At 70.3% G+C, this 56,508-nt stretch carries 53 protein-coding genes (2 of these 53 only partly in view); 25 read left to right on the top strand and 28 right to left on the bottom strand.

Features of this window, described 5'->3' with window-relative positions; translation table 11 throughout:
* The 3 genes from AB0I28_RS28665 to AB0I28_RS28655 all read right to left on the bottom strand — a co-directional run.
* Positions 1-3,165, bottom strand: the 5' portion of a protein-coding gene (locus tag AB0I28_RS28665; protein WP_357498455.1) for a DNA repair ATPase. The gene continues 1,785 nt to the left of window position 1, outside the view; only the first 3,165 of its 4,950 coding nucleotides appear in the window; the start codon lies at positions 3,163-3,165; its stop codon lies beyond the left edge, outside the window.
* Between the two features lie 356 nt (positions 3,166-3,521).
* Entirely contained in the window at positions 3,522-5,597 is a 2,076-nt protein-coding gene (locus AB0I28_RS28660) for a flotillin family protein (RefSeq protein ID WP_357498453.1), read from the bottom strand.
* Between the two features lie 77 nt (positions 5,598-5,674).
* Positions 5,675-6,304: a hypothetical protein gene (locus AB0I28_RS28655; protein ID WP_357498451.1), complete on the bottom strand. Its 630-nt coding sequence runs from the start codon at positions 6,302-6,304 to the stop codon at positions 5,675-5,677.
* 293 nt (positions 6,305-6,597) lie between these two features.
* Here AB0I28_RS28655 and AB0I28_RS28650 point away from each other — a divergent pair, with 293 nt between their 5' ends.
* Together AB0I28_RS28650 and AB0I28_RS28645 are read left to right on the top strand one after the other, a co-directional pair.
* Positions 6,598-7,407, top strand: coding sequence for an inositol monophosphatase family protein (locus AB0I28_RS28650; protein ID WP_357498449.1), 810 nt, complete (start codon positions 6,598-6,600; stop codon positions 7,405-7,407).
* Between the two features lie 197 nt (positions 7,408-7,604).
* On the top strand, positions 7,605-9,836 hold the full coding sequence (locus tag AB0I28_RS28645; protein ID WP_357498447.1) for a choice-of-anchor Q domain-containing protein: 2,232 nt from the start codon (positions 7,605-7,607) through the stop codon (positions 9,834-9,836).
* 141 nt (positions 9,837-9,977) lie between these two features.
* Here the strand turns inward: AB0I28_RS28645 and AB0I28_RS28640 are convergent, their stop codons facing one another.
* A complete protein-coding gene (locus AB0I28_RS28640; RefSeq protein ID WP_357498445.1) occupies positions 9,978-10,460 on the bottom strand; it encodes a MarR family transcriptional regulator in 483 nt (160 codons plus the stop codon).
* A gap of 58 nt (positions 10,461-10,518) precedes the next feature.
* On the opposite strand from AB0I28_RS28640, the gene AB0I28_RS28635 reads away from it, so the two are divergent.
* From AB0I28_RS28635 to AB0I28_RS28625, 3 genes are all read left to right on the top strand, one after another.
* The gene (locus AB0I28_RS28635) at positions 10,519-11,355 is read left to right on the top strand and encodes an NAD(P)H-binding protein (RefSeq protein ID WP_357498443.1); all 837 of its coding nucleotides are present in this window, start codon (positions 10,519-10,521) and stop codon (positions 11,353-11,355) included.
* Between the two features lie 178 nt (positions 11,356-11,533).
* Positions 11,534-12,619: a sn-glycerol-3-phosphate ABC transporter ATP-binding protein UgpC gene (gene ugpC, locus AB0I28_RS28630; protein ID WP_357498441.1), complete on the top strand. Its 1,086-nt coding sequence runs from the start codon at positions 11,534-11,536 to the stop codon at positions 12,617-12,619.
* 409 nt (positions 12,620-13,028) lie between these two features.
* A complete protein-coding gene (locus AB0I28_RS28625) occupies positions 13,029-13,256 on the top strand; it encodes a hypothetical protein (protein ID WP_357498439.1) in 228 nt (75 codons plus the stop codon).
* Positions 13,257-13,346: 90 nt separating this feature from the next.
* Here the strand turns inward: AB0I28_RS28625 and AB0I28_RS28620 are convergent, their stop codons facing one another.
* On the bottom strand, positions 13,347-13,793 hold the full coding sequence (locus tag AB0I28_RS28620; protein WP_357498437.1) for a MarR family winged helix-turn-helix transcriptional regulator: 447 nt from the start codon (positions 13,791-13,793) through the stop codon (positions 13,347-13,349).
* A gap of 89 nt (positions 13,794-13,882) precedes the next feature.
* Here AB0I28_RS28620 and AB0I28_RS28615 point away from each other — a divergent pair, with 89 nt between their 5' ends.
* From AB0I28_RS28615 to mqnP, 3 genes are all read left to right on the top strand, one after another.
* Entirely contained in the window at positions 13,883-14,488 is a 606-nt protein-coding gene (locus AB0I28_RS28615; protein ID WP_357498435.1) for a hypothetical protein, read from the top strand.
* Between the two features lie 91 nt (positions 14,489-14,579).
* Positions 14,580-16,037 carry a menaquinone biosynthesis decarboxylase gene (locus AB0I28_RS28610; protein ID WP_357498433.1) on the top strand — a complete coding sequence of 486 codons (1,458 nt, stop codon included), beginning with the start codon at positions 14,580-14,582 and terminating at the stop codon, positions 16,035-16,037.
* Entirely contained in the window at positions 16,034-16,936 is a 903-nt protein-coding gene (gene mqnP, locus AB0I28_RS28605; protein ID WP_357498431.1) for a menaquinone biosynthesis prenyltransferase MqnP, read from the top strand. The genes AB0I28_RS28610 and mqnP overlap by 4 nt, the downstream gene beginning before the upstream one ends.
* Positions 16,937-16,945: 9 nt before the next feature.
* On the opposite strand, the gene AB0I28_RS28600 is transcribed toward mqnP, so the two are convergent.
* The 4 genes from AB0I28_RS28600 to AB0I28_RS28585 form a co-directional block, all read right to left on the bottom strand.
* Entirely contained in the window at positions 16,946-17,350 is a 405-nt protein-coding gene (locus tag AB0I28_RS28600; protein ID WP_357498430.1) for a hypothetical protein, read from the bottom strand.
* 97 nt (positions 17,351-17,447) lie between these two features.
* On the bottom strand, positions 17,448-19,367 hold the full coding sequence (locus AB0I28_RS28595) for an Hsp70 family protein (RefSeq protein WP_357498428.1): 1,920 nt from the start codon (positions 19,365-19,367) through the stop codon (positions 17,448-17,450).
* 48 nt (positions 19,368-19,415) lie between these two features.
* Positions 19,416-20,072: a response regulator transcription factor gene (locus tag AB0I28_RS28590; RefSeq protein ID WP_357498427.1), complete on the bottom strand. Its 657-nt coding sequence runs from the start codon at positions 20,070-20,072 to the stop codon at positions 19,416-19,418.
* Entirely contained in the window at positions 20,069-21,316 is a 1,248-nt protein-coding gene (locus AB0I28_RS28585; protein ID WP_357498425.1) for a histidine kinase, read from the bottom strand. The genes AB0I28_RS28590 and AB0I28_RS28585 overlap by 4 nt, the downstream gene beginning before the upstream one ends.
* 217 nt (positions 21,317-21,533) lie before the next feature.
* Between AB0I28_RS28585 and AB0I28_RS28580 the strand changes: the two genes are divergently transcribed.
* Entirely contained in the window at positions 21,534-22,409 is an 876-nt protein-coding gene (locus tag AB0I28_RS28580) for a CPBP family intramembrane glutamic endopeptidase (protein WP_357498423.1), read from the top strand.
* Here AB0I28_RS28580 and AB0I28_RS28575 read toward each other — a convergent pair.
* Complete coding sequence (locus tag AB0I28_RS28575; protein ID WP_357498421.1) at positions 22,348-23,583, bottom strand: MFS transporter; 1,236 nt, start codon at positions 23,581-23,583, stop codon at positions 22,348-22,350. The two genes, AB0I28_RS28580 and AB0I28_RS28575, sit on opposite strands and share 62 nt — an antisense overlap.
* Before the next feature lie 147 nt (positions 23,584-23,730).
* Between AB0I28_RS28575 and AB0I28_RS28570 the strand changes: the two genes are divergently transcribed.
* The gene (locus AB0I28_RS28570; protein WP_357498419.1) at positions 23,731-24,075 is read left to right on the top strand and encodes a PadR family transcriptional regulator; all 345 of its coding nucleotides are present in this window, start codon (positions 23,731-23,733) and stop codon (positions 24,073-24,075) included.
* A complete protein-coding gene (locus AB0I28_RS28565; protein ID WP_357498418.1) occupies positions 24,076-24,732 on the top strand; it encodes a hypothetical protein in 657 nt (218 codons plus the stop codon).
* A 56-nt stretch (positions 24,733-24,788) separates the two neighbouring features.
* Here the strand turns inward: AB0I28_RS28565 and ccsB are convergent, their stop codons facing one another.
* The 6 genes from ccsB to hemL form a co-directional block, all read right to left on the bottom strand.
* Positions 24,789-25,811: a c-type cytochrome biogenesis protein CcsB gene (gene ccsB, locus AB0I28_RS28560; RefSeq protein ID WP_357498416.1), complete on the bottom strand. Its 1,023-nt coding sequence runs from the start codon at positions 25,809-25,811 to the stop codon at positions 24,789-24,791.
* A complete protein-coding gene (locus tag AB0I28_RS28555) occupies positions 25,811-27,385 on the bottom strand; it encodes a cytochrome c biogenesis protein ResB (protein WP_357498415.1) in 1,575 nt (524 codons plus the stop codon). The genes ccsB and AB0I28_RS28555 overlap by 1 nt, the downstream gene beginning before the upstream one ends.
* A complete protein-coding gene (locus tag AB0I28_RS28550; protein ID WP_357498785.1) occupies positions 27,382-28,113 on the bottom strand; it encodes a cytochrome c biogenesis protein CcdA in 732 nt (243 codons plus the stop codon). The genes AB0I28_RS28555 and AB0I28_RS28550 overlap by 4 nt, the downstream gene beginning before the upstream one ends.
* 118 nt (positions 28,114-28,231) lie before the next feature.
* The gene (locus tag AB0I28_RS28545; protein WP_357498413.1) at positions 28,232-28,831 is read right to left on the bottom strand and encodes a TlpA disulfide reductase family protein; all 600 of its coding nucleotides are present in this window, start codon (positions 28,829-28,831) and stop codon (positions 28,232-28,234) included.
* 1 nt (position 28,832) lies between these two features.
* Entirely contained in the window at positions 28,833-29,468 is a 636-nt protein-coding gene (locus AB0I28_RS28540; protein WP_357498784.1) for a histidine phosphatase family protein, read from the bottom strand.
* A gap of 32 nt (positions 29,469-29,500) precedes the next feature.
* Positions 29,501-30,799 (bottom strand): glutamate-1-semialdehyde 2,1-aminomutase, encoded by a 1,299-nt coding sequence (gene hemL, locus AB0I28_RS28535; protein WP_357498412.1) that lies wholly within the window; start codon positions 30,797-30,799, stop codon positions 29,501-29,503.
* Between the two features lie 100 nt (positions 30,800-30,899).
* Between hemL and AB0I28_RS28530 the strand changes: the two genes are divergently transcribed.
* On the top strand, positions 30,900-31,943 hold the full coding sequence (locus AB0I28_RS28530) for an acyltransferase (RefSeq protein ID WP_357498410.1): 1,044 nt from the start codon (positions 30,900-30,902) through the stop codon (positions 31,941-31,943).
* Positions 31,944-32,071: 128 nt separating this feature from the next.
* Entirely contained in the window at positions 32,072-33,208 is a 1,137-nt protein-coding gene (locus AB0I28_RS28525; protein ID WP_357498408.1) for a Fic family protein, read from the top strand.
* Positions 33,209-33,242: 34 nt separating this feature from the next.
* Here the strand turns inward: AB0I28_RS28525 and AB0I28_RS28520 are convergent, their stop codons facing one another.
* On the bottom strand, positions 33,243-33,665 hold the full coding sequence (locus tag AB0I28_RS28520; RefSeq protein WP_357498782.1) for an alpha/beta hydrolase-fold protein: 423 nt from the start codon (positions 33,663-33,665) through the stop codon (positions 33,243-33,245).
* Positions 33,666-33,800: 135 nt separating this feature from the next.
* Positions 33,801-35,495, bottom strand: coding sequence for a family 10 glycosylhydrolase (locus tag AB0I28_RS28515; protein ID WP_357498406.1), 1,695 nt, complete (start codon positions 35,493-35,495; stop codon positions 33,801-33,803).
* A gap of 123 nt (positions 35,496-35,618) precedes the next feature.
* Between AB0I28_RS28515 and AB0I28_RS28510 the strand changes: the two genes are divergently transcribed.
* The 3 genes from AB0I28_RS28510 to AB0I28_RS28500 are packed head-to-tail and all read left to right on the top strand — an operon-like array spanning position 35,619 to position 37,929.
* A complete protein-coding gene (locus AB0I28_RS28510) occupies positions 35,619-36,569 on the top strand; it encodes a DUF6528 family protein (protein ID WP_357498405.1) in 951 nt (316 codons plus the stop codon).
* A gap of 23 nt (positions 36,570-36,592) precedes the next feature.
* Positions 36,593-37,534, top strand: a complete 942-nt coding sequence (locus AB0I28_RS28505; RefSeq protein ID WP_357498403.1) for a DUF6528 family protein — start codon at positions 36,593-36,595, stop codon at positions 37,532-37,534.
* 47 nt (positions 37,535-37,581) lie between these two features.
* Entirely contained in the window at positions 37,582-37,929 is a 348-nt protein-coding gene (locus AB0I28_RS28500; protein WP_357498401.1) for a nucleotide pyrophosphohydrolase, read from the top strand.
* Between the two features lie 24 nt (positions 37,930-37,953).
* On the opposite strand, the gene AB0I28_RS28495 is transcribed toward AB0I28_RS28500, so the two are convergent.
* The 4 genes from AB0I28_RS28495 to AB0I28_RS28480 form a co-directional block, all read right to left on the bottom strand.
* Positions 37,954-38,487 carry a hypothetical protein gene (locus AB0I28_RS28495; RefSeq protein ID WP_357498399.1) on the bottom strand — a complete coding sequence of 178 codons (534 nt, stop codon included), beginning with the start codon at positions 38,485-38,487 and terminating at the stop codon, positions 37,954-37,956.
* Positions 38,488-38,535: 48 nt separating this feature from the next.
* Positions 38,536-39,072 (bottom strand): hypothetical protein, encoded by a 537-nt coding sequence (locus AB0I28_RS28490; RefSeq protein WP_357498398.1) that lies wholly within the window; start codon positions 39,070-39,072, stop codon positions 38,536-38,538.
* Positions 39,072-40,718 (bottom strand): hypothetical protein, encoded by a 1,647-nt coding sequence (locus tag AB0I28_RS28485; protein WP_357498396.1) that lies wholly within the window; start codon positions 40,716-40,718, stop codon positions 39,072-39,074. Before AB0I28_RS28485 ends, AB0I28_RS28490 begins: the two co-directional genes overlap by 1 nt.
* Before the next feature lie 72 nt (positions 40,719-40,790).
* Positions 40,791-42,596, bottom strand: a complete 1,806-nt coding sequence (locus tag AB0I28_RS28480; protein ID WP_357498395.1) for an adenylate/guanylate cyclase domain-containing protein — start codon at positions 42,594-42,596, stop codon at positions 40,791-40,793.
* Between the two features lie 404 nt (positions 42,597-43,000).
* Here AB0I28_RS28480 and AB0I28_RS28475 point away from each other — a divergent pair, with 404 nt between their 5' ends.
* Positions 43,001-43,966 (top strand): lytic murein transglycosylase, encoded by a 966-nt coding sequence (locus AB0I28_RS28475; RefSeq protein ID WP_357498393.1) that lies wholly within the window; start codon positions 43,001-43,003, stop codon positions 43,964-43,966.
* 58 nt (positions 43,967-44,024) lie between these two features.
* On the opposite strand, the gene AB0I28_RS28470 is transcribed toward AB0I28_RS28475, so the two are convergent.
* A complete protein-coding gene (locus tag AB0I28_RS28470; RefSeq protein WP_357498391.1) occupies positions 44,025-44,279 on the bottom strand; it encodes a DUF3073 domain-containing protein in 255 nt (84 codons plus the stop codon).
* A 315-nt stretch (positions 44,280-44,594) separates the two neighbouring features.
* Here AB0I28_RS28470 and AB0I28_RS28465 point away from each other — a divergent pair, with 315 nt between their 5' ends.
* The 3 genes from AB0I28_RS28465 (at position 44,595) to AB0I28_RS28455 (ending at position 46,869) form a co-directional block, all read left to right on the top strand.
* On the top strand, positions 44,595-44,945 hold the full coding sequence (locus AB0I28_RS28465; RefSeq protein WP_357498389.1) for a helix-turn-helix domain-containing protein: 351 nt from the start codon (positions 44,595-44,597) through the stop codon (positions 44,943-44,945).
* Positions 44,942-45,508 (top strand): AAA family ATPase, encoded by a 567-nt coding sequence (locus tag AB0I28_RS28460; protein ID WP_357498388.1) that lies wholly within the window; start codon positions 44,942-44,944, stop codon positions 45,506-45,508. The genes AB0I28_RS28465 and AB0I28_RS28460 overlap by 4 nt, the downstream gene beginning before the upstream one ends.
* A gap of 440 nt (positions 45,509-45,948) precedes the next feature.
* Positions 45,949-46,869 (top strand): hypothetical protein, encoded by a 921-nt coding sequence (locus AB0I28_RS28455; RefSeq protein ID WP_357498386.1) that lies wholly within the window; start codon positions 45,949-45,951, stop codon positions 46,867-46,869.
* Here AB0I28_RS28455 and AB0I28_RS28450 read toward each other — a convergent pair.
* The gene (locus AB0I28_RS28450) at positions 46,857-47,933 is read right to left on the bottom strand and encodes a Glu/Leu/Phe/Val dehydrogenase dimerization domain-containing protein (RefSeq protein ID WP_357498385.1); all 1,077 of its coding nucleotides are present in this window, start codon (positions 47,931-47,933) and stop codon (positions 46,857-46,859) included. The two genes, AB0I28_RS28455 and AB0I28_RS28450, sit on opposite strands and share 13 nt — an antisense overlap.
* A 356-nt stretch (positions 47,934-48,289) precedes the next feature.
* Here AB0I28_RS28450 and AB0I28_RS28445 point away from each other — a divergent pair, with 356 nt between their 5' ends.
* The 3 genes from AB0I28_RS28445 (at position 48,290) to AB0I28_RS28435 (ending at position 50,854) form a co-directional block, all read left to right on the top strand.
* Positions 48,290-48,502, top strand: coding sequence for a BldC family transcriptional regulator (locus AB0I28_RS28445; RefSeq protein WP_184792365.1), 213 nt, complete (start codon positions 48,290-48,292; stop codon positions 48,500-48,502).
* A gap of 226 nt (positions 48,503-48,728) precedes the next feature.
* The gene (locus AB0I28_RS28440; RefSeq protein ID WP_357498383.1) at positions 48,729-49,316 is read left to right on the top strand and encodes a hypothetical protein; all 588 of its coding nucleotides are present in this window, start codon (positions 48,729-48,731) and stop codon (positions 49,314-49,316) included.
* A complete protein-coding gene (locus AB0I28_RS28435) occupies positions 49,313-50,854 on the top strand; it encodes a PrsW family glutamic-type intramembrane protease (protein WP_357498381.1) in 1,542 nt (513 codons plus the stop codon). Before AB0I28_RS28440 ends, AB0I28_RS28435 begins: the two co-directional genes overlap by 4 nt.
* A 12-nt stretch (positions 50,855-50,866) precedes the next feature.
* On the opposite strand, the gene AB0I28_RS28430 is transcribed toward AB0I28_RS28435, so the two are convergent.
* Complete coding sequence (locus AB0I28_RS28430; protein WP_357498379.1) at positions 50,867-51,724, bottom strand: hypothetical protein; 858 nt, start codon at positions 51,722-51,724, stop codon at positions 50,867-50,869.
* Between the two features lie 224 nt (positions 51,725-51,948).
* On the opposite strand from AB0I28_RS28430, the gene AB0I28_RS28425 reads away from it, so the two are divergent.
* On the top strand, positions 51,949-52,332 hold the full coding sequence (locus tag AB0I28_RS28425) for a VOC family protein (protein ID WP_357498377.1): 384 nt from the start codon (positions 51,949-51,951) through the stop codon (positions 52,330-52,332).
* 1 nt (position 52,333) lies between these two features.
* Here the strand turns inward: AB0I28_RS28425 and AB0I28_RS28420 are convergent, their stop codons facing one another.
* Positions 52,334-53,356: a LacI family DNA-binding transcriptional regulator gene (locus AB0I28_RS28420; RefSeq protein ID WP_357498375.1), complete on the bottom strand. Its 1,023-nt coding sequence runs from the start codon at positions 53,354-53,356 to the stop codon at positions 52,334-52,336.
* A gap of 241 nt (positions 53,357-53,597) precedes the next feature.
* On the opposite strand from AB0I28_RS28420, the gene AB0I28_RS28415 reads away from it, so the two are divergent.
* Positions 53,598-54,167: a hypothetical protein gene (locus AB0I28_RS28415; protein WP_357498373.1), complete on the top strand. Its 570-nt coding sequence runs from the start codon at positions 53,598-53,600 to the stop codon at positions 54,165-54,167.
* 191 nt (positions 54,168-54,358) lie between these two features.
* Here AB0I28_RS28415 and AB0I28_RS28410 read toward each other — a convergent pair whose 3' ends face one another.
* Entirely contained in the window at positions 54,359-55,792 is a 1,434-nt protein-coding gene (locus tag AB0I28_RS28410) for a GH1 family beta-glucosidase (protein WP_357498371.1), read from the bottom strand.
* Positions 55,789-56,508: the 3' portion of a carbohydrate ABC transporter permease gene (locus tag AB0I28_RS28405; RefSeq protein ID WP_357498780.1), read on the bottom strand. It continues 90 nt past the right edge of the window; only the last 720 of its 810 coding nucleotides appear in the window; its start codon lies beyond the right edge, outside the window; its stop codon occupies positions 55,789-55,791. Before AB0I28_RS28405 ends, AB0I28_RS28410 begins: the two co-directional genes overlap by 4 nt.

Genomic DNA, 56,508 nt, shown 5'->3' with positions numbered 1-56,508 from the left:
CTCGGCGAGCAGGTCGGCCATCGCCGCCGGGAGCCCGAAGACTTCGCGAACCCTCGCCAGGGAGCCGATCCGGGTCAGCAGCGCCGAACGGTCGGCCTCGGCGGGGCCGTAAGCCCAGTAGAGCTGCGCGGCGGCGCGCGCGTCGGGCGGATAGCGCAGCAGCCCGGCGGCCTCGTAGAGGCGCAGCACCACGCGCAGGATCGCGGTGGCGTCGTGGTCGTGCACACCGCGCTCGTAGCCCTCGTCGTAGCGGGACTCGGCGGCCGCGCGGACCGTCTCGGGCAGCCCGTCGCCGACGGCCGCCTCGTGCAGCGCCAGGAGGGTCCCGGCGTTCAGCGCGTCGGCGAGGATCGACGATGCCAGGTACTCGGCCCGGTAGACCTCCGCGGTCTCCGACACCAGCAGCTGGTCCCAGTACGCCCGCGTCTCGGCGAAGGCCGGATCCGTGACGACACTGCGGTAGTCGGTGCCCGTCAGCGAGAAGGCGAGCTCGCCGTCCTGGGGCACCAGGGTCAAGTCGAGGGGCTGGGTGTTGACCGGCAGGCGGTGCTGCCCGAAGCGGATCGTCTCGCCGCCGCCGTCGTAGAGGTCCTGGCGGTCGCGCAGCGAACGCCCGGCCTCCTGGCGGGCGGCCTTGATGCGCCCGACCAGTTCCTCGGCGCGGACCTGGTCGCCCAGGGCGCGCAGGTCCTCGGCGACCGAGCGGAGCTTGGCGACCATCGGGTCGGTGGCGAAGTAGGTGTTGACCGCGTCCAGCGAGTCCAGTGTGGACACACGCCGGTTGACGCTGTCGAGGATGCGCGCGGCGGAGTCGGCGAGGCGCTCGGCCCGGCGGGCCCGCTCGTCGAGCAGCGTCTGCTTGCGCGAGGAGAAGGCCTCGTAGACGTCGGTGCGCTTGGCGCCCAGCTCGCCGAGGAAGTCGTCGAACTCGCCGAAGCGCGACTCCAGGTTCTCCAGCTGGAGCATGAGTCGGCCGAGCTGTTCGTCGCAGGCCTCGGGCGTGCCGGCGGCGGCCAGGGCCCCGGTGACGGCCTGTCCGAGCAGGGCGAACTCGGCGGCGAACTCGGCGCGACCCTCGGCGGAGAGGAGTTCGCGGCGGCGGGCGTCGAGGGTCGCGCGGGCGCGGTTGACGCCGGCCAGCACCTCCCCGATCCGTTCCAGGATGCCGGTTCGCACGGTGGCGTCGGCGATGTCGAGTGTGGACACGACCTCGGTGAGGACTTCGAGGCCGGCGGTCTGCTCGGCGAGGCGCTCGGTGAGCGGCTTGGCCTGCGCGACCGAGCCGATGGCCTCGGCCTCGGCGGTGAGCCGGTCGATCGACTCGTGGTATCCGGTGAAGGCGTCGGCGCCCTTGAGGAAGTCGACGGCCCGCCCGGCGGCCGAGGTCAGCTCGCCGGCGACGGCGTCGTCGAGTGTGGACAGCCGTCCGAGGTCGACGTACCGCATGTCCCGCAAGGTGATCAGGTGTCCTTGCGCGCCGCGCAGTTCGGCGAGCTGGGAGACCCAGGCGCCGGCGGTCTTGGGCGCCTCGCCGCTGGAGCGGCGGATCATCGCCGCCGTCTCGCCCGCGGCCTTCTCGACGGCCTCGGCCGACTGGGCGGTGAGTTCGCGGACCGTCTCGTACTCGTCGAGGACCTGCTCGGCGGTGGCGCGCACTCCTTCGAGGGGTTCGCGCAGGCCGCCGAGGGCCTCGTCGCCGAGCCAGTGGTAGCTGTCGGTGGCCCGGACACAGGCGGCGATCAGGGCCTCGTAGACCTCGATCGAGGGCGCCATCTCGCCGACCATCCGCGCGACCGACAGGCAGTCGGAGACCCCGCGCACCAGTTCGGCGTTGCCGATCCGTTCCAGCGGACCGGTTCCGATGGGCTGCGCGGCGGCGTAGGTGTCGGAGACGAAGGGCGTCTGCCACACCTGCATCGGGTGGACCCGCGAGGGTTCCTCGTTGTTGGCGCGGAAGGCGACCATCGTGCCGTCGTCGAACAGCGAGTACCCGTGGCAGGTCAGCGGGCTGGCGACCTCCTTGCGGATCACGTTGTAGGGCAGCAGGAGCGTGCGGCCCTCGGCGCGCTCGTGGAAGACGTAGAGGACGTCCTCGCCGTTGGGCGAGCGCAGGACGCGCTCGAACTCCAGGTCGGCGGCGTCGGTGTCGAAGGTCTTGGCGACGCCGGTGGCGAGGTAGTAGCCGCCGGGGAAGATGATCCCCTGGTCCTCGGGGAGGGTGCGGCAGGACTGGCCGATGCCGTCGAGGCGGTGCACGGTCTTGGTGCGGGTGTTGAAGACCAGGTAGCGCACGGCCGGTTCGTTGTAGGGCCGGATGCGCAGGAGGATGAGGGCGCCGATGCGGGCGTAGGCGACCTCGGCGTCGGCGAGGCTCTGGAGCGGCTCGACGACCGGTTCGGTGTAGATGCCCTCGCCGGACTCGGTGTTGTTCTCGACCTTGATGGTGAGGTCGCCGTTGACGGTCTCGACGAAGACCTCGCCGCCGATCGAGATGTGCGGGAAGCGGCCCAGGACGTGGTCGTCGCGGGTCGTCTCGGTCCACTCGAAGTCGTGCGAGGCGGGGAAGACGTGGTCGCGGTCGCCGCGGTTGTCCAGATAGGACACCGAGCCGTCGGCGGCGACGGTCCAGCGCAGCACGCGCAGGTCGGCGAGCTTCTCACCGATCTGGAAGACCGCGAGCAGGCGGCCCTCGACGCGGCGCAGCATGGTCAGGTGCGTCTGCCGGTAGTAGCGGTACATCTCGGCGAAGTCGCGCTGGAACTGCGGGTCGGCGATCAGGCCGGGCAGTTCGGTCCCCTCGGCGGGCGCGAAGGTGAACGCGTCGCCGTCGCGTTCGAAGCGGTGCAGCGAGAAGACGTCGTCGACGGTCGTCTCGGGGCGCAGGCCGATGAAGACGTTGTAGCCGAACAGCATCCGGCCGCCGACCTGGACGATGTCGCGGGGCACGCAGTTGTTCTGCGTGCGGATGCGCTCGGTGCCGAGGAGGCTGAGCTCGGTGCCGCCGAAGACGTCGAGGCGCTGGGCGTTGAGCTCCTCGGCGCGGCGGGCGAGGTTGGCGGCCTGCTCGGCGAGGCGGGCGCGGAGGACTTCGTAGGTGCCGGCGTCGAGGCGGTCGGCCGTGGACTCGGCGTCGGTCGTCTCGGCGGGGGTCTTCGGGTCGGTCATCGAGGGCTCCTCGCTCGGGCGGGCAGGTTGTCCACAACCGGGGGGTTGTCCACAGGGAAAGGCTTTCGGGTTCGCCACCCGGGCGTGGCGGCGGTCTACCGTCGAACGTAGGGAGGAGGCCGGGAGGCCCCGCGGTATCGATCCGAGCGTGGCGGGGCGGCTCGTGGCGTGCGGGTTATCCACAACCGGCGGCCTGTCCACAGGGAGAGCCGCTCACGTTCGCCACCCACGCCTGGCGGTCCTCTACCGTCAGAAGTGGGAGGCGGCATGGGCGGCCCCTCGCGTCGAGACGAGGTGGCAACCCACCCCGCCCCGGCGGGTGAGGCGGCCGGACCCGAGAGCCCGGCCGCCGTCGGCTACTGCCTCGACGCAGCCAGCGCCGCGACGGGCGCGTCGGCGAGACCCATCTGCCGCGCGACGCCCAGCAGCTCGGTGAGCTTGTCGGTGTGCGGGCCGCCGCTGCTGATCAGCTTCGCCAGCAGCGCCGAGATGGTCAGGTTCTTGATGTCCTCGCTCGACACCGAGCCGAGGATCCGGGTGATGTCCTCGGTGAAGTCGGAGCTGCCGTCCAGCCACGGCTGCGCCAGCGTCGACACGACGTCCGACTGCCGCACGAACCCGTCGACGGCCTTGCCCATCCCGATCGCGCCGGTGACCCGCTCGAAGAACGCACCGTCACCGCCGACGATGTTGATGTCGGCCTTCTCCAGCCCCGCGGCCAGGACCTTGGCCTGCGCCTCGGCGACGTCGCGGTTGACGTTGATGCCGGCCAGCCGCACGTCCTTCTCGGCCTCCAGCCGCAGCCGGAACTCCTCGTGCCCGCGCGAGGCCTCGTCGAGGGCGGCCATCGCCGCGGCCTTCTCGGTGAGGCCCTCGGCCTCTCCGCGCAGCTTCTCGCGCAGCGCGGACGCCTCGGCGCGGCCACGCGCCTCGACCGCCGACGCCTCGGCGGCACCGGTCTGCGCCAGCACCTCGGCGGCGGCCTTGCCCTTCGCGGCCTCGGCGGCGGCTTCGGCCAGGCCGGCCTTCTCGATGACGTCGGCCTCCTGCTCGCGGACCTGGACCTCGGCGAGACCGGCGGCGGCCGCCTCGGCCTGCGTGCCCTCGGCGAGGCGGATCTTCGCCCGCGCCTCCAGCTCGGCGGCCTGCTGCCGCGACTCGGCCAGGATCAGGTTCTCCCGCGCCTTGTGCTTCGAGGCCGCCTCGGCCGCCTCGGCGGCCTTGATGTCCTTGACCAGGCCCTCCTGCGCCTCGGCCTCGGCGTGGATGATCAGCGCCTGCCGGTTGCGCTCGGCCTCCTCGACGACCCGGAGGCGCTTGATGTTCTCCTCCTGCTCGGCGACGGTCTTCTCCACGGCGATGCGCTCGCGGACGACCTCGGCGATGAGCCGCTTCTCGCCCTCGACCTCTTTGTCCTTCGAGATCGTGGACAGCTCGATCTCGCGCTCGCGGGCCACGACCTCCAGCATCCGGTCCTTCTCGATGCGCTCGGTCTCGATGGCGATCACGCGCTCGCGGTTCTTCTCGGCGACGGCGATCTCGCGCGCCTGGTTCTCCCGCTGGATGCCCAGGGCCTCGTCGGTGCGGATGTCGGCGGTGCGCGACTTCAGCCGCTCCTCGGCGGCGACCTTCTCGATCTCGGCCTGCTCGCGGGAGCGCATCGTCTCGATCTCGCGCTGCTGCTTGATCTCGGCCTCGGACTGGCGCCGCTCGAGTTCCAGGATGGCCTCGCGCGCGTCGACGTCCTGGCGCTTGATCTCCTTCTCCTCGTTGCGGCGGTAGTCGTTGGTGCGCACGGCCTCGATCGCGGTCAGCTCGGTGATCTTGCGGATGCCCTGCGCGTCGAGGATGTTGGCCGGGTCGAGCTGCGTGAGCGGGGTCTGCTCCAGGTAGTCGATGGCGGCGTCTTCGAGGCTGTAACCGTTGAGGTCGGTGCCGATGACGCGGATGATCTGGTCGCGGAACTCGTCGCGCTTGGTGTACAGGTCGACGAAGTCGAGCTGCTTGCCGACGGTCTTGAGCGCCTCGGAGAACTTCGCGTTGAACAGCTCCTGGAGGGTGTGCTCGTCGCTGGCACGGGCCGTGCCGATGGCCTGGGCGACCTTGACGACGTCCTCGCTGGTCTTGTTGACCCGCACGAAGAAGGAGATGCGGATGTCGGCGCGGATGTTGTCCTGGCAGATCAGGCCCTCGTTGCCGGTGCGCTTGATCTCGATCGTCTTCACCGAGATGTCCATCAGCTCGGCCTTGTGCAGGACCGGGAGCACGACGGCGCCGGTGAAGGTCACGTCCACCTTCCGCACCTTCGAGATGATCAGCGCCTTGCCCTGTTCGACCTTCTTGAACAGGCGGGTGATCATGAAGATCAGCACGATGAGGACGAGGAGCACGACGGCGATGACGACGCCGAGTCCGGTGGAGATCGCATCCATCTAAAGAGAACCTCAGCAGACCCCTCGGTCGAGGGCTCGGGGGCGAGAACGGGCGAGAAGTAAAAGGAGATGTGGTTCTAGGGCGGCGGTGCGACGAGGAAGACCTCGCCGATCGCGTCGTAGTCGAAGATCAGGGCCGTGCGCCCGGACCGGAAATCCTCCGGATCGTGCGCTATTTCCACGGGGACGCGAACCTGCACGATCGCCGTCGAACCGTCGTCGGCGGTCACCTCGGCCTGGCCGAAGTCGTGCGTCACGCTGCCGGTGCGGATCACGCAGACCCGGCCGACGAAATCGGCGCGCGAGGCGGGCACCTCGGGCGCGAATACCCGCCGCAGCGGGGAGATCAGTGCCCGGGTGGCGGCCCAGGCGAGCACCACGGCGACCAGCAGGACACCGAGGGCGAGCAGTGCGTACACGAGACCGGGCAGGCCGAGACCGTCCAAGAGCACCGTCCCGGCGAGGCTGAGGAACCAGGAGAACGTGATCAGCAGCGACAGCACGACCGTCGCGGGCACGTGACCGAGCCCGAAGACCGAGAGGAAGCCGCCGCCCGACTCGCCGATCTCGGCACCGCCGTCGGTGTCGAGGATGTCGGGATCGGCGCCGCCGAAGAGGGTCAGGACCCAAAAACCGATGACGACGATCAGCGCGAAGGTGAAGAGCACGGCCGGAAAAGCCAGACTCGCATGGACGAACTCACTCATTCGCGCTTTCTCGCTCTCCCCGTTCATGTGTAATCGCAAGATACTGCGTCGAGTCAAGCCAAGGTCAACGCGGAATAGCCTGTGATCGCTGGATTTTGCGGCGATTGGGGGTCATCCGTACGGTCAGAACGGGTGCTCGGAGCGGTTTCTGTGAGGGGGATCTCTCCGACGGGAACGTTTACGGTTCTTCTCCTTCGAGACCGCCAAAGCGACGGGAATGGTCGCCGAACCGAGGCATTGACGACCGATGCCTTGTGGGAGAGGCGATCGGGACAAGCCCTAGGCTCACGCCCATGAGCGACGCAGCGGCGAACCCCGAACCCACCGACCTCCAGGTCGCGATGACCGCCGTGAGCGCGGGGGCCGACGTCGTCCGCGCCCTGTACGGCCGAAGCCTGGGCCGCGTCGACAAGGGCGCCGGCGACTTCGCCACGGAGGCCGACATCGCCGCCGAGGAGGCGATCCTCGCCGTCCTGTCCGCCTCGCGGCCGCAGGACTCCGTCCTGGGCGAGGAGAGCGGGCGGCGCGGAGCGGCCGACTCGACGCGGCGGTGGCTCGTCGATCCCCTGTGCGGGACGTTGAACTACGCCGTCGGCAACATGCTCGCCGCCGTGAACGTGGCCCTGGCCGGAGGCGCGGCGGCCGTTGCCGACCCGTTCAGCGGCGAGGTCTTCGGCACCGACGGGGTCACGGCGATCGTCCGCCGCGACGGGGTCGACGCGCCGCTGTCGCCGACCTCGGCGACGACCCTGGTGGACCTCAACCTCGACCCGCCGTTTCCCAGCGCACCCGGCCTGCGGGCGGTCGACCTGCTCGCGCACCCCGGCTTCGTCGCGGAGTTCCGCCCGCGCGTGGTCTCGACGACGCTCGCGCTGGCCTGGGTTGCGGCCGGCAAGCGCGCCGCCTACGTCACCGACGGCGGCGACCTGACCGGCAGCGTCCACTTCGCCGCCGGCATCGCGCTGTGCCGGGCGGCCGGCTGCGTCGTCACCGGCATCGACGGCGCCCCGCTCGGGGAGGGCGGCCGCGGGGTCCTCGCGGCCGCCGACGCCGCGACCCACGCGCGGCTGATCGAGCTGATCGCGGACCGGGGCCCGCGCTAGGCCGGCATCCCGGTCGGCGCTGATACCGCCGCGAACGCCGCCCGCGTGAGCCGAACACAAAGGACGGCGGCAACCCGCACGGGTGTCACGGCGCGCCCGCGCGGTGCACGGAAAGCTCGCACACCATAGCCACGATATGAGCGAAAAATCCTATTCGCACCGCTATGGTGGGCTTGCATTTCGTTGAGGGAGTACTCGTGCGCATATTCCGACCTGCCCTGACAACGGTCCCCGCCGTCTCCGCGACCCTCGTGCTCGCGACCGTCGTCCTCGGCCCGGCCACTCCGGCGTTCTCCGCACCGCCCGACCCGAGGGAAGCGGCGTGCACGGTGAGCAACACCGCCGACGACGGCGCCGGGAGCCTGCGCGAACTACTGGCCGACGCCGCGTGCGACTCGATCGGTTTCGCCGCCGCCCTCAACGGCCAGACCATCGCCATCGAGAGCACGCTGGTCGTCGACCGGACCGTGTCCGTCACCGGGCCCGGGCCGGACCTCCTGACCGTCAGCGGCGGTGGCACTTCCCGCGTCTTCGACGTTCGGGCGGCGGGCACGATGGACCTGTCCGGGCTGACCCTCACCGGCGGAGCCGCCACCGGAGCGGGCGGCGGGATCTTGAACGCCGGCACGGTCCGCCTTTCCGACGGCGTCATCGACGGCAACACCGCCACGTCCGTCGGCGGCGGCATCCAGAACACCGGCACCTTGACGGTCACCGACAGCACCGTCTCGGGCAACTCAGCGGGGACCAGCGGCGGGGGCATCAACAACCACGGTGGCGCGACGGCCACGCTGACCGACAGCACCGTCAGCGAGAACACCGCCAACATCGGCGGAGGCGGCCTGGTCAACGACAACCCCGACGGCATCATGACGATCGCCGAAAGCACGATCACCGGCAACACGGCGCGCCTCGGGGGCGGAATCGTCAACGACGGCAACAGCGCCGGCGTCGCCACCCTGACGATGACCGCCGTCAAGGTTCACGACAACGCCGCGAGTGCCGGGGGCGGCGCCCCCGCCGGTGTGTCCGGGGGCGGCCTCTACAACCTCGGCGTCGCCGAGGTGCGCGACGCCGAAGTCGTGCGCAACCACTCCGACAGCACCGGGGGCGGCCTCGCCAACTTCGCCGAGCTGACCCTGAGCGAGCTTGAGATCAGCCGGAACACCGCGACCGTCGGCGGCGGCATCCGCAACGGCGGCGCGCTGGAGACGTCCGACTCCACCCTCCGTGACAACGACGCCGATGGCGACGGCGGTGGCGTCCACAACACCGGGACCGCGTCCTTCATTCGCAGCACGGTGGACGGGAACACCGCCGAGTCCGGCGGCGGCATCGCCGACGCCGGAGGCACCACCACCGTCACCATGACCACGGTGTCGCACAATGAGGCGCGCGCCTCCGGAGGCGGCATCGCCGCCATCGACGCGGCATCCGAGACGACGACGCTCAACAGCACCGTCTCGGGCAACCGGGCCGGCACGCTCGGCGGCGGCCTCTTCGTCGACGGAACGGCGTCGCTGACCCACACCACCATCACCGCGAACTCCGGCTCGGGGATCCACACGGCCGCCGGTGCCGTCACGTCCGTGGAGGACAGCATCGTCAGCGGCTCGGCGCGCGCGGCCAACTGCGGGGGGCCGGGAGGCCTCGACGCGAGTGGCGCGAACTTCGCCGATGACGGGACATGCCTCGGCTTCGAGGCCGTCACCGCCGCGCGTCTTGGTCTGGGCGGCTTGTCCGACAACGGTGCTCCAACGCTCACACACCCTCTGCTCGCCGGCAGTGTCGCGCGAGACAGCGTGCTGACCGAGGCTCCATGTCCCGACACCGACCAGCGCGGAGTCAGCAGGCCGCAAGGCCCGCGCTGCGACGCCGGCGCCTACGAAGCCGTCCCGCTGCCTCGGATCCTCGTTCAGCCCGCGGCGGTCGACTTCGGCGAACTGACCGTCGGCGACGGCCGCGACAAGACCGTGCGGATCTCCAACATCGGAGCCGGGGACCTGACCGTGTCGGCGATCGAGATCGTCTCCGGATCGGTCTTCGCGATCACCGGGAAACCCGGCACACCACTGGTGATCCCGCCGGGCGGCTCGATCACCGTGACACTGACGTTCGCGCCCGGAGCAGCCGGAAGCTTCGACGCGATCTTGCGCGTCACCAGCGACAGCCCTCTCCAACACACTGTCGATGTGCCGCTGACCGGCACCGCGACGCCCAACGCGAACGGCACGCCGCCCTCCAGCGGCGGGGAGGACAACGGCATGTTGCCCTCTACGGGCGTGGAGGCGCCGGTCAGGGAACTCGCCGTACTCGGCGCCGCACTGCTGACGCTCGGAGCACTGGTCTGCGCCGGGGCATCCGAACGGATCCGGCGCCGGTTCACCGCCGTTCTCACGCGGCGGCGTGGATACGCCGCTCAGGGCTGAACGGACCGCGGGGGTGGGAAGCCGATCCCACCCCTGCGCCGGTGATGTACTCGCCCGACGCGACGGCGTGGTCCGGGGACGCCCCGCAATTCTCGACGCGCCGGGATCTGCGCAGCCCCGCACCGGCCCACCGGACAAGACCTAAACCTCCCGCAGCTCCTCCGCCGAGGCTTGGCCCGCACGCGCCGAGCGGCGGATGAAGTCGGCGATGACCTCCAGCTCACCCACGCTGTACTCGGCGCAGATCTCGTTCATCGCCGTGGTCATCCCGGAGTAGGCGCCCAGCAGCTCGCCGACGCGGTCTTTCAGCGCCCGCACGCGCACGGCCCGGCGGTCCTGCGGGTCGCGCTCGCGGGCGACCCAGCCGCCCTTCTCCAGCCGGTCGAGGATCCCGGTCATCGTCGCCGGGTGCATGCCGGCGAGCTTCGCCAGCGCCGTCGGGCTCAGCGGCCCGAGCCTGTTGACCAGGTCGAGGCAGTCGATGTCGGCGTCCTTGAGTTCGAGGCGCGCGCCGACCTGGTGGTTGAGCAGCGAGAGGTGCACGGCCAGTTCGCGCAGCGACTCGCGCACGGTCGCGGCGAGCCGCCGGTGGGCGCCCGCGCCCTCAGGTGCTACGGAACTCATATGATACCTTTCTCGTATTGCACGGAGTGCGTAACACACCGTACCGAAAGGAACCCCCGTGATCCTGGTGACCGGAGCGACCGGCACGGTCGGCCGCGAGACCGTCTCCCGACTCCCCGCCCTCGGCCATGCCCCCAAGGCGCTCACCCGCGACCCCGCCGCCGCCTTCCCCGACGGCACCGACGTCGTCCACGGTGACGCCTCCCGGCCCTCCACCTATGCCGCCGCCCTCGACGGTGTCGAGGCGTTGCTCGTCAGCCCCCGCGCGGTCGGCGCCGGCCTGCCCGAACTGCTCGGCGAGGCCCGCACGCGAGGCGTCGAACGCGTTGTCCTCCTCTCGGCGATCACCGTCGAGTACGGCGGCGGCTTCCGGCGCTTCGCGGAGGGCTTCCGGGCCGCCGAGAACGCCGTGGCCGCCTCCGGGCTCGCCCACACCTTCCTGCGCCTCGCCCAGTTCGCGGGCAACACCCGCGTCTGGGCGCCGCAGATCCGCGAGCACTCGGCGGTCCGCTGCTCCTACGGCGACGCCGCCACCTCGCCGATCCACGAGCGCGACATCGCCGCCGTCGCCGCACTCACGCTGACCGACCCCGCCCACGCCGGGCGGTCGCACGCGCTCACCGGGCCGAAGTCGCTGACCCAGCGCGAACACGTCGCCGCGATCGCCGCCGCCCTCGGCCGCGAGGTCCCGTGGATCGAGGTGCCGCCCGAGGAGGCGGGCGCGGCGATGGTCGCCAGGGGCGTGCCGGCCGAGATCCCGCAGCGGATGTACGGGTACCTCGCCGAGTGCCTGCGCGAGCCCGGACCCACCACCGACACCCTCGCCGAACTCCTCGGCCGCCCGCCGCTGACCTACGGCGACTGGGCCGAGGAGAACGCCGAAGCCTTCCGTTAGTTCGATCGGAGAACAAAATTCCGGCAGCATCCGGGCATTTCACCCATCGACACTTGTCGACGTGAAGATCACCTGCTTAGGTGGTGACACCTGGTCGGCCCATCGCCGCGACGCGGTGACGGGCCGTCACCTTTTACTCGGATCGTCCGGCACGTTCCTGCCGGTGGAAGGACACATCATGGCCACGGTGACCTACAAGGGCGCCTCCCGGATCTACCCGGGTACCGACAAGCCGGCCGTCGACAAGCTCGACCTGGAGATCCAGGACGGCGAGTTCCTCGTCCTGGTCGGCCCCTCCGGCTGCGGAAAGTCGACGAGCCTTCGCATGCTCGCCGGTCTGGAGGACGTCGACGAGGGCGCGATCCTCATCGACGACAAGGACGTCTCGAACCTCCCCCCGAAGGCCCGCGACATCGCGATGGTCTTCCAGAACTACGCGCTGTACCCGCACATGACGGTGTACGAGAACATGGCCTTCGCGCTGAAGCTGCGCAAGACCCCCAAGGCCGAGATCGACGCCCGCGTGAAGGAGGCCGCCGAGCTGCTCCAGCTGGAGGACTACCTCAAGCGCAAGCCGAAGGCCCTCTCCGGTGGTCAGCGTCAGCGTGTGGCCATGGGCCGCGCGATCGTGCGCCAGCCGCAGGTCTTCCTCATGGACGAGCCGCTGTCGAACCTCGACGCCAAGCTCCGCGTCCAGACCCGTTCGCAGATCGCCTCGCTGCAGAAGCGCCTGGGCGTCACCACCGTCTACGTCACCCACGACCAGGTCGAGGCCATGACGATGGGCCACCGCGTCGCGGTGATGCTCGACGGTCTCCTCCAGCAGTGCGACACCCCGCGCGCGCTGTACGAGACGCCGAAGAACGTCTTCGTCGCCGGGTTCATGGGCTCCCCCGCCATGAACATCAAGACGGTGCCGCTGACCGCCGAGGGCGCCAAGTTCGGCGACGTGACGATCCCGCTGACCCGCGAGCAGATCGAGGCCGCCGGCGTCGGTGACGCCAAGACCGTCACCGTCGGCATCCGCCCCGAGCACTGCAAGCTCGGTGAGCACGGCATCCCGATCGAGGTCGAGCTGGTCGAGGAGCTGGGCTCCGACGCCTTCGTCTACGGCCACGCGCAGCTGGGCAACGAGAACGGCGCCGAGCGCTTCGTCGTCCGCGCCGGCAGCGGGCTGCTCCCGCAGCTCGGCGAGACCGTGTTCGTGCAGCCCGATGTCGGCAAGGAGCACGTGTTCCACGCCGAGACCGGCGACCGCATCTAGTACGGCGAGAACCCTTCGAGGGCCGCATTCCCGGTGGGGGTGCGGCCCTTCGTCATAGGATGGGGCGAGAAGGCGGTCGCGACGGCGGCCGGCGCTCGGTCGTCCTGGTCGGCGGGCGACACGCGCGTCGAGCACGTGCTCGACGCGAGATCACCGCGGCCTGGCTGATCACAAGACCCCAGGTCCTGGGCGATCAACCTGCCGGGGGCGATGTTCGCGCGCGCGCCGACGGCATCGGCGTGACCGGGGTGCTTCGTCACCGGTCAGCGACCAAAGCACGCCGCCCGCGAGCCGCGTGCACTGTGCCGCCCATCCGTCCGAAAGGGCGCGGCCAAAGAACGATCGTCGTATTGGCTCGCGGCACCGAAACCGAGATCCTGAAGTCCACGCCCACACCATGGAGCCCGCCATGAACTCGCGCGTGGAGTGGACCTCGTCCATCCAACGGTCGCTGATCCAACATCTCCCCCGCACCCTCGCCGCCGCCCTCGTCTTCGTCGGCGCCACCTTCAGCGTCGTGATACTCGGTGTCCTCGCCATCGGCGCGTGGCCCGTCGCGTTCGGACTCCTCTTCGCCTACATTCCCGCCGCCCTCGGAGCCCTCGCCGGTCTCTATCGCCTCGGGATCCCCGAGTGAGCCCGAGGGCGTCCCCTCAAGGCCAGTACCCCAGGCGATGAATCGCGCCAGCGGCGGCGCACCCCATCACCGGCCGCCACCCCCGCCCGCTCACAACCGCAACCTCCCCCGAGCCCGCAACCCACCCGCCAGCAGCTCCAACCCCCCGAGCAGCTCCCTCACCGCGTCCTCGTCGAACCCCTCCACGGTCTCCTCGGCGAGCCGCACCCACACCCGCCGCAGCGGCTCGATCAGCTCCCGCCCCTGACCGGTGAGGCTCACCACCCGTGCACGCGCGTCGTCGGCGGCGGCCACCCGCTCGACGAGCCCCGCGGTCTCCAGTTTGCGGACCATCACCGTGATGCTCGGCGGCTCGCACCCCGCCTCGGCGGCCAGCTGCTTCTGCGTCTGTGGTCCGTGCGCGTCGAGGGCGAGCAGGACGACCTCGTGTCCGGGATGGAGGCCGAGTTCGGCGAGCATCGACGCGGCCAGGGCTCGGTGCCGGATGGCGATCGTGCGGATCGCGGTGTTGAGCGCGTCGGCGCGGGTGAAGTCCATCGGGTCTCCTCTAGCCGGAGAACAGTTATCCGGATAATCTTTACTCAGATAACCTTTATCTGGGTAACTAAATTCTACCGGGAGCCGTGATGACCGTCCACGAGTACGAGAAGACCTTCGCCGAGGCCTGGGCCGACCCGCGCCACACCCTGATCCACCCGCCCGACCTCGACGTCAACGCCGTCCTCGAACGCGCCTACGACCTCGCCGAGCCGCTCACCTTCACCGGCACGATGCTGTGGGACATGGAGGTCCGCAAGGCCAGGCGGCCCGACCTGTACATCCCCCTCGCCGACAAGGCCTCGGCCCGCTCGTGGGGCGAGGACCCGACCTACACGCGGGTGACCGAGCAGTGGCTGTGGAAGGACCCGTCGGCCTCCGGCCTGGTCATCGAGAAGCCGCACCTGAACCACGCCGAGCGCAAGGTGACCTTCCTGGGCGTCGCCGAGGACGTCGACGACCGCGGCGAGACGGTGCGGGCCACGGCCGCGCAGCCGCTGTTCCACGTCGAGCACGGCACCGCCGGGACCGAGGAGCGGCCGCTGAACACCTGGCGCCTGGTCTCCCTGACCGAGGAGCCCGACGAGGAGCTGGCCCGGGTCTTCGAGCGGATCATGGCGGGGCCCTACCTGCCCCCGTTCCTGGAGTACTACATCGGGCACGTCCTGAAGATCGGCTTCGAGCGTCGCGGCTGAGCGCCACCGGGAGACGTCGGCGGCGTCTCCCGGCTCACCCCGGCCCGCCGCGCCTGATCACCCCCTCAGAGGATCGGGTTGAATGTCTTCCATGGCCAAAGGCTTCCCGTACGCAGACCTCCCCGAGTTCCTCAGCGCGCTCGAGCGTGACGGGGACCTGCGCCGCGTCACCGCCCCCGTCGACCCCACCCTGGAGATCAGCGAGATCACCCAGCGGGTCGTCCGCGACAACGGTCCCGCCCTCCTCTTCGAGAACCCCACGCGCGGCGACATGCCCGTGGCGATGAACCTCTTCGGCAACGTCGACCGCATGGCCAAGGCCCTCGGCGTCGGCCACCTCGACGAGATCGGCGAGCGCATCGGCGAGCTCATCAAGCCCGACCTGCCCATCGGGTGGGGCGGGATCCGCGACGGGCTCGGCAAGCTGATGCAGCTGAAGTCGCTGCCGCCGAAGAAGACCAAGAGCGCGCCGTGCCAGGAGGTCGTCTACAAGGGCGACAAGGTCGACCTCAACCGCCTGCCCGGGCTGGTCACCTGGCCCGGCGACGGCGGCATCTTCCACAACTACGGCCTGACGCACACGCGCCACCCGGAGACGGGCAAGCGCAACCTGGGCCTGTACCGGCTCCAGCAGCACGACCACCGCACGCTGGGCATGCACTGGCAGATCCACAAGGACTCCACGGCCCACCACGCCGTCGCCGAGCGGCGCGGTGAGCGCCTGCCGGTGGCGATCGCCTTCGGCTGCGACCCGGTGGTCTCCTACGCGGCCTCGGCGCCGCTGCCCGGCGACATCGACGAGTACCTGTTCGCCGGTTTCCTGCGAGGGCAGCGCGTCGAGATGGTCGACTGCCTGACCGTGCCGCTCCAGGTCCCGGCGAGCGCGCAGGTCGTGCTGGAGGGCTACGTCGAGCCCGGCGAGCGCCTTCCCGAGGGCCCCTTCGGGGACCACACCGGCTTCTACACGCCGGTCGAGCCGTTCCCGGTGCTGCACGTGGAGACGATGACGACGCGGAAGAACCCGATCTACCACTCGATCATCACCTCTCGCCCGCCGCAGGAGGACCTGGGGCTGGGCAAGGCGACCGAGCGGATCTTCAAGCCGCTGATCCGCCTGATGATCTCCGACATCGTCGACATGAACATGCCCGAGCCGGGTGTGTTCCACAACGCGCTGGTGGTGTCGATCCGCAAGCGCTACCCGAAGCACGCGCAGAAGGTCATGAACGCCATCTGGGGCCTGCACCTGCTGTCGCTGACGAAGCTGATCGTGGTCGTCGACGAGGACTGCGACGTGCAGGATCTGCGCGAGGTCGCCTTCCGTGCCTTCGGCAACGTCGACTACAAGCACGACCTGCTGCTCACCGAGGGCCCGGTCGACCACCTCGACCACGGTTCCTACCAGCAGTTCTGGGGCGGCAAGGCCGGCATCGACGCGACCGCGAAGCTCGTCACCGAGGGCTACACGCGCGGCTGGCCGGAGATGACCGTGATGTCCCCCGACATCGTGTCCAAAGTGGACAAGCGCTGGTCGGAGTTCGGGCTGTGACCGCCCCCGAGACGACCCGCCGCAACCCCGTGCGGGCGTTCACGCGCCTGGTCGTCATCGAGCACTCGGTCTTCGCGCTCCCCTTCGCCTACCTGGCGACGCTGACCGCGATGTACCTGAACCGGCCCGAGACCGGCGGCTGGGTCCGCTGGTGGGACCTGCTCCTGGTGACCGTGGCGATGGTCGCCGGGCGCACCTTCGCGATGGCCGCCAACCGCATCATCGACCGCAAGATCGACGCCGGAAACCCCCGCACCGCCAAGCGCGAACTGGTCACCGGCGTGGTCAGCCTGCGCACCGCCTACGTCGGCAGCGCCGTGTCCCTCGCGGTGTTCTTCGCCGCCGCGGCGCTGCTCAACCCGCTGTGCCTGGTGCTGTCGCCGCTGGCGGTGATCCCGCTGATCGTCTACCCGTACGGCAAGCGCTTCACCGACTACCCGCACGCGATCCTCGGGCTGGCGCAGGCCGTCGCGCCCGTCGGCGCGTGGCTCGCCGTCACCGGGACCTTCGCCGGTTCCGGCCCGGCGTGGGTGCTCGGCGTCGGCGTCGGCCTGTGGATCGGCGGCTTCGACCTCATCTACGCCTGCCAGGACGTCGCCGCCGACCGCACCAACGGCGTGAAGTCCTTCCCCGCCAGGTGGGGCATCGCCGCCGCACTGCACACGTCGAGCGCCGTGCACGCGGTCACCTTCGCGCTGTTCGTGTGGTTCGGCGCGCTGACCGGCTACGGTCCACTGTGGTGGGTCGGGCTCGGGCTCGCCGCCGTCGCCTTCGTCTACCAGCACGTGATCGTCAGGCCCGGCGACCTGTCGAAGGTCAACCGGGCCTTCTTCACGTCCAACGGCTTCGTCGGAATCGCGCTGTTCGTCTTCGCGCTCGCCGACCTGCTGACGCGGTGAGCCGCTGAGTCAGGCGTCCCAGGCGAAGCCGTCGTCGTTCCAGGCGTCCTGCTCGTCGATCTTCGACAGGGTCACCGCGATCGACGCGCCGGGCGCCTCGGCCGGCACGTGCACGGTCGCGGTGAGCGCTCGGTCGTGGCTGGCCACGCGGTAGTTCGTGCCGCCCTGGCCGTCGGGGGCGCTGCCCTCGATCTCAAGGTCGGCCACCGTCGGCGGGGCCCAGCCGAGGTCGTCGCAGCGCGCGCGGACGGCGTGCACGGCCAGCAGTCGGCTCTCGGCCTCACTGCCGGCCACGACGGCCGTCGGGCCGCTGGCGACCATGTACTTCACCGTGGTGAACGCCAGATCGCCAGGGGCGTTCTCCGGCGGGCGGGCGCCGCCGGAAGGCTGGAGAACAGGCTCGGGGTCGGTCATGTGCACACGGTAGCCGGTCGGGGCGAGAGCGGGTAGGGGCGATCTTCGCCGTTTCGCCCAGCCGCTCCGTTCTTGGCGGCAACGGCGAAGCGGGCACTCAAGCGACCGCTTCGATCGTCCCCGCCAAGGCGAACGAGAGGGCCAGGACGGCGCAGCCGAGGAACCAGCGCGTGACCATCGGGACCGGCAGGCGATACTCCGACCGGTACCACTCGGCGACGGAGTCGGTGAACAGCAGTTCGAGCGCCAGCAGCGCCACGCCCGAGTACAGCAGATGGACCGGGCCGTAGTCCCAGTCCTCGAAGCCGATCATGGTCAGCGCGGCGACGATGAGGCCGAGCGATGCCACCGCGAAGCCGCCCACGAGCGCCCAGCGGACGGCCGGGGCGCGAAGGCGGTGCAGGAGAAGCAGACTCCCGGCCGCGATGAGCAGGATGAAGCGGCAGGTGATGACGAAGGTCTCCGTGTCGGACCCGAAACCGCCCTCCCCGAACCAGCTGTACTCGCCGAGGTCCCCGCCCATGAGCGGGGACATCGAGGCACCGAAGAGCAGGCAGGCCGCGATGATCCACAGCCCCGGCGGGCCGAGCCCGGCCTTGAGGCTCTCGAATACGGTCGCGACGCCGGAAGGGGTTTTCGGTGCCGTGCCGGGCGATCGCTTCGAGCGGAGCGGTGCGGGTGGTCCCTGGCGGTTGCCGACCAGCGCCAAGGCCGCGTCCGCGGAGAGCACCGACCGGTGAACGGTCGCCGGGGGCGGCCCGAAGCTCGCGGGCGCACCGAAGGTCGGGGACGGAGGCGGCGGATAGACCGGCTGCTGCGTGGGCGGCGGGTAGACCGCGTGCGCGCCGGAGACCGGCGCCGGGGGTGCGGAGACGACCGGGGGCGCCGATACCGGCGGTGAGGCCATCGGCGCGGGCGACTGCGGTGACCCCGTCGGCTGCGCGGGAATGGGCGGCGCGGAGCCCGGCGCCTGAACCACCGGCGGCTCGGCCAGCACCGCTCCACGGGCGACGACCTGCTCCAGGTCGTCGGCGGCGACGGGTGCCACCCCCAGCGCCCGGTGCAGGAGCGTCGCCACCAGCGGCATACGGCTGGCGCCGCCGACGAGGAACACCGCTGCCAGCGACGCGGGCGCCACACCCGAATCGGTCACGACGGCCTTGGTCACCGTCACCGCGCGGGCCAGCATGGGCGCGGCCAGCGCGTCGAGTTCATCGCGGGTGACGTGCACGTCGGCGCCGCCCGGCACGTACAACTCCGCCGAGGCCCGGCGCGACAGGCTCTCCTTCACCCGCCGCACGTCCTCGCGGAACAGCCACGCCTCCCGTGTCTCGATCATTTCGGCGGCCTTGGAGTGACCGATGGCACTCTTGAGACGGCCGATGACGGCCTCGTCGATGTCGATACCGCCGAGGTTGTCGAGACCGTCGACGGACAGCACCTCGAAACCGGAAGCGGTGCGGCGGACCACGCTGGCGTCGAAGGTCCCGCCGCCGAAGTCGTGGACGGCCACGGCCCCACCGACCGGCACCTCCTGGCGCATCGCGTGCACGTAGAACCGTGCCGCCGCAACAGGTTCGGGCATCAGCCGCACGTCACGCAGACCCGCCGCCCGAGCCCCCTGGAGCAGGACCTGGCGCCGGGTCGGGCCCCAGGACGCCGGATGCGTGAGGGTCACCTGCGGCGGCACGCTGCCGTTGACCTCCGCGCAACGCCGCCGGACCTGCGACAGCACCGCGGCGAACAGGTCGGTCACGGCGAACTCCCGCTCGCCGAGCAGGACCGTGCCGTCGTCGACCCGCCGTTTCGGGTGCGGCTCGCAGCGGTCGGGCCGCATCCGCGCGGCATGGCGCGCGTCGGTGCCGACGATCAGCTCACCGCCGGACTCGGCGTAGACGGCCGACGGCAGAAGCGGCGAACCGTCGAAAAGCAAAGGCTCAACCGACCCCTCGGCCCTCACCAGCGTCGCGACGGTGTGGGAGGTGCCGAAGTCGATGCCGAGATGCGGAGACGACATGCCGAACAGCCTAGGGCTTGTGCATCATCCACATGCGACTCCCCGCGTTCACCCGCCGGGAGTGACGAAACCCGACTCGTAGGCCATCACCACGGCCTGGGTCCGGTTGTCGGCACCTAGTTTCGCCAGAATGTTCCCGACGTGCGTCTTCACCGTCTCCAGGCTCACGTACAGCCGCGCGGCGATGTCGAGATTGGACAGTCCGGCGGCCATGAGCCGGAGCACGTCGGTCTCCCGGCCGGTCAGGGCGGGCGATCCCGCACGCCCTGCGGGCGGGAGGGCCGGCCGGGAGGCCGCCAGCCGCCGGATCGCCTCGGGGAACAGCATCGTGTCCCCGGCGGCGACCAGTCGCAGGGCGTGCGCGATCTGCGCCGAGCGGGCGCGTTTGAGCAGGAAGCCGCTGGCGCCGGCGTGCAGGGCGTCGTAGACGTAGTCGTCGTTCTCGAAGGTCGTGATGACCACGACCTTCGGCGGATCGGCCAGCTCCTCGCGCAGCGTCCTGGTGGCCCGGATGCCGTCCATGCCGGGCATCCGCACGTCCATCAGCACGATGTCGGGCCGAAGCTCGCGGGCCAAGCCCAGCACCTGCGCACCGTCGGCGGCCTCACCCACGACCTCCACGTCGTCCTCTGTGGACAACAGCGCCCGCAGGCCCGTGCGGGTCAGCTCGTCGTCGTCGACGACGAGCACCGACACCGGGCTCACGCGTCCGCCTTCAGCGGCAGCCGCGCCGACAGACGCCAGCGCCGGCCGTACTCGTCGTCGACCGGGCTGAAGTCGACTTCTCCGCGCAGAAGGCGCACCCGGTCGGTGATCCCGACGAGTCCGTGTCCGCGCCGCTCCGGGTCGGCCGGCACGGTGGTGACGGCGAGCGGGTTGCTGAGTTCGACGCGCAGCCAGGACCCTTCGACCTCGACGCGCACCGCGACCGGCGCCTGCCCGGCATGGCGCATCGCGTTGGTCAGGCCCTCCTGGACGATCCGGTAGGCCTCCCGGGAGACCGTCGCGGGGACGCCGTCGAGGGTCTCGCCGAGGCGGGCGTCGACCTCCGTCCCGGTCTGGCGCACATGGTCGAACAACGCCGGCAGGTCGGCCAGCGTGCGCTGCGGGGACCGGCCCGCCGAGCGGCCGTCGCGCAGGACGCCGAGCACGTGGTCGAGGTCTTCGAGGGCGGCCCGCGAGGACTCCTCGATGCTGTTGAGGGCGCGGCGGGCCGACTCCGGCTCACTGTCCATGAGCCGCCCGGCGACGGCGGCCTGGATCGTCGCGGCCGTCAGCGTGTGGCCGATCGAGTCGTGCAGCTCCTGGGCGAGCCGGCCGCGCTCGGTCAGCACCGCCGTCCGCTCTTCGAGGACGACGATCCGCTCGGCGCTGCGGGGGCCGAGCAGGATCGGCGCGAGGCGGCGCAGGCCGGCGGTCGCGGCGGCCACCGAGCCGAAGATCGCGGTGAGGAACAGCGCGGCCGGCGGGAACACCCACAGGCCCGCGACTCCGCCCGAAACGACGATGGCCCGGTCGAAGTAGACCAGCTCACCGCCGCCGGATCCCCACATGCCCACCGGCACCAGCGCCGACAACAGCAGGAGAAAGCACAGGCCTGCCAGGATCCCCCCGCTGAGGACCATCACGACGGTCCACGCGGCGGACCGCAGCCGACTCGGCCAGCGGCTCCCGCGCGGCCGCGCCGGACGCGGGATGACCGTGCCGAGCAGCGCGTTGGCGACGCTCACGTGCGCCCTGCGGATGCCGTCGGGCAGCCCGATCAGGGCGACGAGCACGGTCCAGGCCACCACCAGCACCGCCGGCGCGAGGGGCCTTGTCGTCTTGAGCGCCAAGACGACCACGACGGCGAAGGGCAGTGCCGCCGTCCCGAGCATGAGCCCGAGTACGCCGTACACCCAGCCCTTGAACGCGCTCACGCCGAACAGGCTTCCGAAGATCTTCCGCATGCCAGCCAGTGTGCCGTCGGGGCCGCCGGCGCACCTCCCTCCGGGGAGGGACCCACCGGGAAGGGAGATCGGACTTTCGGCCGGGGGCTGGCTCTTTCGAGGGAGTCGTCCTCTCTCCCTTTCTCGGGAGCCCGATCCCGCTCTCCGGCGGGATGTGGCGAAGCCTCGCGGTGACGAGGCTTTCGGCGGTCATCGTCTATCCGGAAAGGGACCCCTCGTGTCCACTCAACTCACCACCGCCGACAGGCGCCGCGGCCTGCTGTGGTTCCTGCTCATCTCCTTCGGGGTCACCTGGGCCTACCTGTTCGGCGCGCGGCTGCTGCTCGGCTGGTCGCTGGTCAACCCGCTCGTGCAGCTCCCGATGGGCTTCACACCGGCGATCGCGGCCTTCGCCGTGCGCAGGTGGATCACCCGTGAGGGCTTCGCCGACGCCGGTCTCGCGCTGCGGCTGCGCAAGGCCTGGTGGCACTACCTCGTCGCCTGGCTGGCGCCGCTGGGCCTGGCCGTCGCCTCCTGTGTCGTGGCGTGGGCGAGCGGCCTGTGGGAGCCCGACCTGTCCGGCCTCGACGAGCTGGCGCCCGGGATCCCCTGGTGGGGCGTCATCGTGGCCCTCCAGTTGCTCATCCTCGTGCTCACGCCGGTCTACTTCGGCGAGGAGTTCGGCTGGACCGGCTACCTGCGGCTGCGGATCTACCCGGGACGGCCGGTCGCCGCGACCGTCGCGACCGGCCTGATCTGGGCGGTCTGGCACTTCCCGCTGGCCTTCCTCGGCTACGCCGAGTACTCCAACGTCGCCCTCGGCCTCGCGGTCTGGACGATCTCCTTCCTGATGCAGGAGATCATGCTGAGCTGGCTGCGGATCCGCAGCGGCACGATCTGGACGGCCGGCCTCGCCCACGCCGGCAACAACATGGTCCTGTCGCTGCTGACGGCGGCTCTGCTCACCGCCGGCGAGGGCGGGACCCTCGACGCGATCGTGGTGACCGTGCTGATGTACGTGCCCATGGGCGCGTTGTGCGTGTGGATCGTCCTCAGTGGGCAGTTGTCGGCACGGCGGACGGCCGCGCGGACTCCGGTGGATTCGACAGCGTGACCGCGCCCGGGACGAGCAGCACGGCGTAGGTGCTCACCAGCAGCACGACGGCCGCGACGATCCCGAACACGCCCATCCCGACGCCGAGCGCGACGGCCGGGATCACCGCCTTGGCGACCGGATCGAGGCAGAACGTCAGCAGGTGCTCGATGCCGAAGACACGGCCGTGCACCTCCGGCGGGAACGCCCGCGAGAGTCCGGAGAGCCAAAAGACGAAGAAGGTGCTGATCCCGGCCCAGGCCACGAAGGCGATCGCGCAGAAGACCCACAGCGGCACGTCCCAGACAAGACAGACCGGCAGCAGGGCGCAGGGGGCCATCGCGTTCATCGCGACCACGCCCGGCCGCTTCGTGCGGATCCGGCCGGCGATGAGCGAGCCGACCAGCGCGCCGACGAAACCGGCCGTGGTGATCCAGCCGTAGGCGCCCTTCGGGTAGCGCTCGACGGCCACGATCGCGGTGAGCACGTAGTTCGGGGCGAAGAGGAAGAAGACCTGGATCGTGCCCTGGAGCATGATCGCGGTGGCCCAGCGGTTCCGCAGCACGATGCGCACGCCGTCGCGGGCCTCGGCGAAGACCGAGCCGATACCGCCCCCGGGCGAGCCCGTGACGGCGGGCAGGCGCAGGAAGAGCAGCGTCAGCAGGCTGACCACGTAGGTGGCGACGTTGACGATCAGCGCGACCTCCGCGCCGGCGGTCGCCACGAGCACGCCGCCCAGCGCGGAGCCGGCCGCCATGCCGATCCGCTTGGTCGCCGAGTCGAGCGCGTTGGCCCGTTCCAGGAGCTCGCCCGACACGATCTGCGGCATCGCCGCCCGGTGCGCCGGCTGGTAAAGACCCACGCCGACCCCGATCACCGCCGCCGCGAGCAGCAGCGACCACAGTGGACCGTCGGCGCCGAGCAGGAGGTAGGCGGTGATCCCCGCGACGCACAGCACGTCGGAGGCGGCCATCAGCAGACTGCGCGAGTAGCGGTCGGCGAACACGCCGCCGAGGATGGTGAAGAACGCGCCGGTCCCGGCCTCGGCGGCCAGGACGTAGGCGAAGTCGGTTCCCGCGCGGTGCGCCAGCAGCAGCCCCGGCAGGGCCACGACGGTGACACCGACGCCGACGACACTGGTGGCCTGACCGAGCCAGAAGGCCTGGAAGCGACGGTCGCGCAAGAGGACCCACACGGTGCACTCCGCCTTAACTCTCGGGGATTCCCGGCGATCATCACCCCGGCCGCCCGAGCCCGGCAAGCGAGTTTGCGACTACTCGGCGAGGGCTGCGCACTAGTGCGCCGTTGACACTATTCCGCAATGCGAAGTAGCCTGTCCCCTGTGGACAGGACGCAACTGCTCAAGGGAGTGCTCGACATCGCCGTGCTCGCCGTGCTGAAAGAAGAGGACGGCTACGGATACGACATCCTGCGCCGCCTGCGGCAGGCCGGATTCCACGACGTGGGCGACGCCTCGGTCTACGGCACGCTCCGCCGCCTCTTCCAGGGCGGGCACCTCGTCACCTACGTCGTGCCCAGCGACTCCGGCCCGCACCGCAAGTACTACTCGCTCAACTACTCGGGCCGGGTCCAGCTCGACCTCGCCGCCAAGACCTGGACCGACTTCGCCGACACGATGAGCAGCCTGCTGTCGCCCGGTCCGGCCAAGCCCCGCAAGGAGACCTGAGTGAACCCCATCAGCCCGGCGACCGGCACTCGCGACGACGAGATCGCCCACTACATCGCCGCCGTCGAAGACTCCCTGTCCGACCTGCCGCCGCACATCCGGGGAGAGCTGATCGGCGACCTCGTCGACCACCTCACCGAGATCGCCGGCGAGACGACCACGGCCGTCCCCCTCGCCGCACGCCTCGGCCCACCCGAGGGCTACGCGGCCGAACTGCGCGCGACCCTCCCGGCGAGAACCGCCGTCCCGATGCCGCATCCCCTGCCCCACCAGGGATTCGCGCCCGCGCGCACGGCCTCGATGGACTGGGCCGACGCGGTCGACCGAGCCGACCTCGCCCTCGGCGGCTTCGCGGGCTACCCGCGCTTCTCCGAGCTGTGCCGGGCACTGCGACCCGGCTGGTGGGCACTGCGCGGAGCGCTCCTGGTCCAGTTCCCGCTCTCCTACTTCCTGCTCGGCGGCGGCGGTCACGTCGTCCTGTACTCCAGCATCGCCCTGCTGCCACTGGGATTGCTCTACGCCGCCGGAGCGCTGGCCTCCATCCGCCTCGGGCGGATGCGCGGCCCCAACGCCGCCAGTATCAACGTCCTGGCCGGCATCGCCGCCCTCGGCGGCGTGCTGGTACTCGTCGGGTCCCGGTTCTCCTACCTGTTCTGAGGACGCCGAAAAGCCCGCGCACCCGGACGTCGTCCGAGCACGCGGGCTCGCGGTCGTCAGACCCCCGCGTAGGAGTGCAGCCCACTCCACACGAGGTTCACGCCGAACAGGTTGAAGATCATCGCCACCCAGCCGATCACCACGATCCACGGCGCCAGCCTGCGCCCGCCGGGACCGGTCGCCCGCGCGTGCAGGTAGGCCGCGTAGATCACCCACGCGACGAAGGACCAGACCTCCTTGGGGTCCCAGCCCCAGTAGCGGCCCCAGGCGCGCTCGGCCCACACGGCACCGGCGATCACCCCGAAGGTCCACAGTGGAAACGCGAACACGTGCAGCTTGAAGACCAGCCGCTCCAGGTTCGCCACGGCAGGCAGGCGCTCGCCGAGGCTGATCGGGAAGCGCAGTGTCCTGCCCGATCCCTGCACCTGGTCGTAACGGCGGCGGATCAGCTGGAGCGCGGCCGGCACGAAGCCGACCATGAAGATCCCGCTGGCGATGACGGCCGCGGTCACGTGGATGGCGATCCAGTACGAGTTCAGCGCGGGCACCAGCGGCGCCGCCTCGGTGTAGAGGCGGGTCGCGGTGCCCAGCAGGAGGATCGCCACGAGCGTGATGAACAGCCCGAGGCGGCGGGCGGCCATGCCGGTCATCACGACCACGAGCCACGTCACGACGCCGACCAGGCACACGGCGATGATGAACTCGTACATGTTGCCCCAGGGCACGCGCCCGACCGACCACGCGCGCAGCACCAGGCTCGCCAGGTGCAGCGCCGCGCCGATCCAGGTGAGCCACAGCGCCACGACTCCGGCCCGGTTGGCCTGGTTCATGGTGATGCCGAGCCGTTCGGCGCGTTCGGAGACGTGCTCGTCCTCGTCCTCGGCGTCGTCGCCGGCCGATTCGGCGACATCCGGCCCGCCGGCGCCCGCCAGCACCCTGGCCTTCGACGCCGTGACCGCCGCGCGCCGCCCGAAGGCGTACTCCAGGGCGTATCCGAGCATCGCCACGGCGTAGAACACGATCGTGGCGACGAAGAGTTTGTCGGCGGTGTTGGCGAGTGTCGCATCCACGTCGGGCATCAGGACTCCTTGGCCTTGGCGACGAGTTCGCCGAACTCAACGGCGAAAGCTTGGTTCTCGGTGCGGGGCAGACCGCCCGCGGTGACGTCGTTTCCGTTGACACGGAACCAGACCCGGCGGCGCTTGACGAGTAGCGAGGGCAACAGCCCGGCCAGCAGCGCCACCGAGGACCACAGCACGATCCCCTCACCGGGGTCGGAACGGGTCTGGATGGTCGCGTACTGCTGGAGCGCCTTGAAGGTCACGGTCCCACCCGCGACCTGCTTCGACTCGCCCAGCTTCAGCAGGAAACCCTGCCCCTCGGCGTTCAGCGCGCCGCTGGCGACCTGCTGCCGGTCGAGCGCGTAGACCGAACCGGGCCGGCCCCTGTCGAGTCCGGTGTCGCCGACGTAGGCGAACAGCATCACGGCCGGGTTGTTCGCCGACGGGAACAGCGACCTCGTGTAGGGCGCCTCGTCGGGGACGGTCGGCATGAACATGCCCTCGAAGGCGACCTGCTTCGTCTTGTCGCGCACGCCCTCGGGGGTGATGTTGGCGTCGGGGAACATCGCCACGCCCTCCGACAGCATCGTCGCGGCGTCCATCGGCAGGAACGGCGTCGAGGAGGTCTGCACGTTGCCGTGCTGGTCGGTGAACTCGATGACCGGCGCGTACCCGTGCCCGAGCAGGTAGACGTTGTTGTCGGCCAGGCGCAGCGGCTCGTTGACCTCCAGGTGGTAGGCCTCGTCGGGTGCCCCGCCGCCCTCGCCGTAGCGCAGGTCGGCGGAGTACATCATCGGCTGGCCGTTGTCGAGGTAGCTCGCCTCGAAGTCGTCGAGCTGGATGCAGAACTTCGGCAGGTCGGCCGGGGTGACGTTGGGGCCGAGCCCGTAGTCGTCGTACTGCTGGAGGTTGTTGCAGAAGGCGTTGTCGGCGCCCTCGCCGAGGATCCGGTTGCCGTGCCAGCCGTACAGGGCGCCGAAGGCGACGCCGACCAGCAGGCCGAGCAGCGCGAAGTGGAACAGCAGGTTCCCGGTCTCGCGCAGGTACCCCTTCTCCGCGCTCAGCGTCACCGTCCCGTCGGCGTGCTCGCGCACGATCGTCCGATACCGGCGCGAGCGCAGCACCGAGCGCAGCCGCGCGACGGTCTCGCCGTCGTCCTCGGCGGTCCACGACGCCTTCTCCGGCATCAGGTCGAGGCGCGCGGGAGCGTCGGGCGGGCGTCGGCGCAGGGCGTCGAAGTGCTCGCGCAGCCGGGGGACGAGGCAGCCGATGAGGGAGATGAACAGCAGGCCGTAGATCGCGGCGAACCAGGGCGCGGCGTAGACGTCGAACATCCACAGCCGGTCGAGGAACGGTGCGAGGTCGGGGTTCTCGGCGAAGTAGGCGTTGACGTTCTCGATGTTGACGGTGCGCTGGGGCAGGATCGAGCCGGGGATCGCGCCGACCGCCAGGGCGAACAGCAGGATCAGGGCGGTGCGCATGCTGGTGAGCTGGCCCCACCATTTGCGGGCCAGCGCGACGGGCCGTTTCCACCAGGGTCGCCCGCGGCGTGGCGTGGCCACGGCCTTCTTCTCGCGCACGTCGACGCTCATATGCCCACCTCGCCGGGTCCGACCTCGGCGCGCAGCCAGTTGTTGAAGTCGCCCCACACGCCGGTGACGAGGGCGAGGCCGACCAGGATCAGCAGGATCCCGCCGATGGCGGTGACCCAGCGGCTGTGGCGGCGGATGAAGGCGAAGACGCCGAGTAGTTTGCGAAAGCCCAGCCCGAAGGCCAGGAAGGGGAGGCCGAGTCCGAGGCAGTAGGCCACGGCGAGGACGACGCCTCGCCCGGCCTGCCCGGAGACGGCCGACATGCCGAGGACCGCGCCGAGGGTCGGCGACAGGCACGGCGTCCAGGACAGCGCGAAGACCGCGCCGAGGACGGGGGCGCCGAGCAGGCCGGCGTCGGGGAGCTTGCGGTTGGAGCGCCACATGCCCTGCGTGCCGGGGATGATCCCGAGGAACACCACGCCGAGGGCGATGATGCCGACGCCGACCCAGCGCTCGACGGTCGGGGCGTTGACCATGAGCGTCTGGCCGACGGTGGCGAAGGCGAAGCCGATCAGGGTGAACACGACGGTGAAGCCGGCGATGAACAGGGCGCAGCCGGCGATGATGCGGCCGCGCTTCTCGCCGGAGTCGAGGTCGGAGCCGGCCAGCCCGGTCACGTAGGAGAGGTAGCCGGGGACCAGCGGGAGGATGCACGGGGAGGCGAAGCTGACCAGCCCGGCGAGTGCGGCCACGGCGATGGCGATGAGGATCGGGCCGCCGGTGGCCATCTCGGAGAAGCCGTTCACCGCGGCCTCCTCTCAGCGCGCCGGTCCGCTCGCGTAAGTTCGACACATCGTAGAACCATGGTGTTGGTGATCGACTTTCAGGTCCCGGACGAGCGCATGGTCACTCCGAGGCCGAGGGATTCGGTCGCGGGCCCGACTCCAGGGCGATCTGCTCGACGGTCGGCTGGAGCGCCGAGGCGATCAGGGCCTTGCGGAACACCGCGGCGATGCGGCCCTCGCGATCGATGACGATCGTGGCCGGGATGGTGGTCGGGGGGACGTCGGTGAACTGCAGCGACAGCCGGCCCGAGGGGTCGAAGAAGCTGGGGTAGCCCACGCCGAGGCCCTGCTCGAAGGCCTGGGCCTTGCTGCGCTCGTCGCGGATGTCGATGCCGACGAACACGACGTCGAGGGCCGCGGTGGCCTCGGCGACCTCGACGAGCTCGGGACCCTCGGCGCGGCAGGGGGCGCACCAGGAGGCCCAGAAGTTGACCACGATGACCTTGCCGGGGTAGGCGGCGGCGACGTCGAGGGTGTTGCCGTGCAGGTCCTCGCCGCTCAGAGCGGGGGCCGTCGGCCGGTCGGCGGGGTTGTCGTAGACGGTGGTCTGTCCGTCCTGGCTGACGTAGGCCTGCTGGTTGGTCGCGGCGTCGCCGCCCGAACCGCAGGCGGAGAGCAGGAACAGCGCGGCGAGCACCGCGGCGAGGGGTTTCACGCGCATGTCAGGCGCCCTTGGCCTGCGCGGCGGTCGCCGACTGCGCGATGAGGGCCGCGGCGGGCTCGTCGTAGCCGACGCCGACCAGCTTGGAGCCCTCGAAGTGGAAGGAGGTCAGGCTGGCCAGGGCGCACTGGCGGCGGCGCGGGTCGTGCCACAGGCGCTTGCCCTCGGCGTAGCGGCGCAGCGTCCAGATCGGCAGCTGGTGCGAGACGCACACGGCTTCGTGTCCCTGCGCCTTGACGCGCGCGGCGTGCAGGGCGGTGAACATGCGCTTGGCGATCATCCGGTACGGCTCGCCCCAGGAGGGGGTGAAGGGGTCGCGCAGGCGCCACCAGTTGCGCGGGTCGCGCAGGGCGCCGTCGCCGACCGACACGACCTTGCCCTCGAAGAAGTTCTCCGACTCGATGAGGTCGTCGTCGACGGCGACCTGCGTGGCGAAGAGTTTCCCGAAGGGTTCGGCGGTCTGCTGGGCGCGCTCCAGCGGCGAGGCGACCACGTAGGTCACGTCGCGGCCTTCGAGGGACTGTGCGGCGACCTCGGCCATCTGCTCGCCGAGGGTCGACAGCTTGTAGCCGGCGATGCGCCCGTAGAGGATGCGCGCCGGATTGTGCACCTCGCCGTGGCGCAGGACGTGCACCACTGTCTTGTCGGTGTTACCGGGTCGAGCTGTGCTCACGGTGCGACCTTAGCCGCAGCGCGGGCCGCGAACGGGAGAGCGTCGGTGATCTGTGAGACGGCCGCGTCGTCGAGGGCTCCCGACATGAACCAGGTCTCGTAGGCGCTGGGGGGCAGATAGACGCCCTTGAGCAGCATCTCGTGGAAGAACGCGCGGTAGGCGGCGATGTTCTGCTTCTGCGCGCCGGCGAAGTCGAAGACGTCGTCTGCGGTGAAGAACACGCTGAACATGTTGCCCGCGCGCGAGACGCGGTGCGGGACACCGGCCTCGGACAGGGCCGTCGAGGCCGCGTCGCCGATGGTCTGGGAGAGGGCGTCGAGCTTGGCGTACAGCTCGTCGGTGCACAGTTCGAGGGTGGCCAGGCCGGCGGCGCAGGCCAGGGGGTTTCCCGACAGGGTGCCCGCCTGGTAGACCGGGCCGGAGGGGGCGAGCTGGTCCATCAGCTCGGCGCGGCCACCGAAGGCCGCCGCGGGCAGGCCGCCGCCCATGACCTTGCCGTAGGTGAACAGGTCGGCGGTCTCGCCGGTGTGGCCGGCCCAGCCGTTCTTGGAGACGCGGAACCCGGTCATCACCTCGTCGAAGATGAGCAGGGCGCCGTTGGCGCGGCAGAGGTCGGAGAGCTTGCGGTTGAAGCCGTCGCGGGGGGCGACAACGCCCATGTTCCCGGCGGCGGCCTCGGTGATGACGCAGGCGATCTGGCCGTCGTACTCGGCGAAGGCCTTGGTGACGGCGTCGACGTCGTTGTAGGGCACGACGATGGTCTCGTCGGTGCCGACCACGCCGGGCGAGTCGGGCAGCGCCAGGGTCGCCACGCCGGAGCCGGCGGCGGCCAGGAGCGGGTCGACGTGGCCGTGGTAGCAGCCGGCGAACTTGATGATCTTGGTGCGGCCGGTGGCGGCGCGGGCCAGGCGCAGGGCGCTCATGGTGGCCTCGGTGCCGGAGTTGACCATGCGGACGCGCTCGACGCCGGTGCGGGAGACGAGCTCCTCGGCGAGGGCGACCTCACCGGGAGTCGGCGTACCGAAGGACGTGCCCTTCGCGGCGGCGGCCGTGACGGCGCCGATCACGTGCGGGTGCGCGTGCCCGAGGATCAGCGGGCCCCACGAGCCGACGAGGTCGACGTAGGTGTTGCCGTCGGCGTCGGTCATGCGGCAGCCCTCGCCGCCGGTCATGAAGCGGGGTGTGCCGCCGACCGAGCGGAACGCCCGGACCGGGGAGTTCACGCCACCGGGCACGACCCGTGCGGCGCGGTCGAAGAGTTCTCGCGACTTGTCGGTGCTCTGGATGTCGGCCACTGGCGGATTGTCGCAGCCGAGTCCGGCCCGGAAGCTGAGAGGGGTGGCACCGGGGGCGGACTGTAACCGCCTTCACATTTTCGTCGGCTACCCTCCCCCGATGCTCAAAAGCCGTAATGAGCACCTTCCATCCCTTACCGGCATGCGGTGGTTCGCCGCGCTTCTGGTCTTCGGGCTGCACGTCCACGTCGTGCGGTACTTCGACGGCGACGGCGCCGGGCAACCCGTCCGGTGGCTGTTCGGTGCGGGCGCGACCGGTGTCTCCTTCTTCTTCATCCTGTCCGGCTTCGTGCTGGCCTGGTCGGCGCGCGACGGCGACGGGCCCGTGAGCTTCTGGCGGCGAAGGCTGGCGCGGGTCTACCCGGTGCACGTGGTCACCGCCGGCGCCGCCCTGCTGCTGGCGTTCCAGCTCGTGCCGGGACTGGTGCCGAGCGCCGAGGCCGCCACCGCGAACCTCCTGCTGGTGCACAGCTGGGTGCCGGTGCCGGCCTACGACCAGAGCCTGAATCCGGTGAGCTGGTCGCTGGCCTGCGAGGTGTTCTTCTACCTGGCCTTCCCGCTGCTTTATCGGCTCACCCGCCGGTTGTCGCCGGGTTGGCTGTGGACGACGGCGGCGGCCGCGACGGTGGTCGTGGTGACGGCGCCGCTGTTCCTGGAGCCCCGGGTCGTCTACTTCTTCCCGCCGGTGCGACTGGCGGAGTTCGCCCTGGGCGTCGCCCTCGCCCGCCTTGTGCGCCTGGGAGCCTGGCGCGGCGTCGGGTATCCGGTGGCGCTGGCCGTGACGGCGGTGGGGTACGCCACGTCGGCGGTGTTCACGCCGGGGCCGTTTCGCCACGCGGCCTGCACCGTCGTCGGGTTCGGGCTGCTCATCGTGGCGGGCGCGGTCGCCGACGTCGACGGGAAGCGGTCGCTGGCACGGCACCCGCTGGTGGTGAGGCTGGGCGAGCTGTCGTTCGCGTTCTACATGGTGCACATCCTGGTGATCAGGACCGGCGAGTACGTGTGGGCGCGGCACCCGCAGTTGGGGGTGTTTCCCGCGCTGGGGATGACGGCGCTGGCGGGAGGGGTGTCGCTGGGGCTGTCGTGGCTGCTGCACGAGTGGGTGGAACGGCCGGGGAGGAGGTGGATGTTGAGGGGGGCTTGAGGGGCCGATAACGGACACGGCTCGACAAAAGACACTTCAGGCCACAAAGACAATGATGGCCAAGTATCAATCCAGTCATGTATTGATACTCTGAGCACCCCAAAGTATCAATACATCGAGTAGGGCTGATGTTCGAAAACCAGTTCGCACCCGATCAGCGGCACAATCTGATCACCGTCGGCCAGGGGGCGACCGCTTTCATGCCGCCGCCGCTGCCGCCGGAGATCGTCTTCGACCGGACGCTGGTCGGCCTGTCCGCGGCGGCCGAGCGTGCGGTCGGCGAACTGGCCGGTCTGGGGAGGATGCTGCCGAATCCCGAGATCATGACCGCCCCTATCACTCGACGCGAGGCCGTCCAGTCCAGCCGGATCGAGGGCACCCGCGCATCGGAGTCCGAGCTGGCGCTGTTCGAACTCGATGCGATCGTTGACCCTCGCGATGACATTCGCGAGGTGCTCAACTACGTGAAGGCGCTTGAACTCGTCACGGCTCCGGATCGGCGGCTGCCTCTCAGCGTGCCCTTGCTTCGAGAAGCCCACAAGGCCCTCATGACCGGCGTTCGCGGCGGCTACGCCCATCCCGGCGACGTCCGCGAAAGCCAGAACTGGATCGGCGGCCGGACCATCGAGCACGCGAGCTTCGTCCCCCCTCCGGTCGATCGGCTCTGGCAATGCCTGGATGCGTTCGAGAAGTATCTCCACGCCGATGACGACCTGCCCCCGCTCATCCGGATCGGCTGCCTCCACTACCAGTTCGAGGCCATTCACCCTTTCGCCGACGGCAACGGCCGTGTCGGCCGCCTGCTCATCGTCATGCTCCTGTTGGAATGGGGCCTGCTACCGGCCCCCCTCCTCGACATCTCCGCATGGATCGAACCCCGCAGGGACGCCTATTACGAGGGGCTGCTCCGGGTGTCCACCCACGGCGACTGGACAGGCTGGCTGACCTTCTTCCTGAGTGGCATGGCCGAGCAGGCGAAAGACGCGGCACGCCGGGCCAGGAACCTACAGGAGTTGCAAGGGCGGTACCTGTCGCAAGTCATGGTCGCGCGAGCTTCGGCGATGCTCCCCAGTCTGGTCAACGCGCTGTTCGTGACTCCGGCCGTGACGATCAACCACGTCCGCGACCTTCTCGGCGTCAGTCACCGCACCGCACTGCTGACCGTCGAGAAACTCGTGGCTCAGGGAATCCTCACCGAGCTGGGCAACAAGGGTCGCACCAGGCTGTTCGGCGCCGTAGAGATCATCACGGTGGCCAACTCCTGACACTTGGGACCGTGCCCCGGGACTGCCCGTCGGGTCACGCCCCTCCCAGCAGCGCGAGGAGCCCGTCGGCGAGCCCGCCGCGCCAGCAGGTGTAGTCGTGGCCGCCCTGGAACTCGCGGTAGACGACGTCGGCTCCCGCGTCGCGCAAGGCGCGGTGGAGGCGGCGGTTGGGTTCGAGCAGGGTGGGCTCGTGGCGCCCGACCTCCAGGAAGTACCGCACGCCGCCGGTGGTGGACGCTTCCTGCGCGGCGGGGAGGGCGGCAGTGGCGGCGTCGGCGTCGGTGACCCAGTTGAGCGAGGCCGACTGCGCCAGCGCGAGCCCGACGAGGTCGGGCGCCTGCTGTGCGGCGTGGAGCGCCGCCAGGCCGCCGAGGCTCTGCCCGGCGATGCTCTCGGCACCGGCCCGATGAACAGGGGTTTCCCACGTCGAGAACCCCGTCGGCGAGCAGCGCCAGATAGCGCTCGGGGTCGATGGAGCCGTCGAGCAGCGGACTGTCGCGCGAGGGGCAGAAGCGGTAGCCGCAACGCAGGCAAAACGACGGCACCGCCCCCGTTCCGTGCCCAGGCCGGGGTCGGCGCCGCCGTGTAGAGACTAGACCTTGCGCGCCTTGCTGATCTTGCTCTCGGTCCAGTTCTGGTTGTACGCGGTCACCGCGTAGGTGTACTTGCGCCCGCGCACCGCCGTGGCGTCGACGAACTCGCCGTCGGCGTCGGCGTGCACGCGGCCCACCAGAGCGGTGGCGTCGGCGATGTCACCGGCGTCGACGTCCCGGCGGTGCCCGTCGAAGCGCCACACGGCGTACCAGGTCGCCTCACGACGACCGTGCCCGTGCCCGCCTCCACGCCCGCGGCCGCAGCCGAAGCGCAGTTCGAGCTTCCCGTCGCGCCAGCGCGCGTCGTTGATCTCGGGACGGTCGGGCCTGCGCTGACGGTCGTCGGACGGCGGGATCAGCGCGGGACGCTGGTAGTGCGCGTCGCGGATGATGCCCATCGCGTTGAGCTCGTTGGCGCGCACCGACTTCGCGGAGAAGTAGATGTTGCCGTCGACGTCGCCCAGCTCACGGCCGAGGACGACGTGCCGGTCGAGCTCGTGGGCGTCGTTGTTCCACTCGGGCGACTGGGTGGAGGCGTTGACCTTGTAGGTCGCCTCGCCGATGAACAGCTGCACGTTCGTGCCGCGGCACACCTCGTCCCACCAGCGCACGATCTTGCCGTAGCTGGCAACGGCGAGCGAGTCGGCCCAGTAGACCTGCGGAACGATGTAGTCGATCCACTCCTCCAGGACCCACTTGCGGGTGTCGGCGAAGAGGACGTCGTAGGTCGGCGCGCCCGCGGCGGTGTCGGAGCCCAGGACCGGGTCGTCGGCCTTGTTGCGCCACACGCCGAAGGGGCTGATGCCGAACTTGATCCCGGGCCGGTTGCGGCGCAGCCGGTCGGAGATCGCCTTGACGAACTCGTCGACGTTGTTGCGGCGCCACGCCTTCTTGTCGGTGTAGTCCCCGCCGTACTCGGCGAAGCTCGCATCGTCGAGGAACTCCGACGTCCCCACGGGATAGGGGTAGAAGTAGTCGTCGAAGTGGACGCCGTCGAGGTCGTAGTTCTCGGCGGCGTGGCAGATCGCGTCGACGTTGTGCTGACGCGCGGCCGGCACACCCGGGTCGTAGTAGAGCTTCCCGCTGGTGGGGGCGTCGGCGGGGTAGGCGACGACCCAGTCGGGGTTGTCCTTGGCGGGGTGGCCGTCGACGAGCTTGGACGGGTCGATGCCGACGTCGTTGCTGACCGAGGCCATGGAGATCCGGAACGGGTTGAACCACCCGTGGATCTCCAGGCCGCGCTTGTGGGCCTCGGCGACGGCGTACTCAAGGGGGTCGTAGCCGGGGTCGACGCCCTGCGAACCGGTCAGCCAGCGCGACCACGGCTCGTGGGGCGAGGGCCAGAACGCGTCGGCGGTGGGGCGGATCTGGAACATCACGGCGTTGAAGCCGTAGGCGACCGCCTCGTCGAGCCAGCGGACCAGTTCGGCCTTCTGCGTGGCGACGTCGAGACCGGGCCTGCTGGGCCAGTCGATGTTGACGGTGCTGGCGATCCAGGAGGCGCGCAGTTCGTACTTGGGGAATGCGGGGTTGACGGCCGGCGCGGGGGCGGCGCCGGTGGTGGTCTCCTCGGCCTGCGCGGTGGTGGAGCCGGCGACGAGCGTCGCAGCGCCCAGGGCGGCGATGCCGACGCCCGCTCCGGTGCGGAAAATGGTTCGGCGCGCGGTGCCGGAGCCGGTGTCTTCGGTGGGCATGGGGAGGTTTTCCTTTCGTCGGCTACCCGAACAGTAGGAAACCTTCATCTCGTGGTCAAGGTTTCGAGCTTTTCTTCGGCATACTTCGATACGACCCTTGCCCCTTGTAGACGAAGGATCACCGTGAAGCGACGTTCTCTCCTGTCCGCCGCCGCCCTCGGCGTCCCCGCCGCCGCGCTCCTCGGCTCCTCGCCGGCGCAGGCCTCGTCCGGTTTCTCCGTCGTCGGTACCGAGCAGATCCTCAACCGGCTGATGATGTGGCACAAGGACGACGAGTTCACCGACGCCAACCTCCAGTGGTCCTGGTCGCCGGGAATCGGAGGCTGGTTCAACCTCTCCGACGCGCGCTTCCGCCGCATCCCCCGCGTCGGCGAGGTCGCCATGGCCGCCGCGTCGGGCGGCAACGTCGGCATCGTCGTCAAGAAGCGCGGTGTGCGCGAGCAGGGCCTCGACGACCTCCTGTGGTCGGCCGCGCCCGGAGGAAACCCCCACGCCGCCGAGTACGTCCACCCCGTCGGCGCCGTCGTGTCGGCCAGCTCCTCCAACGGCCAGGTCGCCGGAGGCTACCTGTGCGTCTACGCGCCCTCCCACCCGCGCGAGATCACCACCCTCGAACAGGTGCAGACGATCCCCTTCAAGGGCGCCCACGGCGTCCTGTGGGACCCGGCCGGTGACGTGCTCTGGGCCATCGGCGACAAGATCGTGCGCGCCTACGAGGTCGTCGGGAACCGCCGCGACGTGCGCCTGGTCGACACCGGCCGCTCCGTCGCCCTCGCCGGCCTCGGCCACGACCTCCAGCCCGACTACACCGACGTCGGCAAGCTCTTCGTCACCGACACCTACGGCGTCCACCACATCGACAAGGCGACGCTCACCAAGACCACCATCGCCGTCGAGGACTCCGTCAAGGCCTACTCCCGCCACCAGAGCGGCGAGGACGTCTCGGTCCGCGCCGACCTCGTCGGCGAGAAGACCTGGGGCAGCCCGACCGTCCGCTTCTCGCGCTCGCCGTGGCGCACCCGCGAGGGCGCGGAGTTCTACAAGGCGCGGATCTACACGACCGCGTTCCAGTAACCCACGCAGGAAAGGGAATCCGCATGAAACGACGGACATTCCTCGGCGCCGCGGCCCTCGCGGCACCGGCCTCGTTAATACTGAGCTCGCCCGCGCAGGCCGCCGTGTACTCGGTGGCGACGACCGAGCAGGTGCAGAACAAGATCCTGGTCTGGGACAAGGACAGCGCGTTCACCGACGCCAATGTGCAGTGGAGCTGGTCGCCGGGCGCGGGCGGCTGGTCCAACCTGTCCGACGTGCGCTTCCGCAGCACCGCGTCCTTCGGCGAGGTGTGCCTGGTGGCGGCGTCGGGCGGCAACGTCGGGATCGTCGACAAGACCACCGAGCAGCACCAGGAGCTCAACGACCTGCTGTGGACCGGGACGCCGGGCGGGAATCCGCACGCGATCGAGCGGATCCCCGACATCGGCGCGATCGTCACGGCGTCCTCATCGGACGGTCTGCTGGCCGGCGGTTACCTGTGCGTCTACGGGCCGACGGCCGTCAGCAACCCGAGCACGCTGGCGCGGGTGCAGACGATCGCCTTCAAGGGCGCCCACGGCGTCCTGTGGGATCCGACGCTGAAGCACCTGTGGGCCGTCGGCGACAAGATGCTGCGCGCCTACAACGTCACCGGCACCTACCGCAATACGCGGCTCGTCTACGCGGGCAAGCAGGTCACACTGTCCGGACTGGGCCACGACCTCCAGCCCGACTACACCGACAAGGGCAAGCTGTTCGTCACGGACACCTACGGTGCCTACCGCGTCGACACCGCCACCCTGACGAAGGAAACGGTCCTCGCCGAGGGCTCCCTCAAGGCCTGGTCGCGGCATTCGTCGGGCGAGGACATCTCGGTCAAGGCCGACGGCGTCGGCGCCAAGACCTGGGGAAGCCCGACCGTCAGGTTCTCGGTCGGCGCCGACCGCACCAGGACCGGCGCCGAGTTCTACAAGGCCAGGATCCACACCACCGCGTTCGAATAGCGCGACAGGCGCGGGGCTCGCGCAGGCCCCGCGCCTATCCTGCTGGAATGTCGCTCGACTGGTTGACCGAAGATCTCCGCGCCTTCGCCGCCGCCCGCGGCTGGGAGAAGTTCCACCGCCCCAAGAACCTCGCCATGGCCCTGTCGGGCGAGGTCGGCGAGCTGGTCGCGGAACTCCAGTGGCTCACCCCCGAAGAGTGCGAGAACCTCACCGACGCGAAGCGCGAAGCGGTCGCCGCCGAGATGGCCGACGTGCTGATGTACCTGACACGGCTGGCCGACGTGCTGGGCGTGGATCTGGAGGCGGCGACGCGGGCGAAGATGGCGCGCAACGCGGGGAGGTTCCCGGAGCTGGCGGAGGGCGGGGAGGCGTCGGTGGTTCCGGTCGAGCGGTAGCCGAAGGCCGGTCCCGACCACTGGCTATGCCCCACCGCGCGGCTGCGCGCCCACCCGGCCGAGTTCCGCGGACTTCAGCTCGTAGACGGCCTCGGCGTGGGCCCGGTGAACGTCGGCGATCGCGCCGTTCAGTTCGGCGCAGAACCTCGCCGAGTTCAAGCGCTGAAGCGTGCCCGCGACGACGTGCACGCGCCACTCACGCAGGCCGACGGTCGTGATCCGCACGACACCGCCCGGCGATTCGCCCTGGACCTCGATTCGGTCTCGACGCTCCCGCAGACGGCGACGGCCCGGATCCCAGTGCGGTTCGTCGTCGATCCGCAAGCCGGTGTGCTGGGCGACGAGTTGCCGGCGGGCCCGGTCGGCCGCGGCGACGGCGGAAGTGATCGTGGCGGCGACCTGGCCGGCGAGCGCCGTGGCGTCCCGGTAGGCGCCGTACGCATCGGGGGAGGCGAAGGAGACGGTCACAGCGCGGCGCCGCAGTTCGGCGCGGACGCGCTTGTCCGGGGAGGTGACGCGGACGGTCATGCGGTCGAGGATGTCGGCGAGGTCGGGCACGAGGGGATCCGTTCGACGAGGGGCGTCGGGTGGACGGTGCGGTGAGGGCTAGGACGACTTGGGCGCGGGGTGGCACCAGTAGTCGGCGACGACGGTGGCGGTGAACTCGACCCTGCGCTTCCAGTCTTGTGGGGCCGTCAATGGACCATCGAGATCGACGTTCTCATGTGGGCGGTACGACCCGATGAAGGACCCGAAAGGTCCGTAATCCTTGTGCTCGATCTCGTCGGTGACGTCCTTGCCGTCGAGGGTGAACTTCGGCGTGATCGTCGCGTCGACGGCCATCAGTTCGCTGGAGTTGTACAGGATGATGTTCCAGTTGACGATGGCGTCGAAGCCCGGGTCATATTCGAGCCATGTCTTGTAGACCTCCAGCGTGCCCGACGTCGGCGGGTCGGCCCAGGCAAGGCAGCCTGGCTTCAAGGGCCGATCGCTCGGCACCACCGACGCGCTGGGAAGAGCCGTCGACTCGGGAGTCTCCGGACCGTTTTCGGTGCAGCCCGTCAACAACAGCAGGACCACGACGGCGGGCGCTGCCGTCCATCGCGCCGATACGGGCCACGAGTTTCGATCATGAGACCGCATCACGCCTCCTTGTAGTAAGCCGAGGTGTCCTTCAATTCCTTGGCCGCTGCATCGTCCTGCTCCGCGTACGCGATGGCTGCGGCGATCAGCCCGGATGCTGCGGCGTCGAGGTTGTCGCCGGAAGTCTTCAGCATGCTCATGAGCTCGTCGTAAAGCACGATCCATTGTGGATACAGCACCCCCTTGGAGATGCCCGCGTACGACTCGCTGTCACTGACCGAGTAACCGTGGGTGTCACGGGTAAAAGCGGCCTCGACCCCGTTGGCGGCACCCGAGCCGCTCAACCCGTGGTAGTTGGCGGCCAGGTCCGGCAACCACTGGTGGCCCGACTGAAGCAGCCTCTGGAGGTCGGTTGCGAAATAGGCGCCGCTGTGGGGCGGCTCGCCCATGTAATCGTTGCCGCTGATCGTGGCGAATCCGGTGTCCGCGTTGAGGTCTCCGAGCGACGGACGCATCGTTTCGAAGAAGGTGTTGCGCTGCGACACCGGGTAGTCCCCACCCCAAGTCAGGCGGACGACGACACCCGGGGCACTGCGGTCGTCGACGAAGGACTGGAAGCCCGCCAGTGTTCGCCTCAGGGTTTCCTCGGTGTTGTGGACGGTGTTCTGGTACGTCCGGATCAGCAGCTCGAAGTTGGACGCGATCTCGCGGGCGCTGTCGCCCTCGATCTTCACCGGCTTTCTCTTCGCTTCGACGTGTTCCGGGCTGCCGATGACCGTCTTGGCGAGGGACGCCGCTCCGGCGACCAGGGCGAACACAACAGAGACGGCGGTTCCCGCGCCGGGCTCGAAGCCGGTGACGCCCGAGATCGTTCCCGCGCCCGCCGCGATGATGTCGAGGGTCGTGGCCCAGTCGAACGGATCACCGAAGTACACCGGCGCGGGATAGAGCGCCAGGATGTCGACGGCGTCGTTCAAGGCGGCCACCGCGTGCAGCCGAAGTTGTGTGTAGGACGTGGCGGCGATGTCGAGTGAGTCCTCCAGGACCTTCGCCACCAGCGTCTGACCGGTCAGGATGGACGGGATGAGGTTGATATAGGCGCCGTTGAAGATCTCGGCCGCCATACCTCGCCAGGCGACGAGCGACTCGCCGATCTCGGCGTAGGCGCCCCAGTTCTGGTTGAAGGTGGCGTAGTCCTGAAGTTCGCCCTGGGCATCGGTGATCTGCGGGCCGGTGAGCCTCGTGAATTCTTCCGACAGGTTCGTAACGGGTGTCAGGTTCTCCCGGATGCGCTTGACCGCCTGATACGGCCCGGCCATGCTGTCGGGGCTGTAGGACATGACGGCCTCGAACTGCGCCTTCACACCGTCGAAGGTGGAGCGGACCTCAAGCCAGGCGGCACCGCCGCGCAGGTAGTAGGAGAGCCGCCGGCCGTCGGGCATGTCGAAGACGACCATGTCGTCGTACTCGAACGCGTAAGCCTGCTCCAGCAGGTACGACCTCAGGCTCGCCGGATCAGTGGTGGCGTGTCCCCAGAGGGCGGAGGCACCGAGCTGTTCACGGTAGGGCTGGAGGGCTTCGGTGACGACCACGCACTGCGGGTTGTCCTCGATATGGCGGTCGGTGGCCAGGTCGAGTAAACGCTCGAGAGTGGACTTCCAGTCGCCTTCGCCGCTCGCGCCGCCGTCGTCGAACGTCTCCGCCATGAGAACCCCCGGGGTAGATCTGCCGAACACCGACGGTAACCGTAACCGGAGCGCGCAAGGTTCCCAGGTGGCCTAGCCGTGGGCGCGGTTCCACGCCGCGCCCACGCGCCAGCCGCCTAATTTGCCGACCGACACCGCGTCGCCCGGCCAGCGTCGGCCGTCGGCGGGAGTGGTGGGCAGTAAACCGTTCATCGCGTAGACAGTGCCCGGCAGTCGGCCGAAGTCGTGGGGTGCCACGTGGTCGGGGGCGGGCGGGTCGGGTGAGGTGGCCCGACAGGAGGGCTCCGGTGGGGAGGGCGGGGCGGCGGCGCGGCCCCGCGCGCCCGGCGGGCGGGACGGCCCGCGGGAGGCGGCGTAGGCGCGGACGGGGCCGCTGAGGCGGTAAAGGGCCGCGGTGCCGGTGTAGCGAACGTCCACAAGGGACGCATCGACGAGCGCGGCGAGGGCGTCGAGGGGATCGGCGCCGGTGTGGCCGAGGAGGCGCTCGACGGCGTCGACGTCGACGGGGTCGGGCTCGTCGGCGAAGGCGTGCAGGAGACGCACGGCGCCGGGCGGCAGGGCCTCGTAGGAGGCGTCGAGGGCGGCGCTCCACACGCGGCCGGGGCCGTCGAGGACACCGAGGAGGTCGTCGTCGAGGCGCTTGGCAAGGGCCTCGGGCGACACGACCCGCAGTCGCGCGGCGGCCAGCTCCAGCGCCAGCGGCAGACCGCCGAGGCGGCGGGCCACGGAGGCACAGCCTTCGACCGGCACGCCTCCCCGGGCGGCGGCGGCGCGCAACTCCAGCAGGCGCACCGCCTCACCGTCGACCATGGACGGCACCGCCCAGATCACCTCACCCGACAGACCCATCGGCGCCCGCGAGACGAGCAGGATCCTCGCCTGCCAGCACTCGGCGAGCACGCGCCGCACGAAGTCGGCGTGGCGCGCCTGGGCGCCGTCGAGGATGATCACGCACTTGCGGTGCCGCAGCCAGTCGAGCACGGTCTCCACCGGCGCCCGGAACGGATCGGGCCGCACACCGACCGCGCGGGCCAGCGCGAGCCCGGCCGTGGCGTCGGCGTCGCCGGCTCCTGGCAGCTCGGCGTACCAGACGCCGTCGGTGTAACTCGGGGCCGCGCGGCGGGCCATCTCGACCACCACGCGGGTCTTCCCGACGCCGCTGGGACCGGTCGCCGAAACGAGGCGGTGCCCGTCGACGAGGCGCCGCAACCGGCTGATCTCGGCCTCGCGGCCGACGAAGTCGGCGAAGTACGGCAGGTTGTGCGCGCGGGCGTCCTCGGTGCGCGGCGGCGGGAACTCCGACTCCAGGTCGGGCACCACCAGCTGCATCAGCCGTTCGGGATCGTCGAAGCCGCGCAGGCGGTGCAGGCCCAGGTCGACGGCCTTGATGTCGGGCGGCAGCCGCCGCTTGGCCGCGTCGAAGGTCGCCTCCGAGCACAGGACCTGCCCGCCGTGGGCCGCGTCGCGCACCCGCGCCGCGCGGTGGACGACGTGCGTGGCGTACTCGCCTCCCTTGGGGACGGCCGGACCGGTGTGGATGCCGATCCGCAGCCTCGGCATGCACGGCTCGGTCCAGCCGGGTCTGTAGGGCCAGGTGTGCGCGGCCAGGGCGCGAAGCGTGTCGATGGCCGCGGTGACCGCCGTGGCCGCGTCGGCGAAGGCGACGAAGAAACTGTCCCCCTCGGTGAGAAGTTCGGCTCCCGTGCTGCGGCCGAGGACGCCTCTGAGTAGCCGTCTGTGGTCGTGCAACACGGTGCGATACTCGGCCCCCAGCGAGTGAGCCATCCGAGTCGAACCTTCGATATCGGTGAACAGAAACGTCACTGTTCCGCTCGGCAACTGTGTCTCCACAGTGGATTCCTCCGACCCTGGCGCCATGTCCGGTGCCCGAACACTACGCATGCCTTCGCGCATCGGCTCTGCGCACCTGTGCGTCGGGGAAAGTCCTCCTGCGTCGTTCACCGGCGGCCCGGCCCGGCACACCGCGGCGGCCCCCTCCGACGGTGGACCGCCCCCTGTCGCAGACGTGACGTAGTTCCGTTCCTCCACCGCGTTCCCCCCGATGAGCACGACAGCCGGCCCCCCGGCACTCGCCCTCCGCCGCCTCGGTGACCCCGGGCGACCGGGCTTGTGCACACAACCTTCGAAACGACGCGACGGGCCTTCCGGTTGCGACCTGGTGACATTTGCGTCGTTATTTTCTGTGGTTTAGGTGCGCGATGAGGACGAAAAGGGACGGCGGGCACTGGCGGTGACGTGCCGGGATCGGCCATACTTCCCGCGTGGCGGGCAAGCTCACGAAAATCTCTCAATACGTTTCCAGCGGCCTCCAGGATGCCTGGGGCTCCACCCGGCGCGGGGTTCCCGTGGCGACCCGTTCGACGGTCGCGGCGAGCCGGGCGACCGCGGAGTACATGCGCAGACCCGGTTCCCGGTTCGGCATCCAGGTCGCGGTGACGGTGGTCCTGCTGACGGCTCTCGCCCTGCTGGCGACCTTCGTGGTTCCGCGCAGCGGTGGTGCGCGACCGGTCGGCGCCGGCGAGAGCAGCGGCACCGCGGGCGAGGCGCCGATCGCGCTGCCTCCCGGCGCGCAGGCGATCCCGGGCGCGCCGAACGTCCCGCAGCCGACTCCCACGACGGGCGTCTACACGCCGCCGCCGAGCGGGTCGAACAACACGCCGTCGAGCACGCTGGCGGGCTGGGCGACGAAGATGTCGGCGAAGGTGGGGGTCTCGGCGCGCGCGTTGCAGGCCTACGGCTTCGCTGAGCTGCGGCTGGCCACGGCACAGCCCAACTGCAAGCTGTCGTGGACGACGCTCGCCGGGATCGGCAGCGTCGAGACGAACCACGGGACGACGGGCGGCACGAGCCTCGACGCCGGCGGTCGGCCGCTCAAGGCGATCCGCGGGCCGGCGCTGGACGGCACGAACAACAACCAGGCCATCGCCGACACCGACGACGGCGCCTGGGACGGCGACACGGTCTGGGATCGCGCGATCGGGCCGATGCAGTTCATCCCGACCACGTGGAAGAACTGGGCGACCGACGCGGACGGCGACGGTGACGCCAACCCCAACGACATCGACGACGTGGCCCTGGCCGCGGCGAAGTATCTGTGCGCCGGGAACCGGGACCTGTCGACCGCGCAGGGCTGGTACGACGCGGTGTTCTCGTACAACCACGTCAACGCCTACGTGCTCAACGTCTACGGCCGCGCCGATGAATACGGCAGGAAGTCGGCGGCCTGAGTGCGCGAGGCCCCTCCGATGGAGGGGCCTGCGACTCGGCCGCCGTTGCCTGTGGACGTCAGCTCTTGCGCGGGGGGAGCCAGTCTTCCTCGCGCAGATCGCGGTCGTCAGGGTCTCGTTCTCGGTCCTGGCCCTGGCCTACGTCGTCGTACGCGTCGACGAACTCATCGTCCGTCTCCTCGAACTCGTCGTCCGCCGCACCGTCATCGTTTCCGAGCTCACGCTGGAGCGCAGAAAGATCGGTGTTCGGCGAGTGGTACTTCAGCCGCCTGGCCACCTTAGTTTGCTTGGCCTTAGCTCGGCCGCGCCCCATGGCTCGACCCCCTCGCACACAGTCACGGGGTTGCCGCAGCGGCGACCCCGGAGAACGTCATCTTCTGTCGTGGCCCCTACGGTACAGCGCCTCAGCTCAACTTGGCACCTCGACCCACCCCAAGAAAGCGGCGGAAAAAGGCGACAAAATACCTCATAGCTCCGCATCCGGGGCAGTGTTAGAACGCTTACCGGCGAGTCGGTGCGGTAAGCACCACTCTTTGATGGGGGTCGATACGAGTCGCGGAGCGCGAAACGGACCTTTCCGGGTACCATCCTTGGCCGACGGTACCCCCCTAAAGGTGAGTGAGGCCCGATGAAGGTCAAGCGCGAGTACTCCTGCGGTCTCGACGCCGCCGTGGACGTCATCGGGGGGAAGTGGAAGGCGCTGATCCTCTGGCAGCTGGAGCACGGCACCGCGCGCTTCGCCGAGCTGAGGCGCCGCCTGCCCGGCATCAGCGAGAAGATGCTCGTCCAGCAACTGCGCGAGATGGAGGCCGACGCCCTCGTCGACCGCGAGGTGTTCCGCGAGGTGCCGCCCCGCGTCGAGTACTCGCTGACCCGGCTCGGTCGCAGTCTCAACGCGGCACTGCTGCCGCTGGGCGACTGGGGCGACGCGAACATGGGGGACATCTCCGCCCGCCGCTGGGGGGACGACGCGGCGTGAGCGGTCGCGTGATCTGGATCAACGGCACCTCCAGCGCCGGGAAGACCACGCTGACGCGGGCGATCCAGGAGCGGGCCGACACGCCGTGGCTCGCGACGGGCATCGACGCCTTCTTCGCGTCGGTGCCCGAGCCCTGGGGCGGCGGACGCGGCGGGCCGCTGAGCCGGGAGGGATTCGCGTACGACCGCTCCGTCTCCGAGGAGGGGCATCCGGTGACGGTGATCCGCTACGGGCCGGCCGGCCGGCGGATGCTGCGGGCGATGCACGCGGCGACGGCGGCGATGGCGGAGTCGGGGAACGACGTGATCGTGGACGAGTTGCTGCTGACGCCGGACCTCATGGGGGCGTGGACGGAGGCGCTGGGCGGGGTGCGGGTGTTGTGGGTGGGGTTGCACTGCCCGCTGCCGGTGCTGGAGGCGCGGGAGAGGGAGCGGGGGCAGGTCGCGGGGTTGGCGCGGGGGCACCTGGGGACGGTGCATGCGCACGGGAGGGGGTACGACCTGGAGCTGGACGGGGCGGGCGCGGTGGAGGGGGCGGTGGAGGCGGTGTTGGGGAGGGTTTGAGGGGTGGGGGCGCGTGGGTGATGCGGGGTGAGGGCACGCCGCGTGCCGGGTGGGGTGTGGACGCCGCGTGCCGGGTGGGGTGTGGACGCCGGGTCCTGCAAGACGGAGGGGGCGCGAGGTGGAGGACCGGCCGATGCCGGGTGAGGCGAGGGCACGCCGGGGGGCGGCCCCGAAGCGAAGGCGCGAGCCATCGCGCACCCCAAAGGGGCCCCAAAAATAACGATACGGGCGAGGTACGACGGTTTTGACCGCACGCCTGGAGAGCACGTAGCCACGCCTGGAGAGGGGAAGGCCGGCTGGCGGACCGGCACCCCGCGCCGCGGCGGTCGGGCGCGAGGGCGGAGGGTACGCAGGCAGCAGGCAGCAGGCAGCAGGCAGCAGGCAGCAGGCAGCAGGCAGCCAACCTTGCGCCCCGAACCCCGCCTCGCCAAGCTCGACCCGTGTCCCACACCCACGAGCTGACCGCCCAAGGCCCCGTGCTCCGCAAGCGCTACCGCGCCTCGCCCTGCCGCGAGCACCGCCGCGAGCACCGCCGTGAACACCACCGCGAGTGGGCGGCCCTGCGGCACCTCGCTGCACACGCCCCCGGACTCACGACGCCACCCCTGGCCGCCGACCTCACCGCCACCCCGCCGTGGATCACGATGGCCGTCATCCCCGGCGCCCCGGTCGACGGCCCTTACGACACGGCTCAACTCGACGCGCTGGAACACGCCCTCGGACGCCTCTGGGCCGTCCCCGTCCTCACCCCCGTCCCCATCGCGACCTACTTCCCGCCCGCCGCCGACTTCGCCGCGACCGTCATCCCCCTCCTCGCCGCGCATGACCGCCCGCAGCCCGGTGTCGTCCGCGAGGCCTACGACGCGGCGCTGGCGTGGGCGTCCACGCCCGGGGCCGCCACTCTTCTCACCGCGCCGCCGAACCCGGTCCTCGGCCACGGCGACCCGAACCCCGCGAACTGCCTGTGGGACACGCACAGCGCATGCGAATCGTCGACTTCGAGGACGCCTCGCTCAGCGACGTCGCGTTCGAGCCGGCGACGCTGGTGGAGCATCTGGGCATGCGCGGGAAACTCGACGCGGGCTTCGCCTCACGCTTCCCCGCCGACCCCCGACGCCTCGCGAGGCGCGGCGGCTGTTCGCCGCCTTCTGGCTCCACATGCTCCTGCCCGGCGGCCCGTCGGCCGCCCGCAACCCTCCCGCCGCACTCCCCCACCAGGCGAAACGGCTCCTGAGCCTCCTCTAGCGCTCAGTCAGGCCCTCCCCAGGCCCACCAGTCCCCCACCCCGTACACGAAAACGCCCCCGGAGCCAAGCCCCGGGGACGCCCGAACCAAACCAACCAAACCGCTACGGCAAGTGAATCGACCGCAGCCGCCCCACGTTCGCCATCCTGCGCTCGGCGAGCCGGTCGGCGGCCACCGCGGGCGGCACGCCCTCGCGGTCGGCCAGCCGGAGGATCTCGCCGGTCACGTCGAAGATCTTCGACGCGCGGCGCTGGGCGCGGTTGAAGTTGAAGCCATTGATCTCGTCGGCGACCTGGATCACACCGCCGGCGTTCACGACGTAATCGGGCGCATAGAGGATGTCGCGTGAGGCGAGGTCCTTCTCGACGCCGGGGTGGGCGAGCTGGTTGTTCGCCGCGCCGCACACGATGGCCGCGCTCAGCACCGGCACGGTCTCGTCGTTGAGCGCGCCGCCGAGCGCGCAGGGCGCGTAAACGTCGATGTCGGCCGAGATCAGCGCCTCGGTCGTGTCGACGAAGTCGACGTTGGGGTGCGTGGTCTTCAGCCAGTCGTGCGCCCGCTCGGACACGTCGGTGGCCACGACCTTCGCACCGTCGTCGATCAGGTGTGCGATCAGGTGCTTGCCGACCTTGCCGATCCCGGCGACACCGACCGTCCGCCCGGCCAGCGTGGGGGTGCCCCACTTGTGGTCGGCGGCGGCGCGCATGCCCTGGAAGACGCCGTAGGCGGTGAGCACCGAGGAGTCGCCGGCGCCGCCGTTGTCCTCGCTGCGCCCGGTGACGAAGCTGGTCTCCTTGGAGATGACGTCCATGTCCTCGACGAAGGTGCCCACGTCGCAGGCGGTGTAGTAACGCCCGCCGAGGGACTCCACGAAGCGGCCGTAGGCGCGCAGGAGCTCCTCGCTCTTGTCGGCGACCGGGTCACCCCAGATGACGGCCTTGCCGCCACCGAGGTCGAGCCCGGCCACGGCGTTCTTGTAGGCCATGCCCTTCGAGAGGTCGAGGACGTCGTGCAGCGCCTCTTCCTCGCTGGCGTACGGGTAGAAACGGGTCCCGCCGAGAGCCGGTCCCAGAGCCGTCGAGTAGACGGCGATGATCGCGCGCAGCCCGGAGGACTTGTCCTGGCAGAAGACCACCTGTTCGTGGCCGCTGAGGTTCTCCGGCGCCGTGAATACGCCCATTACTTCTCCCATAGAAGGATCTCTTGCGACGCGGACTTCGTGGGGCCGCCCCGCGTGGTGGTCGACAAGGGGTGCAGCCGACACTCGAAAGGCTAACCCTGTACCTTCCTCCGAGCGGGGTGGGATGCCTGGTAGACCGGATGGTGGGCATCTTCCCGAGTGATATCAAACCGTTATATTCGGGCGGCTAAGGCAGCGATCCTGATATTTCCCAAAGTTTCTTCAACCCCACGGGCCACCCAGTTTCGGCCGTTCGGCCCATGTCGGACATCGGGGACAGGCCGGACGATGGACCTGCGCCGGTCAGCCGAGTGCGGCGACTGTGTGTGATGACAGACCTGTGGAGGAGTAACACAATGGCATCTCGTACTCACGAGCCCGAGCCGCTGCTGACGCCGGCCGAAGTGGCCACCATGTTCCGTGTCGACCCGAAGACGGTCACCCGGTGGGCCAAGGCCGGCAAGCTCAGCGCGATCCGGACGCTCGGCGGACACCGGCGTTACCGCGAGTCGGAGGTACGCGCGCTGCTTCAGGGCCAGATTCCCTCGCAGCGGGAATCGATTGACTAAAACGCTCGCCGAGTACGCCCCCCGCGTTCTTTCCGGCACGGCGAAGCCCGGACAGGCTTGACCTTTGAGCTTTTAATCCCCTCAGCGAAAGCTCGATCCCCTCACGACAGCGGCCCACCCGATTCTTGCGGGTGGGCCGCTGTCGTCGCTCCACTCCCCTACCCCTGTCCGTCACTCAAGACGACACAATGGGGCTCAGGCGGCCATCCAAGGGGAGGAGTGCGACATGGGCGACCGCTTCGACCGTTCCCGCCCACTGTTCACTGACACGTTCACGGGCCGCTTTCTGGGCTCCCTCGCCGTTCTCGGGGCGGTTTTGGCCATCGTCGCCGGCCTGCCCCTGCTCAACTCGATGATTCCCGGAATCGTCGACCTCAGCGGAAACCGCATCGATCTGGGCCACGGAGTGTCCTTTGTGGCCCCCGAGGGGACGACCCGGGACGTCGGCCGCGACCGGCTCCTCGGCGGCAAGACCGAACTGAACGTCAACGGCGCCATCGTGGCCGCCACCGCCCGCCCCTACGACGACACCGACGCCGCCCTCGCCGGCGCGATCGACGGCGAACTCAAGGCGCAGCCGGGCATCCAGCTCGCCGGCGAGGAGACCGTCTTCACCACCCGGGACGGCGTCGTCGGCCTGCGGCACGTGTTCCGCTCACCCAGCTCCGAGGGCTACTTCATCGTGTTCGTCCACGAGGGCGTCGGGGTCGACGTGATCGTGTCCAGCTCCACCCGCCGCGGCCTCGACGAGGTCACCTACGACCGGCTCGAAGACGCGCTGGCCACCATGCGCTTCGAGGGGAGCCGCCCGTGACCGGCGAGCACTACGTCCGCCCGACGCCTCCGGGCTCCCGCCGGTGGTTCGACGTCCGCAACCCCGCCCTGTGGGTCTTCGCGATCCTCGCGCTGCCCGCCCTGTGGGTACTCGGCAAGGCCGTCCGGAACTGCTTCATCACCTACCCGCTCGCCTCGACCGTCGCCGCCGTCGGCTTCACGCTGTTCACCGTCCCCTTCGTGATCGTGCTGCGGCGCCTGGACTACCTCGAACGCGAACCGCCCGGGCTGGTCGCGCTCGCCTTCACGTGGGGCGGGGTGGTCGCCTACATGGGCGCCGTCTACGGCGGACGGGCCGCGCACGGACTGCTCGCCAAGCTCGTCTCGCCGGAGTTCGCCGGCACGTGGAGCGCGGCGATCGGGCCGCCCATCGTCGAGGAGATCCTCAAGGCCCTCGGCGTGGTCCTGGTGGTGCTGCTGGCCCGCGAGCAGGTGAACTCCACTGTGGACGGATTCGTCTACGGCGCCTTCATCGGGCTGGGCTTCCAGGTCGTGGAGGACTTCGGCTACGCGGTGACCGCGACCGCCTGGGACCGCGGCGGCGACCAGGTCGGGCCGGTGGTGTCCACCTTCATCGTGCGCGGTTTCCTCAGTGGACTGTGGAGCCACACCGTCTTCACGGCCCTGGCCGGCGGCGCGATCGCCTACGCGACGGTCAATCGCGGCCTGCCCATGCGCCGGCGCGTGGGAGTCGTGGCCGGGGCGGTCGGCGTGGCGATCCTCGCCCACGCACTGTGGAACTCGCCGCTGCTGCGCGACGGTTTCGGCTTCGGCGGCATCGGCATCGTGGCGGCCCTGTTCATCAAGGGCCTGCCGGTGTTCCTGCTGGTCTGGTACCTGTTCTCGCTCGCCTACCGCACCGAGGCGAGCTTCTACCGCGACCAGCTCAAGCAGTACGACGACACCCCGCTGGTGCACCCCGAGGAGCTCGACGCGCTGCTGTCCTACCGCGAGCGCGAGTCGGCCAGGCGCCTGGCGCAGGCGCCGAAAGGCCGCAGGGGCGCGCGGGCGGCGCGCTCGGTCCGGCGGCTCCAGCACTTGCAGACCCGTCTGGCGGTGCTGTCCTCGCGCTATCCCGAAGCGCCCGAATGGGTGCGGTCCACTGTGGAGAAACCGCCGACGCGCCAGTGGCTCGCCGAGGAGCGCAAGCGCCTAGGGAACGTGCTGCGGGCGCGGGAGTCCACCGCTCCCGACCGCCGCGACCTGCTGCACCGCAACACCGTCCGCAAATGCGTCGTCGACATCCTCGCCGCCCGAGCGCAACTGGAGCACCTCGGCCACCCGGTGGCCGCCCCGACACCGCAGAAGAGCTCGCCGATGATCCCCTACGCGCTCGGCCTGGCCGGGCTGGGGGTGCTGATCCCCGGGGTCGGGGTGTTCGCGATCGTCACGGCTCTGCTCGCCACGCGCGGGAACCTGCCCAGCAACGGGCTGGCGATCGCGGCGATGGCGCTGGGGACGCTGACGACGGTCGGGTGGGGGATCGCGTTCTTCCTGACCCAGTCGGGGGCGGGGTAGGAGCGGCCGCGCTCAGGTCATGGCCACCGTCGGCGGGCAGTCGAAGCCCTTCGCGCACTGGAAGATCTGCATGATGTAGCCGCGCCCGATGGCGGTGCACACCGGATCCCAGGAGGTCGGATGCTCCGGCGTCTTGCGCCAGCCGGCCTCCTCCAAGGGCTTCCACCACGGATAGTCGTTGCTCCACTCGCCGTTGCCGACCGTCAGCAGCGGCTCGGTGCGCGCTCCGCAGGCGCACTCCGGGATCACCGGATCGGTGACGCCGCAGTACCCGCCCCAGCCGCCGGCCTTCCAGCCGTCCGCGATCGCCCAGGGCTCGTCGGGATCGTCGAAGTCCGCGGGCAGGTCCAGCCCGATCAGTGGTTCCGGTGGATACTCCACCACCGTCTCGGGGAAGACCGAACAGACCTCGGGGACGAAGCCGCCCTCCTGCACCCCCACGCCCGGACTGGGGTCGGGCACGGTTTCGGTGACCGCCGCCGAATCGCGCCACACCAGGCGAACGGCGGGCAGGTGCTCGGCGTCGGCGTGCTCGTACGGGCACCACAGCATCTGCAGCAGATCGGTCCCCTCGGGCCGGCGCAGGTCCGGCACGTCCCGTGCGTACAACTGCGCCACGCCGATCAGCGCCTGCGGCGCCTCCGGGTCCCGCCGCACGGCACCGGCCGCCCGCTGTGCGAGCCACAGTTCCTTCAGTTCGGCCTCGACTTCGGCGCTCTGGCGGCCTTCCGCGCGCCCCAGGTCCCGCCGCGCCACCAGGAGCCGCTCACGGCGCACGCCGGCGACCGAGCCGATCGCGGCGTCATGGGGCACCGGTGACCCGCACACCGGCCACGCCTCACCGGCCGGCCACAGCAGCGGTCCGCCCACCGAACTCTCCCCGACTCCCGGGTTCCCCGGCCTGGGATGCAGCCGTGTGGCGGTGCGGCGCAAGCCCGCCAGCGCCGGGCTGCGCCGTTCGGGATCGAACGGCCGTGGCGGAGTGGTGCGCACCGGCTTCCCCTCTCGTAGCACTGATCGAGCCACCCTAGGCACCACGCGCTCGCCGCCGGAAAACCCTGTGACAACCCGCCGGGCCCGACGAGAATGGTTTGATGGCTTGGATCCAGGACGTCGTGTTCGACTGCGCGCACCCCGCCTCGCTCGCCCGCTTCTGGGCGGCGGCCGTCGACGGGTACCGCGTCGCCCCCTATGACGAGGCGGAGCTGGAACGCCTGCGCGGCAAGGGGATCTTCGACGTCGAGGACGACCCGACGGTCCTCGTCGAGCCGGTCGACGACGGCCGGCCCCGGATGTTCTTCCAGCTCGTCGCCGAGCGCAAGGCCGTCAAGAACCGGGTGCACCTCGACCTGCGCGCCGAGGACGCCGACGCCGAGAAGGAGCGCCTCACCGGCCTCGGCGCCACGATCGTCGCCGAGTTCGAGGGGCACACGCTCCTGGCCGACCCCGAGGGCAACGAGTTCTGCCTGATGCGCTGACTCAGGCCGAGTCGCGCACGACCAGCTTCGTGCTCAGGATCGTCACCGGCGGATCGGGCTGCTCGCCGCGGATACGGGCGACCAGCAGGCGCGCCATCTCGCGGCCCATCGCCTCGGCGGGCTGGTGCACGGTCGTCAGCGGCGGGTCGGTCTGGGCGGCGGTCGGCGAGTCGTCGAAGCCGATGATCGCGACGTCGTCGGGGACGCGGCGGCCGGCGTCGCGAAGGACGCGCATGGCGCCGAAGGCCATGGGGTCGGAGGCGGTGAAGATGGCGTCGAGGTCGGGGTGCCGTTCGAGGAGTTCGCGGGTGCGGGCCATGCCGCTGGCCTCGGAGAAGTCACCGTAGGCGATCAGCGTGGGGTCGTCGGGGAGTTCGGCGGTGCGCAGGCTGTCGCGGTAACCGGCGAGGCGGTCGACGCCGACCTGCATGTCCTGCGATCCCGCGATGGTCGCGATCTTGCGCCTTCCCTTGCCCACCAGGTACTCGACGGCCTGCCGGGCGCCGCCGCGATTGTCTGCGTCCACATAGGACACCGGTCGGGTGCCGACCGGGACACCGCAAAGGACGATGGGCAGCCCGAGCTGCTCCATGTTCTGCGAGAAGGTGTCCTCACCGTGCACGGAGACCAGCAGCAGGCCGTCGACGTGCCGCTCGGCGAGGTAGCGCTCCAGCTGGGCGTGCTCGGCCCGCGAGTGCGACAGCGTCAGCAGCAGCTGGAGGCCGGTGTCGGCCAGGCCCTTGCTGATGCCCCGGATGATCGAGGCGAAGTACGGCTCGCTCCACAGCCGCTCCTCCGACTCCGAGACGACCAGCGCCACGGTGTCGGTGCGGCGGCGCACGAGCGAGCGCGCGGCCTGGTTGGGCACGTAACCGAGCTCCCGGATGGCCTTCAGGACCGCCTCGCGCGCCTGTTCACTGACCTTCGGGGAACCGTTGATGACCCGTGAGACGGTTCCCCGCCCGACCCCGGCGCGCGCGGCCACAGTGTCAAGCGTGGGCCGGTGGCCGTTGTCGTCAAGCATGGAGGTCTCCTCGAGGGCTGCTGGGTCTCATTGTGCCGTGATCCGGCGATTCCGGCATCGCGGCGTGATGGCGAGTACGTTAAACGCGATCGTGATCGTCCGCCAAACGGACGCCCGGGAAGCAAGGGCGCGCAATGGCCGGATACGGGCGCGGAGGGCTCCTGTCGGCGCGGTGTTCGGTCCTTTCCGGCGACCCCGGTGGAGGAAGCGGACAGTCACACCCATCGGCTACCTTCCGCGCATGAAGTCATACATCTACGGCACCTCGGTGCTGCTCTCGCTGACCGTCGGCGTCGGCCTTTCGGCCTTCTCCGGGACCGCGCCGGCGGCGGTCGGCGTGCTCCCGCTCGCCCTGCTGGCCGCCGGGGTCGTGCCACCGGTCGGCCTCCTCTTCTACTGGTATCTGGAGCGGGGCGGGTTATATGTCATCGGCCCGGCGGTCGGGACGCTCGTCTTGTGCGCGGTGGTCTCGCAGGGCCTGTCGGGCTACCTCTTGTCCGTGCGGGGTGTCGAGGAGACCGCGACCGTCAGCGCCTACGCCGGCGCCGCGGCGAAAGGCGGCGGGCACTACGTGCGCCTGACCGGCGAGGACGGCCGGGAACTTCCGGGGTCCTTCCCCGTCGACGGTCGCTACGAGGTCGGTACGCCGGTCCAGATCGTCACCGACCCGCAGGGCTGGGCGATCGCCGCGCCCGCGGACAGGCTCGGAATCGGCCGCTGGTACCCCTGGGTGGCCGCAGGCGGCTACCTCGTCGTGCTGACCCTGTACGTCCTGCTGCTGAGTCGGGCGAAGAAAAGGAGCCCCGGCTGAGGCCGGGGCTCCTCGCGCTCGTCGTCAGGGTTGTGTCTGCCAGGTCGTTTGCGGGATGGGGTCAGCGGCGTCGGCCGGCATCGCGAGCACGGTCAAGATCCCCGCCACAAGCAATGCGAGCGCGGCGATGGCCGCCCATACACGTCCGCTCACTTCGTCTCCCCCCGAAGTTCGGTACGTGCTGGTCACGGTCAATCTATCGAAAGACTCGAATCGCTGTCGGCGTTACGACCTATCCCGGCGCGGATCCAGTCGGCGTACCAGCGGCCGCTCTCCTTGATCGTGCGGTGCTGCGTGTCGAAGTCGACGTGGACCAGACCGAAGCGCTTGGTGTACCCCCACGCCCACTCGAAGTTGTCCATCAGCGACCACGCGAAGTAGCCGCCCAGCGGGACGCCCGCGGCGATCGCGTCGGCGCACGCCTGGAGGTGGACCTCGAAGTAGGCGCGCCGGTCGGGGTCGGCGACGGGGCCGCCGTTGGCCGGGGCGTCCTCGAAGGCCGCACCGTTCTCGGACACGATCAGCGCGAGTCCCGGGTATTCCTCGCTGAGCCGGACCAGGGTGGAGCGCAGGCCGTCGGCGTCGATCTCCCAGCCCATGCCGGTGACGGGGAGGCCGCCGCCCTGGAAGGCGACGTGGCCGCTGCCCGGCCAGGGCGAGCCGGCGTCGGTGGGCGCGGCGGCCGCCGACACCTTCCCGTTGCCGTTGCCGGTGACGTTGAAGCTGCTGTAGTAGTTGACGCACAGGGCGTCGATGGGCTGGTGGATCTCGGCGAGGTCCCCGTCGCGGATGAAGTCGAGGTCGACGACCTCGGAGAGGTCGGCGAGGACGTCGGCGGGGTAGGAGCCGCCGAGGGCAGCCTGGGTGAAGAAGCGGTTCTGGAGCCCGTCGATGCGGCGCGCGGCGTCCACATCGGACGCCTCTTCCGACACCGCGCGCACCGGGTAGAAGTTGAGCCCGACGGCGATCTTGTCGTCCGGCTTCTGCGCCCGCAGTGCCTGCACGGCCAGGCCGTGGCCGAGCATCAGGTGATGGGCGGCGCGGATGGAGTCGGCCGGGTCCCGGCGGCCGGGCGCGTGCTCGCCCGAGGCGTATCCCAGGAAGGCCGCGCACCACGGCTCGTTGACGGTGATCCAGCGGTTCACGCGGTCGCCGAGTGCGCCGTGGACGGTCGTGGCGTACTCGGCGAAACGGTAGGCCGTGTCGCGGGCGGGCCAGCCGCCCTTGTCCTCAAGGGCCTGCGGGAGATCCCAGTGATACAACGTTATCCAGGGCTCGATGCCGGCGCCGAGCAGCTCGTCGACGAGCCGCCGGTAGTAGTCGATGCCCGCCTGGTTGACCTTCGCGTCCCCTTCGGGGTGGATCCTCGGCCACGAGACCGAGAAACGGTAGGCGGTCAGCCCGAGTTCGCGCATCAGCGCGACGTCCTCGGGAATGCGCCGGTAGGAGTCGGTGGCGATGTCGCCGGTGCTCCCGTCGATCACCCGCCCCGGGGTCGCGGCGAATCTGTCCCAAATGGACTGTCCGCGCCCGTCGGCGGTGGTCGAGCCCTCGATCTGGTAGGCGGAGGTGGCCGCCCCCCAGACGAAGTCGGCCGGGAAGACCTGCCGGTGGTGAGAATTCATGCTTTGACTGCCCCTTCCATGAGTCCGCCGATGATCTGTCGGCCGAACGCTATGAAGATGATGATCAATGGGACGATCGACAGCAACGTCCCGGCGAACACCATCGAGTAGTCCTCGCCATAGTTCGTGGTCAGCCCACGGATGGCGACCTGCACGCTCGGGTTGTCCGGCTGCAGGACCATCAACGGCCAGAGGAACTCGTTCCAGTTCTGCATGAACGTCAGCAGCGCCAAGACCGCCATGCCGGGCCGCACGGCGGGAAGCACGATGCTCCAGTAGACCCGCCACGTGGAGGCGCCGTCCATGCGCGCAGACTCGACCAGCTCGTCGGGCACGGCCTGCTCGGTGTACTGCCGCATCAGGAAGATGCCGAAACCGTTGACGAGGAAGGGCAGGATCACCGCCTGAAGCGTGTTGACCCAGTCCAGCTCGACCATCATCACGTACAGCGGCACCACGCCGATCTGCTGCAACGGCACCATCATCGTGATCAGGATCGACACCAGCAGGACCTTCGCGCCCCGGAAGCGGAGCTTGGCGAAGGCGAAGCCGGCCATCGTCGAGATGAGCACGACCGAGACGGTCACCGTCGTGGAGATGATGAAGGAGTTGGTCAGCCCCTGCAGGAAATAGGCGTTCTCGTCGGTGAAGGCCCGGGCGAAGTTCGAGAACAGGTTCGAGCCGGGGATGAGCTTCGGGGGGACCGCGACGGCGTC

It is taken from the genome of Phytomonospora sp. NPDC050363, from assembly GCF_040655735.1.
GTDB lineage: Bacteria > Actinomycetota > Actinomycetes > Mycobacteriales > Micromonosporaceae > Phytomonospora.
Note: the sequence above shows the minus strand (reverse complement) of the source record. Positions and strands in the feature narration are given on the sequence as shown.

Coding starts and splice junctions, on each gene's coding strand:
- AB0I28_RS28555 (WP_357498415.1), bottom strand. CDS start 27,385: ATGAGCGTCGACGTGCGCGAGAAGAAGGCCGTGGCCACGCCACGCCGC.
- AB0I28_RS28640 (WP_357498445.1), bottom strand. CDS start 10,460: ATGAGTTCCGTAGCACCTGAGGGCGCGGGCGCCCACCGGCGGCTCGCC.
- AB0I28_RS28545 (WP_357498413.1), bottom strand. CDS start 28,831: ATGCGCGTGAAACCCCTCGCCGCGGTGCTCGCCGCGCTGTTCCTGCTC.
- AB0I28_RS28625 (WP_357498439.1), top strand. CDS start 13,029: ATGAACTCGCGCGTGGAGTGGACCTCGTCCATCCAACGGTCGCTGATC.
- AB0I28_RS28660 (WP_357498453.1), bottom strand. CDS start 5,597: ATGGATGCGATCTCCACCGGACTCGGCGTCGTCATCGCCGTCGTGCTC.
- AB0I28_RS28610 (WP_357498433.1), top strand. CDS start 14,580: ATGGCCAAAGGCTTCCCGTACGCAGACCTCCCCGAGTTCCTCAGCGCG.
- AB0I28_RS28655 (WP_357498451.1), bottom strand. CDS start 6,304: ATGAGTGAGTTCGTCCATGCGAGTCTGGCTTTTCCGGCCGTGCTCTTC.
- AB0I28_RS28470 (WP_357498391.1), bottom strand. CDS start 44,279: ATGGGGCGCGGCCGAGCTAAGGCCAAGCAAACTAAGGTGGCCAGGCGG.
- AB0I28_RS28550 (WP_357498785.1), bottom strand. CDS start 28,113: ATGGCCACCGGCGGCCCGATCCTCATCGCCATCGCCGTGGCCGCACTC.
- AB0I28_RS28500 (WP_357498401.1), top strand. CDS start 37,582: ATGTCGCTCGACTGGTTGACCGAAGATCTCCGCGCCTTCGCCGCCGCC.
- AB0I28_RS28585 (WP_357498425.1), bottom strand. CDS start 21,316: ATGCGGAAGATCTTCGGAAGCCTGTTCGGCGTGAGCGCGTTCAAGGGC.
- AB0I28_RS28440 (WP_357498383.1), top strand. CDS start 48,729: ATGGGCGACCGCTTCGACCGTTCCCGCCCACTGTTCACTGACACGTTC.
- AB0I28_RS28595 (WP_357498428.1), bottom strand. CDS start 19,367: ATGTCGTCTCCGCATCTCGGCATCGACTTCGGCACCTCCCACACCGTC.
- AB0I28_RS28420 (WP_357498375.1), bottom strand. CDS start 53,356: ATGCTTGACGACAACGGCCACCGGCCCACGCTTGACACTGTGGCCGCG.
- AB0I28_RS28465 (WP_357498389.1), top strand. CDS start 44,595: ATGAAGGTCAAGCGCGAGTACTCCTGCGGTCTCGACGCCGCCGTGGAC.
- AB0I28_RS28490 (WP_357498398.1), bottom strand. CDS start 39,072: ATGCGGTCTCATGATCGAAACTCGTGGCCCGTATCGGCGCGATGGACG.
- AB0I28_RS28445 (WP_184792365.1), top strand. CDS start 48,290: ATGGCATCTCGTACTCACGAGCCCGAGCCGCTGCTGACGCCGGCCGAA.
- AB0I28_RS28505 (WP_357498403.1), top strand. CDS start 36,593: ATGAAACGACGGACATTCCTCGGCGCCGCGGCCCTCGCGGCACCGGCC.
- ugpC (WP_357498441.1), top strand. CDS start 11,534: ATGGCCACGGTGACCTACAAGGGCGCCTCCCGGATCTACCCGGGTACC.
- AB0I28_RS28415 (WP_357498373.1), top strand. CDS start 53,598: ATGAAGTCATACATCTACGGCACCTCGGTGCTGCTCTCGCTGACCGTC.
- AB0I28_RS28480 (WP_357498395.1), bottom strand. CDS start 42,596: ATGGCGCCAGGGTCGGAGGAATCCACTGTGGAGACACAGTTGCCGAGC.
- AB0I28_RS28515 (WP_357498406.1), bottom strand. CDS start 35,495: ATGCCCACCGAAGACACCGGCTCCGGCACCGCGCGCCGAACCATTTTC.
- AB0I28_RS28525 (WP_357498408.1), top strand. CDS start 32,072: ATGTTCGAAAACCAGTTCGCACCCGATCAGCGGCACAATCTGATCACC.
- AB0I28_RS28410 (WP_357498371.1), bottom strand. CDS start 55,792: ATGAATTCTCACCACCGGCAGGTCTTCCCGGCCGACTTCGTCTGGGGG.
- AB0I28_RS28600 (WP_357498430.1), bottom strand. CDS start 17,350: ATGACCGACCCCGAGCCTGTTCTCCAGCCTTCCGGCGGCGCCCGCCCG.
- AB0I28_RS28425 (WP_357498377.1), top strand. CDS start 51,949: ATGGCTTGGATCCAGGACGTCGTGTTCGACTGCGCGCACCCCGCCTCG.
- ccsB (WP_357498416.1), bottom strand. CDS start 25,811: ATGCCCGACGTGGATGCGACACTCGCCAACACCGCCGACAAACTCTTC.
- AB0I28_RS28530 (WP_357498410.1), top strand. CDS start 30,900: ATGCTCAAAAGCCGTAATGAGCACCTTCCATCCCTTACCGGCATGCGG.
- AB0I28_RS28620 (WP_357498437.1), bottom strand. CDS start 13,793: ATGGACTTCACCCGCGCCGACGCGCTCAACACCGCGATCCGCACGATC.
- AB0I28_RS28485 (WP_357498396.1), bottom strand. CDS start 40,718: ATGGCGGAGACGTTCGACGACGGCGGCGCGAGCGGCGAAGGCGACTGG.
- AB0I28_RS28450 (WP_357498385.1), bottom strand. CDS start 47,933: ATGGGCGTATTCACGGCGCCGGAGAACCTCAGCGGCCACGAACAGGTG.
- AB0I28_RS28615 (WP_357498435.1), top strand. CDS start 13,883: ATGACCGTCCACGAGTACGAGAAGACCTTCGCCGAGGCCTGGGCCGAC.
- AB0I28_RS28650 (WP_357498449.1), top strand. CDS start 6,598: ATGAGCGACGCAGCGGCGAACCCCGAACCCACCGACCTCCAGGTCGCG.